At 54.8% G+C, this 57671-nt stretch carries 55 protein-coding genes (1 of these 55 only partly in view); 30 read left to right on the forward strand and 25 right to left on the reverse strand.

Translation table 11 applies throughout. From position 1 onward, the window contains the following. Window positions 1-471, reverse strand: the 5' end (the start) of a protein-coding gene (locus JYB84_RS09880; RefSeq protein ID WP_207319933.1) for a nucleoside recognition domain-containing protein. Its footprint begins 756 nt before the window's first position; 471 of the gene's 1227 nt are visible here — the first part of the coding sequence; it begins with the start codon at window positions 469-471; the stop codon falls past the left edge of the window. Between the two features lie 72 nt (window positions 472-543). Between JYB84_RS09880 and rsmF the strand changes: the two genes are divergently transcribed. Further along, window positions 544-1947 carry a 16S rRNA (cytosine(1407)-C(5))-methyltransferase RsmF gene (gene rsmF, locus JYB84_RS09885; protein ID WP_207319934.1) on the forward strand — a complete coding sequence of 468 codons (1404 nt, stop codon included), beginning with the start codon at window positions 544-546 and terminating at the stop codon, window positions 1945-1947. Between the two features lie 306 nt (window positions 1948-2253). Here the strand turns inward: rsmF and JYB84_RS09890 are convergent, their stop codons facing one another. Genes JYB84_RS09890 through apbC form a run of 9 tightly spaced genes read right to left on the reverse strand, consistent with a single transcriptional unit; the run spans window position 2254 to window position 9170 of the window. Then, window positions 2254-3042 carry a TatD family hydrolase gene (locus tag JYB84_RS09890; protein WP_207319935.1) on the reverse strand — a complete coding sequence of 263 codons (789 nt, stop codon included), beginning with the start codon at window positions 3040-3042 and terminating at the stop codon, window positions 2254-2256. A gap of 43 nt (window positions 3043-3085) precedes the next feature. After that, window positions 3086-3412: a PilZ domain-containing protein gene (locus JYB84_RS09895; protein ID WP_207319936.1), complete on the reverse strand. Its 327-nt coding sequence runs from the start codon at window positions 3410-3412 to the stop codon at window positions 3086-3088. A gap of 1 nt (window position 3413) precedes the next feature. Beyond that, window positions 3414-4331 carry a DNA polymerase III subunit delta' gene (gene holB, locus JYB84_RS09900; protein ID WP_207319937.1) on the reverse strand — a complete coding sequence of 306 codons (918 nt, stop codon included), beginning with the start codon at window positions 4329-4331 and terminating at the stop codon, window positions 3414-3416. Window positions 4332-4348: 17 nt separating this feature from the next. Next, the gene (gene tmk / locus JYB84_RS09905) at window positions 4349-4975 is read right to left on the reverse strand and encodes a dTMP kinase (protein ID WP_207319938.1); all 627 of its coding nucleotides are present in this window, start codon (window positions 4973-4975) and stop codon (window positions 4349-4351) included. Next, entirely contained in the window at window positions 4972-5982 is a 1011-nt protein-coding gene (gene mltG / locus JYB84_RS09910; RefSeq protein WP_207319939.1) for an endolytic transglycosylase MltG, read from the reverse strand. The genes tmk and mltG overlap by 4 nt, the downstream gene beginning before the upstream one ends. Then, entirely contained in the window at window positions 5979-6794 is an 816-nt protein-coding gene (pabC, locus tag JYB84_RS09915) for an aminodeoxychorismate lyase (RefSeq protein ID WP_207319940.1), read from the reverse strand. The genes mltG and pabC overlap by 4 nt, the downstream gene beginning before the upstream one ends. 2 nt (window positions 6795-6796) lie before the next feature. Continuing rightward, window positions 6797-7381, reverse strand: coding sequence for a dCTP deaminase (gene dcd, locus JYB84_RS09920; RefSeq protein WP_207319941.1), 585 nt, complete (start codon window positions 7379-7381; stop codon window positions 6797-6799). Between the two features lie 26 nt (window positions 7382-7407). After that, entirely contained in the window at window positions 7408-8046 is a 639-nt protein-coding gene (gene udk, locus JYB84_RS09925) for a uridine kinase (protein ID WP_207319942.1), read from the reverse strand. Between the two features lie 11 nt (window positions 8047-8057). Beyond that, complete coding sequence (gene apbC / locus JYB84_RS09930) at window positions 8058-9170, reverse strand: iron-sulfur cluster carrier protein ApbC (protein ID WP_207319943.1); 1113 nt, start codon at window positions 9168-9170, stop codon at window positions 8058-8060. A 159-nt stretch (window positions 9171-9329) separates the two neighbouring features. Between apbC and metG the strand changes: the two genes are divergently transcribed. Further along, window positions 9330-11354, forward strand: a complete 2025-nt coding sequence (gene metG, locus JYB84_RS09935) for a methionine--tRNA ligase (RefSeq protein WP_207319944.1) — start codon at window positions 9330-9332, stop codon at window positions 11352-11354. A gap of 71 nt (window positions 11355-11425) precedes the next feature. On the opposite strand, the gene JYB84_RS09940 is transcribed toward metG, so the two are convergent. After that, on the reverse strand, window positions 11426-12178 hold the full coding sequence (locus tag JYB84_RS09940) for a Nif3-like dinuclear metal center hexameric protein (RefSeq protein ID WP_207319945.1): 753 nt from the start codon (window positions 12176-12178) through the stop codon (window positions 11426-11428). Between the two features lie 188 nt (window positions 12179-12366). On the opposite strand from JYB84_RS09940, the gene JYB84_RS09945 reads away from it, so the two are divergent. Further along, the gene (locus JYB84_RS09945; RefSeq protein WP_207319946.1) at window positions 12367-12729 is read left to right on the forward strand and encodes a hypothetical protein; all 363 of its coding nucleotides are present in this window, start codon (window positions 12367-12369) and stop codon (window positions 12727-12729) included. A 64-nt stretch (window positions 12730-12793) separates the two neighbouring features. Here the strand turns inward: JYB84_RS09945 and JYB84_RS09950 are convergent, their stop codons facing one another. Next, window positions 12794-13258 carry an outer membrane lipoprotein gene (locus JYB84_RS09950; RefSeq protein WP_207319947.1) on the reverse strand — a complete coding sequence of 155 codons (465 nt, stop codon included), beginning with the start codon at window positions 13256-13258 and terminating at the stop codon, window positions 12794-12796. Window positions 13259-13309: 51 nt separating this feature from the next. On the opposite strand from JYB84_RS09950, the gene aat reads away from it, so the two are divergent. The 3 genes from aat to infA all read left to right on the forward strand — a co-directional run bounded on the left by aat (window position 13310) and on the right by infA (window position 15054). Then, window positions 13310-14023 (forward strand): leucyl/phenylalanyl-tRNA--protein transferase, encoded by a 714-nt coding sequence (aat, locus tag JYB84_RS09955; protein ID WP_207319948.1) that lies wholly within the window; start codon window positions 13310-13312, stop codon window positions 14021-14023. Beyond that, entirely contained in the window at window positions 14010-14723 is a 714-nt protein-coding gene (locus JYB84_RS09960; RefSeq protein WP_207319949.1) for an arginyltransferase, read from the forward strand. The genes aat and JYB84_RS09960 overlap by 14 nt, the downstream gene beginning before the upstream one ends. Before the next feature lie 112 nt (window positions 14724-14835). Continuing rightward, window positions 14836-15054 carry a translation initiation factor IF-1 gene (infA, locus tag JYB84_RS09965; protein ID WP_006081934.1) on the forward strand — a complete coding sequence of 73 codons (219 nt, stop codon included), beginning with the start codon at window positions 14836-14838 and terminating at the stop codon, window positions 15052-15054. A 63-nt stretch (window positions 15055-15117) separates the two neighbouring features. Here the strand turns inward: infA and clpA are convergent, their stop codons facing one another. Next, complete coding sequence (gene clpA, locus JYB84_RS09970; protein ID WP_207319950.1) at window positions 15118-17376, reverse strand: ATP-dependent Clp protease ATP-binding subunit ClpA; 2259 nt, start codon at window positions 17374-17376, stop codon at window positions 15118-15120. Window positions 17377-17424: 48 nt separating this feature from the next. Further along, the gene (gene clpS / locus JYB84_RS09975; protein ID WP_207319951.1) at window positions 17425-17733 is read right to left on the reverse strand and encodes an ATP-dependent Clp protease adapter ClpS; all 309 of its coding nucleotides are present in this window, start codon (window positions 17731-17733) and stop codon (window positions 17425-17427) included. Between the two features lie 195 nt (window positions 17734-17928). On the opposite strand from clpS, the gene cspD reads away from it, so the two are divergent. Further along, on the forward strand, window positions 17929-18135 hold the full coding sequence (gene cspD, locus JYB84_RS09980) for a cold shock domain-containing protein CspD (RefSeq protein ID WP_207319952.1): 207 nt from the start codon (window positions 17929-17931) through the stop codon (window positions 18133-18135). Window positions 18136-18251: 116 nt separating this feature from the next. On the opposite strand, the gene JYB84_RS09985 is transcribed toward cspD, so the two are convergent. After that, the gene (locus tag JYB84_RS09985) at window positions 18252-20477 is read right to left on the reverse strand and encodes an NADP-dependent isocitrate dehydrogenase (protein ID WP_207319953.1); all 2226 of its coding nucleotides are present in this window, start codon (window positions 20475-20477) and stop codon (window positions 18252-18254) included. Window positions 20478-20689: 212 nt separating this feature from the next. On the opposite strand from JYB84_RS09985, the gene JYB84_RS09990 reads away from it, so the two are divergent. The 6 genes from JYB84_RS09990 (at window position 20690) to JYB84_RS10015 (ending at window position 26485) form a co-directional block, all read left to right on the forward strand. Next, window positions 20690-21493: a pseudouridine synthase gene (locus JYB84_RS09990; RefSeq protein ID WP_207319954.1), complete on the forward strand. Its 804-nt coding sequence runs from the start codon at window positions 20690-20692 to the stop codon at window positions 21491-21493. After that, window positions 21493-21969 (forward strand): NUDIX hydrolase, encoded by a 477-nt coding sequence (locus tag JYB84_RS09995; RefSeq protein ID WP_207319955.1) that lies wholly within the window; start codon window positions 21493-21495, stop codon window positions 21967-21969. Before JYB84_RS09990 ends, JYB84_RS09995 begins: the two co-directional genes overlap by 1 nt. Window positions 21970-22113: 144 nt before the next feature. Further along, on the forward strand, window positions 22114-23226 hold the full coding sequence (gene mnmA / locus JYB84_RS10000) for a tRNA 2-thiouridine(34) synthase MnmA (protein ID WP_207319956.1): 1113 nt from the start codon (window positions 22114-22116) through the stop codon (window positions 23224-23226). A 34-nt stretch (window positions 23227-23260) separates the two neighbouring features. After that, complete coding sequence (gene hflD / locus JYB84_RS10005) at window positions 23261-23851, forward strand: high frequency lysogenization protein HflD (RefSeq protein WP_207323178.1); 591 nt, start codon at window positions 23261-23263, stop codon at window positions 23849-23851. Between the two features lie 47 nt (window positions 23852-23898). Next, complete coding sequence (purB, locus tag JYB84_RS10010) at window positions 23899-25269, forward strand: adenylosuccinate lyase (protein ID WP_207319957.1); 1371 nt, start codon at window positions 23899-23901, stop codon at window positions 25267-25269. Between the two features lie 85 nt (window positions 25270-25354). Beyond that, on the forward strand, window positions 25355-26485 hold the full coding sequence (locus tag JYB84_RS10015) for a cupin domain-containing protein (protein WP_207319958.1): 1131 nt from the start codon (window positions 25355-25357) through the stop codon (window positions 26483-26485). An 84-nt stretch (window positions 26486-26569) separates the two neighbouring features. Here the strand turns inward: JYB84_RS10015 and JYB84_RS10020 are convergent, their stop codons facing one another. Beyond that, window positions 26570-27013 carry a DUF4826 family protein gene (locus JYB84_RS10020; protein WP_207319959.1) on the reverse strand — a complete coding sequence of 148 codons (444 nt, stop codon included), beginning with the start codon at window positions 27011-27013 and terminating at the stop codon, window positions 26570-26572. A gap of 259 nt (window positions 27014-27272) precedes the next feature. Between JYB84_RS10020 and JYB84_RS10025 the strand changes: the two genes are divergently transcribed. Further along, on the forward strand, window positions 27273-28307 hold the full coding sequence (locus tag JYB84_RS10025; RefSeq protein ID WP_207319960.1) for a Glu/Leu/Phe/Val dehydrogenase dimerization domain-containing protein: 1035 nt from the start codon (window positions 27273-27275) through the stop codon (window positions 28305-28307). Window positions 28308-28511: 204 nt separating this feature from the next. Beyond that, window positions 28512-28856, forward strand: coding sequence for a hypothetical protein (locus tag JYB84_RS10030; RefSeq protein WP_207319961.1), 345 nt, complete (start codon window positions 28512-28514; stop codon window positions 28854-28856). A gap of 135 nt (window positions 28857-28991) precedes the next feature. Here JYB84_RS10030 and JYB84_RS10035 read toward each other — a convergent pair whose 3' ends face one another. From JYB84_RS10035 to ppsA, 4 genes are all read right to left on the reverse strand, one after another. Continuing rightward, window positions 28992-29405, reverse strand: coding sequence for a MarR family winged helix-turn-helix transcriptional regulator (locus JYB84_RS10035; RefSeq protein ID WP_207319962.1), 414 nt, complete (start codon window positions 29403-29405; stop codon window positions 28992-28994). 128 nt (window positions 29406-29533) lie between these two features. Then, window positions 29534-29980 (reverse strand): DUF1285 domain-containing protein, encoded by a 447-nt coding sequence (locus JYB84_RS10040; RefSeq protein WP_207319963.1) that lies wholly within the window; start codon window positions 29978-29980, stop codon window positions 29534-29536. A 5-nt stretch (window positions 29981-29985) separates the two neighbouring features. Next, entirely contained in the window at window positions 29986-33003 is a 3018-nt protein-coding gene (gene ydiJ / locus JYB84_RS10045; RefSeq protein WP_207319964.1) for a D-2-hydroxyglutarate dehydrogenase YdiJ, read from the reverse strand. 90 nt (window positions 33004-33093) lie between these two features. After that, the gene (gene ppsA / locus JYB84_RS10050) at window positions 33094-35463 is read right to left on the reverse strand and encodes a phosphoenolpyruvate synthase (protein WP_207319965.1); all 2370 of its coding nucleotides are present in this window, start codon (window positions 35461-35463) and stop codon (window positions 33094-33096) included. A gap of 124 nt (window positions 35464-35587) precedes the next feature. Here ppsA and ppsR point away from each other — a divergent pair, with 124 nt between their 5' ends. The 4 genes from ppsR (at window position 35588) to JYB84_RS10070 (ending at window position 39112) form a co-directional block, all read left to right on the forward strand. Continuing rightward, entirely contained in the window at window positions 35588-36400 is an 813-nt protein-coding gene (gene ppsR / locus JYB84_RS10055; RefSeq protein ID WP_207319966.1) for a posphoenolpyruvate synthetase regulatory kinase/phosphorylase PpsR, read from the forward strand. Between the two features lie 152 nt (window positions 36401-36552). Next, window positions 36553-37620, forward strand: coding sequence for a 3-deoxy-7-phosphoheptulonate synthase (locus JYB84_RS10060; RefSeq protein WP_207319967.1), 1068 nt, complete (start codon window positions 36553-36555; stop codon window positions 37618-37620). A 265-nt stretch (window positions 37621-37885) separates the two neighbouring features. Then, a complete protein-coding gene (locus JYB84_RS10065; RefSeq protein ID WP_207319968.1) occupies window positions 37886-38320 on the forward strand; it encodes an acyl-CoA thioesterase in 435 nt (144 codons plus the stop codon). A 129-nt stretch (window positions 38321-38449) separates the two neighbouring features. Beyond that, complete coding sequence (locus JYB84_RS10070) at window positions 38450-39112, forward strand: response regulator transcription factor (RefSeq protein ID WP_207319969.1); 663 nt, start codon at window positions 38450-38452, stop codon at window positions 39110-39112. Window positions 39113-39149: 37 nt separating this feature from the next. Here the strand turns inward: JYB84_RS10070 and JYB84_RS10075 are convergent, their stop codons facing one another. Together JYB84_RS10075 and JYB84_RS10080 are read right to left on the reverse strand one after the other, a co-directional pair. Further along, window positions 39150-39605 carry a YaiI/YqxD family protein gene (locus JYB84_RS10075; protein ID WP_207323179.1) on the reverse strand — a complete coding sequence of 152 codons (456 nt, stop codon included), beginning with the start codon at window positions 39603-39605 and terminating at the stop codon, window positions 39150-39152. Window positions 39606-39769: 164 nt separating this feature from the next. Beyond that, the gene (locus JYB84_RS10080) at window positions 39770-43198 is read right to left on the reverse strand and encodes a hybrid sensor histidine kinase/response regulator (protein ID WP_207319970.1); all 3429 of its coding nucleotides are present in this window, start codon (window positions 43196-43198) and stop codon (window positions 39770-39772) included. A gap of 175 nt (window positions 43199-43373) precedes the next feature. On the opposite strand from JYB84_RS10080, the gene acs reads away from it, so the two are divergent. The 3 genes from acs (at window position 43374) to JYB84_RS10095 (ending at window position 47140) form a co-directional block, all read left to right on the forward strand. Next, window positions 43374-45326, forward strand: coding sequence for an acetate--CoA ligase (gene acs / locus JYB84_RS10085; protein WP_207319971.1), 1953 nt, complete (start codon window positions 43374-43376; stop codon window positions 45324-45326). Window positions 45327-46266: 940 nt separating this feature from the next. Next, window positions 46267-46626: a hypothetical protein gene (locus tag JYB84_RS10090; RefSeq protein WP_207319972.1), complete on the forward strand. Its 360-nt coding sequence runs from the start codon at window positions 46267-46269 to the stop codon at window positions 46624-46626. A gap of 109 nt (window positions 46627-46735) precedes the next feature. After that, window positions 46736-47140, forward strand: coding sequence for a hypothetical protein (locus JYB84_RS10095; RefSeq protein WP_207319973.1), 405 nt, complete (start codon window positions 46736-46738; stop codon window positions 47138-47140). A 345-nt stretch (window positions 47141-47485) separates the two neighbouring features. Here the strand turns inward: JYB84_RS10095 and JYB84_RS10100 are convergent, their stop codons facing one another. Then, a complete protein-coding gene (locus JYB84_RS10100) occupies window positions 47486-48613 on the reverse strand; it encodes an IS110 family RNA-guided transposase (protein WP_207319884.1) in 1128 nt (375 codons plus the stop codon). Window positions 48614-48963: 350 nt separating this feature from the next. Between JYB84_RS10100 and JYB84_RS10105 the strand changes: the two genes are divergently transcribed. From JYB84_RS10105 to JYB84_RS10140, 8 genes are all read left to right on the forward strand, one after another. Further along, the gene (locus JYB84_RS10105; protein WP_207319974.1) at window positions 48964-49248 is read left to right on the forward strand and encodes a hypothetical protein; all 285 of its coding nucleotides are present in this window, start codon (window positions 48964-48966) and stop codon (window positions 49246-49248) included. A gap of 78 nt (window positions 49249-49326) precedes the next feature. Next, window positions 49327-49776 carry an MBOAT family O-acyltransferase gene (locus JYB84_RS10110; protein WP_207319975.1) on the forward strand — a complete coding sequence of 150 codons (450 nt, stop codon included), beginning with the start codon at window positions 49327-49329 and terminating at the stop codon, window positions 49774-49776. Between the two features lie 111 nt (window positions 49777-49887). After that, on the forward strand, window positions 49888-50289 hold the full coding sequence (locus JYB84_RS10115; RefSeq protein ID WP_207319976.1) for a nuclear transport factor 2 family protein: 402 nt from the start codon (window positions 49888-49890) through the stop codon (window positions 50287-50289). A 148-nt stretch (window positions 50290-50437) separates the two neighbouring features. Beyond that, complete coding sequence (locus JYB84_RS10120; RefSeq protein ID WP_207319977.1) at window positions 50438-50860, forward strand: hypothetical protein; 423 nt, start codon at window positions 50438-50440, stop codon at window positions 50858-50860. Window positions 50861-51017: 157 nt separating this feature from the next. After that, window positions 51018-51536 (forward strand): hypothetical protein, encoded by a 519-nt coding sequence (locus tag JYB84_RS10125; protein WP_207319978.1) that lies wholly within the window; start codon window positions 51018-51020, stop codon window positions 51534-51536. A gap of 495 nt (window positions 51537-52031) precedes the next feature. Beyond that, window positions 52032-52943 (forward strand): alpha/beta fold hydrolase, encoded by a 912-nt coding sequence (locus tag JYB84_RS10130; RefSeq protein WP_207319979.1) that lies wholly within the window; start codon window positions 52032-52034, stop codon window positions 52941-52943. Window positions 52944-52958: 15 nt separating this feature from the next. Next, window positions 52959-53651: a response regulator transcription factor gene (locus JYB84_RS10135; RefSeq protein WP_228290754.1), complete on the forward strand. Its 693-nt coding sequence runs from the start codon at window positions 52959-52961 to the stop codon at window positions 53649-53651. Further along, window positions 53644-54735 carry a sensor histidine kinase gene (locus JYB84_RS10140; protein ID WP_207319981.1) on the forward strand — a complete coding sequence of 364 codons (1092 nt, stop codon included), beginning with the start codon at window positions 53644-53646 and terminating at the stop codon, window positions 54733-54735. Before JYB84_RS10135 ends, JYB84_RS10140 begins: the two co-directional genes overlap by 8 nt. 217 nt (window positions 54736-54952) lie before the next feature. Here the strand turns inward: JYB84_RS10140 and JYB84_RS10145 are convergent, their stop codons facing one another. Continuing rightward, a complete protein-coding gene (locus JYB84_RS10145; RefSeq protein ID WP_207319982.1) occupies window positions 54953-55399 on the reverse strand; it encodes an Hsp20 family protein in 447 nt (148 codons plus the stop codon). 219 nt (window positions 55400-55618) lie between these two features. Then, window positions 55619-57331, reverse strand: coding sequence for a bifunctional UDP-sugar hydrolase/5'-nucleotidase UshA (gene ushA, locus JYB84_RS10150; protein ID WP_207319983.1), 1713 nt, complete (start codon window positions 57329-57331; stop codon window positions 55619-55621). Between the last annotated feature and the right edge of the window lie 340 nt (window positions 57332-57671).

The raw sequence follows: 57671 nt of genomic DNA on the forward strand, positions 1-57671 counted from the left end.
GAACACTGTCACGGGCACCAGGGTCACGGAGGAGGTATTGAGCACCAGAAACAGGATCTGGGCATTGCTGGCCACGGCAGCGCTGGGATTGACGCTTTGTAAATCGTGCATGGCCTTAAGGCCCAGAGGGGTAGCGGCATTGTCCAGTCCAAGCAGATTGGCGGTCAGGTTCATGGTCACGCTGCCGTATGCAGGATGTCCCCGGGGGATCTCGGGCATTAATTTACTGAGCAGCGGTTCAGTTATCCGGGCCAACCAGGCCACCATGCCGGCCCGCTCACCTATGCGCATCAGCCCCATCCACAGGGCCAGCACGCCCACCAGGCCTATGGCGATTTCCGCGGCCAGCTTGGCGCTGGCGAACAGCGCCTCCACCGTCTGGGACAATACCGCCAATTCTCCTTGCAGCAGACGAATGACCACCGCCGCCATGGAGATCAAGAAAAAGCCCAGCCAAACCCGATTCAGCACATCGCACTCCCATGCCACAGAGGCGCCTTTGTTTGCTATAATCGCGCCAGTTTTTTACCGCTATGGCCTACTATGGTTCAGTTAAATCAAAAATTTATCAATAGCATCGCCAAAGATTTGCCTGCCCATCTGTCGCTGGACGACTTTATTCATTACTGCGGCCTGCCTTTGCGCCCCGCGATTCGGGTCAACACCCTGAAAACAGATGCGACAAAGTTGAAGGCTCTGCTGGAGCCCAAGGGCTGGCAGTTCGAGCCCATTCCCTGGTGCCGGGATGGTTTTTGGGTGCAATACCCACAGGAGTGCCAACCCGGAAATCTCAGCGCTCATCTGCAGGGCCTGTTTTACATTCAGGAAGCCAGCTCCATGCTGCCGCCAACGGCACTGTTCAAGGACAATGAACCGAATACAGTGCTGGACGTCGCCTCGGCCCCCGGCTCCAAAACCACCCAGATGGCGGCCCTGATGGCCAACCGGGGGCTGCTGGTTGCCAATGAATATTCCTCCAGTCGGGTTAAGGTATTACATGCCAACCTGCTGCGCATGGGGGTATACAACTGCGCCCTGACCCATTTTGACGGTCGGGTATTCGGCGAATACCTGTATGAAACCTTTGATGCCGTGCTGCTCGACGCTCCCTGCGGCGGTGAAGGTACGGTGCGCAAGGATGCCGATGCCCTGAAGCACTGGGATGAAAGCGAAATCGGTGCCATAGCCGATACCCAGAAGGCGCTGATAAACTCCGCCTTTCTGGCCCTGAAGCCGGGCGGTGTGCTGGTCTACTCCACCTGCACCCTGAACCGGCGGGAAAACCAGGAAGTCTGCCTCCACCTCAAGCAAAAATACGGCGATGCGGTCGAATTCGAGTCCCTGGAAAACTTGTTCGACGGCGCCCACAAGGCGTTGACCAGCGAAGGATTCCTGCATATTTGGCCCCAAATATACGACAGTGAGGGCTTCTTCGTTGCCAGACTGCGCAAAACCGCCTCGGTCCCCAGGGAGCATCCAGAACCCAGGCTGCAAAAGCAGTTCCCATTTCAGAAAGCGAGCAACAAGGATGCGCTCAGGCTACAACAGGCCTTTGCAGACTTGGGACTGAACTGGCCCGCCGAAGGGCAACTTATGGCCAGAGATGACGAGTTCTGGTGGTTCCCGGACGGCTTCGAAGCACTGCAGGGCAAAATGCGTTTTCAGCGTATCGGCATCAAACTGGCCGATGACGCCAAACACGGTTTGAAAATACGCCACGAAGCGGTGATCGCGTTCGGTACCCAAAACAAGGCATTGGTGTTGGATGAGGAGCAGGCGTGCCAATACCTGATGGGACGGGACATCGCCTTGGATGTCCCCGCCAAGGCCTCAGGGGAGAAACTGGTCTGGTGCCAGGGGGCTCCGCTTGGTGTGGTGAAGCACCTGGGGAACAGGCTGAAAAACGGCCTTCCGAGGGATTTGGTCAGGGATAAGGTGCAGAGTTAGTGGGCAGATTGGCCCTTGCTACCACCATGAGTTGCGAACCAAGTCACATTTTCTTACAGCTGAAGCAAAAATAATTGCACATTAATTAAGCAACGCCTGATAGCTGTGTCTACACTTAGTGGCAGTGACCCTGAACGTCAGGGGCAGATTTTTGCAAAAGCTGCCAAGGCGGCTTTTAACCAGTAGCGCACGGCTCATTTATTGAGCCATTCCCCTGGGCCCAAAACAATTGGAATAGTTTTGGGCCTTTTTTTATGGGCGATTTTTCAAGGAAAGAAACTTGGGGCTCCGCCAATAAGCATCCAATCAGCGGCCAATCAGCCGTGCAGCGTCCTTGAACAAGGTGAAGAAGTTCTCGCTGGTATACGCGGCCAAGTCTTCATACTTTTCACCACGTAACTGGGCAACAAACTCGGCCACGTCTCGGACATAGGCGGGTTGATTTTCCTGCCCCCGGTGCGGCACCGGCGCCAGATAGGGTGAGTCAGTTTCCACCAGCAGCCTGTCTTTGGGCACCTTGCGGATCACATTACGCAACTCGGCGGCATTTTTGAAGGTCACTATCCCGGAGACCGAGATATAAAAACCCAGATCCATGGCAGCCTTGGCCATTTCCCAGGTCTCGGTAAAACAGTGCAGCACACCGCCTACCTGATCTGCCCCACCCTGAGTTAACAGGGCTATGGTGTCTTCGCGGGCATCGCGGGTATGCACAATCAAAGGTTTGTTGACTTCACGGGCCAGGGCTATCTGATCTGCAAAACACTGCTGCTGCAGTTCGCGGGAATCATCGGCGTAAAAATAGTCCAGCCCGGTTTCGCCAATGGCAACCACCCGGGGATGGGCGGCAAAAGTGCGCAGCTCATCCACATCCAGACCTTCTTTGACATCCAGGGGATGGACGCCGCTGGAAAGGAATACCTGCTCAAAGCCAGCCACCTTGTCCAGCATCGACTGGAATCCCTTCTGCCGCACATTGACGCACAGCATGTAGTCCACCCCTCTGGCCTTGGCATCACTGAGCAGTTGTGTCAGTTCTACCTGGGTGGGGGCAGCTTTAAGCCTGTCAAGATGGCAATGGGAATCGATAAGCACAGTAAAATATCCGGCTGACTAAGGGGACGGCAAGGATACAGAGCTACATGGTGCAGGTCAAATCACCGGAGGCCAGCTCCCGTGACAACAGGGTCTCTATGTGATGTTTGTGAGTGTCGGCATCGGTGAGGATCTTGATCCCTATGCCGGCGGGACGACCACCGGAGGCGCCAATCGGATTAATCCACACCACCACACCACTGAACTCGTGGGCCGTGGTTGCGCCGGGTAAGCGGTAGCCTATGGTCAGCTCCTGCCCCAGGTAATGGGCTTCACTGGTGGCAATAAACAACCCGGCCGGTTTAATAAAAGGCATATAGGCACGATACAACTGGTGTAAAGTGTCAAAGTTAACCACAAGATCTACCATATTAGCTGCTTACAATTCGCTGATAATCCAAAACGACTTTTTGACACAATGCCTGACAATTCACATTCGGCATTGCAGTTAATCCCTGACAAACATGCATAATTTCGGCGGCAAGCCGGGCGATATTATTACGCTGAAACGCATCCTGAGGCCAGCCCCGTTCTAGATCGGATTTCAGTTCGATATATAAAACTTTAAGTGCATCAGTAATTTGTTCTTCAGTTATAGATATCAAACTAGCATAGAGATGTCCGCTCGACAAACTTTGGCGCCAATCTTTTCTCAGTTGTGACAGTTGTTTGTAGCCATCATCTTGCAATAACTCAGCCAGTTTTACCGGGCCGCCACATACCGGCAGACACCAGCTGACATCTTCCCCTTCCGGGCTCAAGCCCCGCAACCAGGCAGAAACAACATCGGGCGAAGGTTCCTGACATGGCAAGCGCTGACAGCGGCTGACCAAAGTCGGCAGTAAGCGCGCTGGCTGGTTACTTTGGAGCAGCAACAAGGTGTCTCGTCCCGGTTCTTCCAGGGTTTTCAGCAGCGCGTTGGCAGCGGCGATGTTCATGCGCTCTGCCTCGTAGATAATGGCGACCCGTCTGCCCCCCTGCTGAGAGGTACTGGTCAGATCCTGACACAGGTTCCGGATTTGGTCGATCTTGATTTGGTGACCATCGGCCTGCACCTGGTACAGATCCGGATGGTTGCCCGCCGCAATCAATTGACAGCCCTTACAATAACCACAGGCCCCTTTTGCGGTCGGCGCCAGGCACAACGCCGCCCTGGCAATATCGCCTAGCAAGTGTTCAGCGCCCAATCCCCTGTCCATCCCCACCAGAATGGCGTGGGGCAAACGGCCGGTCATCAGCAATTGCATGAAGCTGCCAAGGGGAGCACTGAGCCAGGGCATCTGTATCATGGTTGGTTTCCCGGCAATCAAAGACGCTGTTGCAGCATGGCTAAAATATCTTTATGTACTTCGGCCATATCCTGACCGGCATCTATGACCACTATGCTGTCATCTTCCTGCGCCTTGGCAAGATAGGTGGCGCGGGCACGCTCAAAGAATGCCAGCTCCTGCTGCTCAATGCGATCCAACTCCCCCCGACGGGCAGCCCGCCGCAGGCCCAGGGCCGGCTCTATATCAAGGTACAGGGTTAAATCCGGCTTGAAGTCCCCAAGGGTGGCGCGACTGACAGTCTCCACCAGGGACATTAGGCCCCGACCACCGCCCTGATAGGCCAAAGAAGATAAATTGTGCCGGTCACCCAGCACCCATTGGCCCCTGGCCAGCGCGGGTTTAATCACGTTCGCCACCAACTGGGCACGGGCTGCGTATATCAACAGGCACTCGGCCTCATCACACAGGGGATCGCCGGGCTCGGTTGTCTTCACCAGGGTACGGATTTTCTCTGCCAGAGGTGTGCCACCGGGTTCACGGGTGCACAGGGGCGCATGGCCTGTGTATTTTTCAATAAAATCACGTACCAGGCTCACCGCACTGGACTTGCCTGCACCTTCCAGGCCTTCAATAACAATAAAACGGGCTGAATTCTGGCTCATTGTGCTTTTCTCTGAAACTGGTTAACTGCCCTGTTGTGCTCGGCCAGGCTAACTGAAAATACGTGACTGCCGTCATTGCGGGACACAAAATACAAATAATCAGCCGCGGCAGGTTGGGCGGCGGCCATCAAGGCGGCCCGGCCCGGCGCCGCTATGGGTGTCGGCGGCAGACCATCAATACGATAGGTGTTGAAGGGCGTCGCTTCGAGCAGATCTTTTCGACTGATGTTACCCTTGAAACGTTCGCCCATGCCGTAAATCACAGTAGGATCTGTCTGCAGACGCATCTTGCGCTGTAGCCGATTGATAAATACTGCGGCTATCAAAGGCCTTTCATCGGCGCGGCCGGTTTCCTTTTCAATGATGGAGGCCAGGATCAGCAGCTCATAGGGATCTTTCAGTGGCAGTCCGGCAGCGCGCTGGGCCCAGGCACTGTTTAGCTCCTGCAGCATTTTCCTGTGACTCTGTCCGAGCAGGTCGAGCACACTGTCATCGGCATGATAGCTGTAGGTGTCAGGAAAAAACTTACCCTCAGGCAAGCCACTGGTATCGCCATTATCCTGCAAGGTTTTCAAAAATGGTTGTTCCACCCAGCTAAGGTGGGCGGCCGTCTGCAACTGGCTTTGCCATTCCTTTACCGTTAACCCTTCCACCAGGGTCACACTGAACACCTTGGTCTTTCCTGAGACCAAGAGCGCCAGCAATTGCCTGAGCTTGGTGCCGGGTTCCACCTGGTACAAACCACTGCGAATAGCACCAAGTTCGGGCTGCAGTCGCAACAGCCAGGGGTACTGCCAATTATCCGCTAACAGCTTTTGGGCCACCAGTTGCCTGCCCAGGGCCTTGGCGGAGGTGCCACGTTCTACCTTGAATTCAATTGGGGAATCGAGCGACAGTGGTGCATCGGCAAACCCTTGTACCTGCTGCCACCCCCAGTAAGCGGCCAGCGCAGCCAGCAATGACAGGCTCAACAGCGCAGTAACTATGGTTTTTAACAGCCGCGTCATAGGCTCATATCCATCATGTGCCTCATGCTATCCGTATGTTCAAAAGGCGGATAAGAGTATTGGTCTATGCGCAGCACATTCACAGGACCCAGCAAACTATTACAAAGGAATACATGCCGGCTTTGGGCCAGCACGCTGTCATCAAGATCGCAGCAACGCACCCGATAGCCAAGCGCCAACAGGGCCTTGATCACTTGCTCCCGGGTGACACCGGCCACACCGGCACGGGTGATAGCAGGCGTTAACACTTCTTCTTCCGTGACAAAAAACAAATTGGCCATGGAGGTTTCAATGATCAATTCATCACTGTCGCGCACCAGCCAATCCTGGGCCCACTCGGGCAAGGCTTGGCTGCGGATCAGTACCTGCTCAAGACGATTAAGGTGCTTAATGCCGGCAAGCAAAGGTTGACGGCCGAGCCGCACTTCGCTGCTTGCCAGGGCGACACCTTGCTGTTGCCACCTTGGATAATGGGCCGGGACAGGACTGAAACTGATGATTTCGGAGGCCTTGGCCTCTTGCGGCGGCTGATAACCGCGACCACCACAGCCCCGGGTCAGCACCAATTTAAGGCATTGACCGGGATGCAATGCGGCAAGATGTTGCAGCTGTGCTTGCAGCATGTCCGAGGGGGACCACTTTATGCCGATACGCGCCGCGCCCTGGCTCAAGCGCAGCAGGTGCTGTTCCAGCATCAGTATGGTTCCGGAGCCGGAAACCCTCATGGTGGCGAACAGACCATCACCATAGGCCAGACCGCGGTCCAGGGCCGAGATCTGGTCCGTTTGCACACCATTGACCCACACCGCCATGGTCAGCTGTCCTGGCTGATGCGGCTCGCTACCGCTTCCTGTTGATCTTTGTACTTGGCGTTTTTACGGGTGTTGTAGGGCCGGGCAACCGGGCCGCTGAGGCGTTCAAAATTGAGTGCACCAATGGTCATACCCGGGCGCAATGCCAAGGGCAGTTTGCCGCTGTTATAGAACTCCAGCACTATCTTGCCCTGCCAGCCCGGATCGATACGGTGGGCCGTCACATGCACCATCAGGCCCAGACGGGCCAGGGAGGAACGACCATCAAGCCAGCCCACTATGTCGGCGGGCAGGGTCACGCTCTCGTGGGTCACCGCCAGCGCCAACTCCCCGGGATGCAGGAAGAAAGCATTGCCGTCAGCAATCTCTATCTTGTCACTCATCACCCGGTCGAGGGCTTCCTGTACCTCACGGGACGGACCACTCAGGTCGATAAAAGGCGCGGTATGATCCTGAAACACGCGGAATTGGTTGCCCAGGCGCACATCCACACTGACACCACTGATGGCATCGCTGCCGGGCCGTGGTTCAATCAATATGGTGCCTTCATCAAGGGCCTGTTCAATTTCAATGTCGGTCAAGCGCATCTTGCCTGTTACTCCCTGAGTCGTAATTATTTTGCCAACAGGTGTTGGATTCTGGCCTTCAATATGTCGGTGGCAATGCGATTTTTGCCGCCACGTGGAACTATGATGTCTGCATATTGCTTTGAAGGCTCGATAAATTGCAAGAACATGGGTCTGACCGTCTTCTTGTACTGGCTGATGACGGACTCCATGGTCCGGCCACGTTCGGCCACATCGCGGGTCAGGCGGCGCAGGAAGCAAATATCCAGCGGTGTATCCATAAAGACGCTGGCATCCATTTGCTCCCTGAGTTCGGGATCGGTGAGCAGCAGTATCCCTTCCAGGATGATGACCTTTTTCGGGGTCATGGTGCGGGTCTCTTTCATCCTGGTGTGCTCTGTGTAGCTGTATACGGGGATCTCCACCGGCTGACCTTCCTTGAGCGCCTTCAGGTGCTGCCCCAGCAACTGATGGTCCATGGCCTTGGGATGGTCATAATTGGTCTGCACCCGCTCTTCCATCGACAGATGACTCTGATCTCTGTAATAGGCGTCTTCGGCGATTACGCCTATTTGATCTGTGCCCAGATCGTGGCACAACTCTTCATATATGGTTTTGGCAATGAGGCTCTTGCCCGAGGCGGAGGCTCCGGCAATTCCGATAATGACACATTGCTGCGAATTCATACTTTTGGACCTTACTCGTCATCTGAAAGACTGATAGAAACACCGGATTGACTGTGTGACAGCGCCAATTGCGCTCCCACCTTGCGGGCAATCTCCCGGTAGATTGCGGCAAGTTCACCCGAAGGTTCGGCCACCACTGAAGGTTGCCCTACATCCATGCCTTCCCTGATGCGGATATTCAGTGGCAAGGCACCCAGCATGGGCACGCCATAACGCTGGGCAATTTTGTCACCGCCATGGGCACCGAAGGGATGTTCCTTGTGTCCACAGGCGGGACACAGGTGATAACTCATATTTTCCACTATCCCGAGCACGGGAATATTCACTTTCTGGAACAGATTGACGCCCTTTTTGGCATCCAGCAGCGCAATATCCTGGGGGGTGGTCACCACTACTGCGCCACTGACCGCCACCTTTTGTGACAGGGTCAGCTGGATATCGCCGGTTCCCGGTGGCATGTCCACCACCAGATAATCCAGCTCGGGCCAGGCGGTTTCGTTGATAAGCTGCGCCAGGGCACCGGCCGCCATGGGGCCACGCCAAACCGCGGCCTGCTCTTCGTTAATGATAAAGCCTATGCTCTGGGCGCAGATACCGTGGGCCCTGGCCGGGTTCATGTGCACCCCATCGTCTGACTGGGGTTGGAAATCGGCAATGCCCAGCATCAAAGGAATTGAGGGGCCGTAGATATCGGCATCGAGGATCCCGACCCTGGCGCCTTCTACTGCCAGGGCCAACGCCAGATTCACCGCCGTGGTGGATTTTCCCACGCCGCCCTTGCCGGAAGCCACGGCGATAATATGGGCAACCCTGGCCAGAGTGCCTTGCCTGTCGGCAGAGGTCTTTGGTACCACGAAACTGAACTCACAATCCACCGACTTAATAGCGGGCAAGCGGGTTAAGGCGGTCGCCAACTGCCCGGCTGTTTCCGCCTGGATGCCGCTACAGGGATAGGGATAACTCAGCCCCAGTTGCAGCCTGTCGCCTTGCATTGCCAGACTGGTCACGCAGCCGGCGCTGACCAATCCGCGCCCCAAATAAGGGTCAATGTGGGCATCGAGCAGGGCGAGCACAGGGCCGAGCAAGGCACCATCCAGACGATAGTCAGCGGCAATTTGAGACAAGGCAATTTCCCCCGGACAAAAATTTGGCCAAGTGTATCAGATATTGACGAAAAGATGCGTGCATAAATAGCACAGTCGCACAGGCTTTTGATGAAAAACCGTGAGCTATCGGTTAGTATCTAGGCCAATTATTCCGGGACTAACATGATTTTGAGAAAAATGGCAAATTCACAACGCAAGATCCTTGTCACCAGCGCCCTGCCCTATGCCAATGGCCCAATCCACCTGGGGCACATGCTGGAATACATTCAGACCGACATCTGGTCGCGCTATCAGAAGCTGCGTGGCCACGAGTGTCACTATATCTGTGCCGACGATGCCCACGGTACCCCCATCATGCTCAAGGCCCAGCAGCTCGGCATGGCCCCCGAGGACATGATTGCCCAAGTCAACGTCGAGCATCAGCAGGATTTTGCCGATTTCAACGTTGCCTTTGATAACTATCACAGCACCCACAGCGACGAAAACCGTCAGCTGGCGAGCGATATCTATCTGAAGCTCAGGGACAATGGTTTCATCAAGAGCAAGACCATCTCCCAGCTGTTTGACCCCGAAAAGTCCATGTTCCTGCCGGATCGCTTCGTCAAGGGCACCTGCCCCAAGTGCAAGTCCGAAGATCAGTACGGTGACAACTGTGACGCCTGCGGTGCCACCTACAGCCCCACAGAGCTTATCAATCCACGCTCGGCGGTCAGCGGCGCCACCCCGGTGATGAAGGAGACCGAACACTTCTTCTTTGATCTGCCCGCCTTCGAGGGCATGCTCAAAGAGTGGACCCGCTCCGGTGCGCTGCAATCTGAAATGGCCAACAAGCTCGATGAGTGGTTCGAGCAAGGACTGCAACAGTGGGACATCACCCGCGATGCGCCTTATTTCGGCTTTGAAATTCCGGATGCGCCCGGCAAGTATTTCTACGTCTGGCTCGACGCGCCCATAGGTTACATGGGCTCGTTCAAGAACTTCTGTGACAAGCGCGGCGACATTAATTTCGACGAGTTCTGGAACAAGGACTCCAAGGCCGAGGTGTACCACTTCATCGGCAAGGACATTGTCTACTTCCACAGCCTGTTCTGGCCCGCCATGCTGCACGGCGCCGGGTTTCGCCAGCCCAGCAGCGTTTATGCCCACGGCTACGTGACGGTTAACGGTGCCAAGATGTCCAAGTCCAAGGGTACCTTTATCAAGGCCCGCACCTATCTGGATCATCTGGATCCTGAGTACCTGCGTTACTACTATGCCGCCAAGCTCAGCGCCCGCATCGACGATCTGGACCTGAACCTGGAAGACTTCGCCCAGCGGGTTAACTCGGATCTGGTGGGTAAACTGGTGAACCTGGCCTCCCGTACCGCCGGCTTTATCAGCAAGCGCTTCGATGGCCGATTGGCAAAAATCAAGGACACCAGCCTGGCTGACACCTTCCTCCTCAAGCAGGATCTTATCGCCGAGTATTACGAGAGCCGCGAATACGGCAAGGCGATGCGGGAAATCATGGCGCTGGCGGACCTGGCCAACGGTTATGTGGCTGATGCCGCCCCCTGGCAGCTGGTTAAGCAGGACGACAAACAGGAAGAGGCCCATCAGGTATGCTCCAATGCCCTGAACCTGTTCCGTATTCTGGTGACCTACCTCAAGCCCGTGCTGCCACGCCTGGCCAAGGATGTGGAAGACTTCCTGCAGCTGGAATTGTGCTGGGACAAGCTGGAATTGGATCTCGCCGGCCACGAAATTGCCGTATTCAAGCCCATGATGCAGCGTGTGGAACTGGACAAGGTCGCCGCCATGGTGGAGGCCTCCAAGGAAAACCTGCAGGCTACCGAAGCCAAGCCCACAGGGCCCCTGGTGGACGATCCCATCAGCGAGACCATCAACTACGAAGACTTTGCCAAGGTTGACCTGCGCATCGCCCTCATCAAGAAGGCCGAAGCCGTGCCCGAAGCCGACAAACTGCTGAAACTGCAGCTGGATATCGGCGGTGAAGTGCGCCAGGTGTTTGCCGGTATTAAATCTGCCTACAATCCGGAAGATCTGGAAGGCAAGCTGACCGTGATGGTGGCCAACCTGGCACCACGCAAGATGCGCTTTGGCATGTCAGAAGGCATGGTGCTGGCAGCCGGTCCCGGCGGCAAGGATCTTTGGGTACTTGAGCCGCACGAAGGTGCCAAGCCCGGTATGCGGGTTAAATAATTGGGTCAAATAAGACCCAAGTAAAAAAGGCCGCGATTGCGGCCTTTTTTATTGCTGTCATCCGGCAAAGATCAGACGGGATTGCTGATATCCACAAAATGGTGCTCAAGGCCAAACTTGCGCGCCAAATGCTGCCCCAGAGCCTCAATGCCGAAGCGCTCGGTGGCGTGATGCCCGGCAGCGAAATAGTGGATCCCCTGCTCCTGGGCACTGTGGAAGGTACGCTCAGACACTTCGCCGCTGATAAAGGCATCCACACCCATCTGCACCGCCATATCGATATAATCCTGGGCACCGCCGGTACACCAGGCCACACTGTGGATGGTCCCCTTGGGATCGCCAATGTGCAGCGGTGTGCGGCCAAGGGCTCGCTCCAGGGTGGCACCGAACTCTGCGGCAGTCTGTGACAGCTCGGTATGACCCCACCACAGCAATCCATCGCCCAAACTCTCGTGGGCTTCGGCCTCAATCAGTCCCAGCTTGTCGGCCAGGGTCGCATTGTTACCGACCACGGGATGGGCATCGAGCGGCAGATGATAACCGAAGAGGCTGATATCGTGTTGCAGCAGCGCCTTGATGCGCCGCTGCTTCATGCCGGTAATGACCTCAGGCTCGTTTTTCCAGAAAAAGCCGTGGTGCACCAGCAGTGCATCGGCATTCAGCGCTATGGCCTTGTCTATCAGGGCCTGACAGGCGGTCACACCGGTCACCAGGGTGCGGATCTCCTCCTTGCCTTCAACCTGCAAGCCATTGGGGGCATAGTCTTTGAATCTGTTGATTTGCAGAAAATCTGCCAGGTATGCGTCTAACTCAGTGCGCTTCATTGCGCCCTCCTCCATAGTGACCATTTGGTTCCCAGTGTACCCTTAGCTCGCTGATACTCAAGGCGATTAGCAGCCAGATCCATCGCCGTTGGCGAAAATTTGCCCTCGAAATTGGACATAGGCGTCCCAGACTTTTAAAATTGCCGCCATACCTGAAATGTAAACAATAACAGCGATAGGTTGATTCTATGTCAAAACTGACCAAAGAAGAGGTGATTGCAGCCCTGGAAGCGGCGTTGGAACAACAACAAGGCCGTAAGGTGGTAATTGAGCAAAAAGGCAGCTGGTACAAGATTGATGATGGCAAGTCTCTGCGCTTCGGCGAGCTGGAAGCCATGCTGGCAGAGCTGAGTGGCGCCGCCAAGCCCGTGGCGGCCAAAAAAGCAGCTCCAGCCAAGCCCACAACGGCCAAGCCAACAGCCGCCAAAGCAGCGCCGACAAAGAAGCCGGCCGTTAAGACAGATGGCAATACAGGCGGCCTGACGCCCAAAGAATTATGGCGCCAAAAACTGCAGGCCCAGCGAAAGAACCAATTGCCTCGGGGCTTTTAAACCCCCATAGCAACAGGGCTGCCCATGGCGGCCTTGCTGTTTGCCAACCATCTTTGGCGATGCATTACATGGCCAAATCGACCCGCACCGAGCCCACCAGATAGACCACCCGCACCTGATCACCAGCCTTGAGCGGCATACCGGGATCCACATCCTGGATCACCATAATCTGACTGTCGTCCTCCAGGCGGATCATCAGCTCCAGCAAGCGATATTGCCGGTAATAGGCGCCACCGCTTTGATTGGCCACACCACCGCCTATCAGGGCGCCGAGTACGGTTGCCACATCCCGGCCAGTGCCACTGCCGAATTGATGGCCAATGACGCCACCGAGCAAGGCCCCGCCGAAGGTGCGCCAACCCCGGTTTCTGTCTTCCACCAATTGGCTCTCGCTGATCTGGCGAACCGACAGCACTTCGCCGTATAGCACTTTTTCCACCGGTACGGCCTGGTTGCGTTCGTACTCCGCCAGGGCGGAGGTAACAGGCATCAGCACCAGCAATAGCCCAAAGAGTACAGGTTTCCACATAAGATATTTTCCGCTAACTTATAAAGAGGCTCTCTTAAATAATATGCAATTGTGAACTCTCTGTCTTTTATCGATGATGAGCTGGTGCAATTTCCTTCGCCGGAACTGGCATTGGCCGATCCCAATGGTTTGCTTGCCATAGGGGGTTCGCTGCACCCCAACCGCCTGTTGGCCGCCTACTACGAGGGCATATTCCCCTGGTTCAACGCCGATGACCCCATACTCTGGTGGTCGCCGGATCCCAGGGCGGTCTTTATCCCGGGCGAGCTTTACATCAGCAAGAGCCTGAAAAAATCACTGCGACGCCACCCCTGGCGCATCACCATCAATCAGGCCTTTTCCGATGTGATGGCCGGTTGCGCCCAGCCAAGGGCCAAGCAGGATGGCACCTGGATCACCACCACAATACAAATGGCCTACCGGGAATTGCATGTGCAGCAAAGGGCCCATTCGGTGGAGGTCTGGCTCGGCGAGCGCCTGGTGGGTGGCCTCTATGGCCTGGCTGTCGGCCAGGTGTTCTGTGGTGAATCCATGTTTCATCGCCACACAGATGCCTCCAAAATAGCCATGCTGGCCCTGCATCAGCACCTATCCACCCAGGGGTTCAAGTTACTCGATGCCCAGGTTATGAATCCACATCTGGAAAGTTTGGGAGCCCGGAGCATCAGCAGAACGGAATTTCTGGCGCGATTGAAGCAACTGCGGGACTTGGAGGTCAGTCCTGATTGCTGGCGCCCGAGGGAGGTACAACTTGGAGCCTGTTAATACCCGTATCAGCGTCGGTATCAGCCGCCTGTTCCCCTGTAGCTATATTGAGGGACAGCAGGAGCAGTTGCTGATCATTCAGGAAAGCAGCCTTGACAGCAGCCTGTTCGAGCGGCTGCTGGCGCTGGGTTTCAGGCGTAGCGGCGATGCCATTTACAAGCCCCGCTGTCCCCACTGTGATGCCTGCAAACCCCTGCGTTTACCCGTTAATGAGTTCAGGGCATCAAAGCGTCAAAAGCGCACCCTGGCGGGTAACAGGGATTTGAGTTGGTATATGGTGAGCCAAAGCAGTGACGAGCATTATGCCCTGTACGATGCTTATATTCGTCAAAGGCACCATGATGGCCCCATGTTTCCTCCGACTCGCGAACAATTTGACCATTTTATCCGCTGCCATTGGCTGCCACCGCAATTCCTCGAACTCCGGCTTGAGGGCAATTTAGTGGCTGTGGCGGTCACAGATGTGCTGCCCAACAGCCTTTCTGCCATTTACAGCTTTTTCCATCCCGATTATGACAAACGCTCCCTTGGCAGCCAGCTGATCCTGACCCAGATACAGATAGCCAGAGATTGGGGAAAGGACTTTCTCTACCTTGGATATCAAATAGATGAAAATCGCAAGATGAACTACAAGCGCCTCTATCACCCCTATCAAATTCTTGGTCCCATGGGGTGGGAATACGGCGAAGCCAGAAGTTGAATTTCCCCTCGCCGGGCCGGTAATCATTTAGCCGCTCCCCTTTACAGTCCGGGTAAATTGCGGCATGATACGCCCGTTTTTCATATTTGAAGGCTAATGGGACAATTAATTAATGGCGAAAGAAGACAACATTGAGATGCAAGGCACCATTCTGGAGACCTTGCCAAACACAATGTTTCGCGTAGAGCTTGAAAACGGTCATGTGGTGATTGCCCACATCTCCGGCAAGATGCGCAAAAACTACATCCGGATCCTGACCGGCGACAAGGTAACCGTTCAGCTGACCCCGTACGACTTGACCAAGGGTCGCATCGTCTTCCGCGCCCGCTAATCCCGCTTCAATTATGCAAAAACCCGGCCTGAGCCGGGTTTTTAATTACCTGAAACAGCGGGGTCAGGTCACCTTCTCGGCACACTCAGTGCTGATCACTATCTCACCGTCTTTGGCATCCACATGGGCAATACCGCCCTGCTCCAGGGTACCAAACAGTATCTCATCGGCCAGGGGCCGCTTGATAAGCTCGGTCACCACCCGGGCCATGGGTCTGGCACCCATTGCCTTGTCGTAACCCTTCTCGGCGAGCAGGGTGCGGGCTTCGTCGCTGACATGCAGAGTCACGCGCTTGGTGTCCAATTGTGCCTGCAATTCCACCAGGAACTTGTCCACCACCTTGGCTATGATGGTCATATCCAAATGGTTGAACCAGATGATGGAATCGAGCCGGTTACGGAACTCGGGTGAAAAGACCCGGTTGATTTCCGACATGGCATCGTGGCTGTGATCCTGCTGTTTGAAGCCAATGGATTTACGCACTGTTTCCTGTACCCCGGCATTGGTGGTCATCACCAGGGTCACATTGCGAAAGTCCGCCTTGCGGCCATTGTTGTCGGTCAGGGTACCGTGATCCATCACCTGCAGCAGCAGGTTATAGACATCCGGGTGCGCCTTTTCTATCTCATCGAGCAATACCACACTGTGTGGATGCTTGATGACGGCATCGGTCAGCAGACCGCCCTGGTCATAACCCACGTATCCCGGAGGCGCACCGATCAGGCGCGACACTGTATGGGATTCCATGTACTCGGACATATCGAAGCGGGTCAGCTTAAGCCCCAGGCACTTGGCCAACTGATTGGTGACTTCGGTTTTACCCACCCCTGTGGGGCCGGCAAACAGGAAGCTGCCGACGGGTTTGGTTTCGGTGCCCAAACCACTGCGGGACAGGCGAATGGCGGCACTCAGGCTTTCTATGGCCTTGTCCTGGCCGAAAACCACCATCTTGAGGTTACGTTCCAGGTTCTTGAGCATTTCCCTGTCACTGCTGGAAACCGATTTTTCCGGGATCCTGGCTATCTTGGCGATGATCGACTCGATTTCCGCCTGACCTATGGTTTTCTTGCGCTTACTCAGGGGCTGCATTGCCATTCTGGCGCCGGCTTCATCGATGACGTCTATGGCCTTGTCCGGCAGGTGTCTGTCATTGATGTGCTTGGCACTGAGCTCCGCGGCAGCACTCAGGGCCGCCAGGGTGTACCGCACCCCATGGTGCTCTTCGTACTTGCTCTTGAGGCCCTGCAAAATCTTGGTGGTTTCAGCCACGCTGGGCTCGTTGATATCGATTTTCTGGAAGCGGCGCGCCAGCGCTCTGTCCTTCTCGAATATGCTCTGATATTCCTGGAAGGTGGTTGAGCCCATGCAGCGCAGATTGCCACTGGATAACAAGGGCTTAAGCAGATTGGATGCATCCATTACACCACCTGAGGCCGCACCGGCACCTATGATGGTATGAATTTCATCGATGAACAGTATCGCGTGCTTGTCGCTGCTCAGCTCTTTCAGCAAATTCTTGAAGCGTTTTTCAAAATCCCCCCGATACTTGGTACCGGCCAACAGGGCGCCAAGATCCAGAGAATATACAGTGGCTTCCTGCATCACCTCGGGCACATCGTTGTTGACTATCCGGTAGGCCAGGCCTTCGGCAATGGCGGTTTTACCTACGCCCGCCTCCCCCACCAACAGGGGATTGTTTTTGCGACGACGGCAAAGGATCTGAATGGAGCGCTCTATCTCATCATGTCGTCCTATCAGGGGATCAATATTGCCCTGACTTGCCAACAGATTGAGATTGCTGGCAAATTGCGACAGCATACTGCTCTGCTCTTCGCCTTCGCTGTGATCTTCAATGCGCTCCTGCTCCTGAGGTGCCGGCGCATCCTCGTTCTTGGAGAAGCCATGGGAGATATAATTCACCACGTCCAGGCGAGTGATGTCACTGCGCCTGAGCAAGTACACGGCCTGGGATTCCTGTTCACTGAAAATCGCCACCAGGACGTTGGCCCCCGTCACCTCATTGCGACCGGATGACTGCACATGGAATACGGCCCGCTGCAATACCCGTTGAAAACCCAGGGTTGGCTGGGTTTCCCTGTCATCGTCGGGATCTGTGATTAGTGGGGTGGTCTGTTGGATGAAGCTCGCCACTTCATCCCTGAGTTTATCTATATCGGCACCACAGGCCAGCAATGCTGCCTGGGCGGCAGGGTTGTCTATCAACGCCAACAGCAGGTGTTCAACCGTCATGTACTCATGACGGGCGTCCCTGGCTTGCTGAAACGCCAGATTTAAGGTCACTTCGAGATCTTTGTTCAGCATAGGCACCCCCTCAAAATACGACACATGCGCAATAACTAGCTACTCGGGTTAGGCTTTTTCCAGTGAACACAGCAATGGATGTTGATTTTGTCTGGCAAACTGGTTCACCTGCACTACCTTGGTTTCAGCTATGCCAAAGGGAAACACACCACACACCGCTTTCCCCTGATGATGGATTTGCAACATGACTTCCGTGGCTTGATGCTCATTCATTCTGAAGAACAGTTGAAGTACTTCTACCACAAAATCCATGGGGGTGTAATCGTCATTATTGAGGATTACCTTATACATGGGGGGTGGCATCAGTTCGGTGTCAGCGCGTTCGACCACGCGCTCGATATTTCCTGCTTTCGCCATAATAGCAATTTTAGCCTCTCGGATTTGGCAGTACCAAATGATACCGCGAATTTACGCAGATGTTGCTTCTTTGTTAATTTTCGCTTGACATCCACAAGTGCTGCTTTCATTCTGTTCATCGAGCGGAGATACGGACCCTGCTCAATCAGGTTTTACTATCTTACTGGGAAGTAGACAACAGAAGGAAGTGGAAGTATGGCAAGCGGAACTGTTAAATGGTTCAACAACGCCAAAGGATTCGGGTTTATCTGCCCTGATGAAGGTGGTGAGGACGTTTTTGCGCACTATTCAACTATCGAAATGGAAGGCTATCGAACTCTAAAAGCAGGCCAACCAGTCCAGTTCGAAGTGGAACAGGGCCCTAAAGGGATGCACGCTTCAGCGATTTCGCCGGCAAAATGATATTTTGCTGACAGGAAACCAAAAAGGCAGCTAAAAGCTGCCTTTTTATTTGCCCAGCCTTTACCTGAACCCATAAAAAACGGGAGCCTGAGCTCCCGTTTTTTATTCAGTCAACATCAAGCATTGATGAATTGATTGAGGGTGGCGCTTGGGCGCATCACCTGGCTGGCCTTGTCGGCATCCAGACGATAGTAACCGCCCAGATCCACTGCCACACCCTGGGCACCGTTCAGCTCGGACACTATCTTGGCTTCGTTGGCGCTGAGGCCATCGGCCAGGGTCTTGAAGTAAGCCGCCAGTTCGGCGTCCTGGGTCTGGGCAGCCAGAGCCTGGGCCCAGTACATGGCCAGATAGAAGTGCGAACCACGGTTGTCAATCTGACCCACACGGCGGGCCGGTGACTTGTTCTCGTCGAGGAACTTGCCAATGGCAGCATCCAGGGTATCGGCCAGTACCTGCGCCTTGGGCACGCCGGCGGTTTGCGCCAAATGCTCAAAGGAAGCCGCCAGGGCCAGGAATTCACCCAGTGAATCCCAACGCAGGTAGTTTTCCTGCTCTACTTGCTCCACGTGCTTGGGCGCACTGCCACCGGCACCTGTCTCAAACAGACCGCCACCGTTCATCAGCGGCACAATTGACAGCATCTTGGCACTGGTGCCCAGTTCCAGAATAGGGAACAGATCGGTCAGGTAATCACGCAGTACGTTACCTGTTACCGAGATGGTGTCTTTACCGTCTTTCATGCGCGCCAGAGAGAAACGGGTCGCTTCTTCGGGAGACATAATATGGATTTCCAGACCACTGGTGTCATGCTGCGGCAGGTAGGCTTCCACCTTCTTGATCAGCTGGGCATCGTGGGCACGGTTCTTGTCGAGCCAGAATACCGCTGGAGTATTGGACAGACGGGCACGCTTGACGGCCAGCTTGACCCAATCCTGGATAGGGGCATCTTTCACCTGACACATACGGAAGATGTCACCGGCTTCCACCTGATGGCGCATCAGCACTGTACCTGCGCTGTTGACCACAGTGATTTCGCCTTCTTCGGCCACTTCAAAGGTCTTGTCATGGCTGCCGTATTCTTCGGCTTTCTGGGCCATCAGACCCACGTTTGGCACGCTGCCCATGGTGGTAGGATCGAACGCACCATGCTCTTTACAGAAATTGATGGTTTCGTTGTAAACACCGGCATAGCAACGATCGGGGATCATAAACTTGGTGTCGTGCAGTTGACCGTCAGGGCCCCACATCTGGCCTGAAGAACGGATGGCGGCAGGCATGGAGGCGTCGATGATCACATCGCTTGGCACGTGCAGGTTGGTGATGCCCTTGTCGGAGTTCACCATGGCCATGGCAGGACGCTCGGCATAGATGGCCTTGATGTCGGCTTCAATGGCGGCGCGCTCGGCTTCAGGCAGGGATTGCAGCTTGGCAACCACGTCACCGAAACCGTTGTTCACGTCCACGCCCAGGCGGGCAAACAGCTCGCCGTGCTTGTCAAACAGAGGTTTGAAGAAGGCCTTAACCGCGTGACCGAACATGATGGGGTCAGATACCTTCATCATGGTGGCCTTGAGGTGCAATGACAGCAGTACGTTTTGATCTTTGGCCGCGTTGATTTCGCGCTCATAGAAGGCCACCAGAGCCTTCTTGCTCATCACAGCAGAGTCGATAATTTCACCGGCCTGCAGTTTCAGACCTTGCTTGAGCACCTTGGCTTCGCCGGCCTTGTTGGTCAGCACTATATTAACCGCATCGGCCGCGTCCAGGGTGACAGATTGCTCTGAGCCGTAGAAATCACCTTCGCTCATGTGAGACACATGGGATTGGGAATCCTTGCTCCACTTACCCATGGAGTGTGGATTCTTGCGGGCATAGTTTTTAACGGACAGAGGCGCACGGCGGTCAGAGTTGCCTTCACGCAACACGGGGTTTACCGCACTGCCTTTGATCTTGTCATAACGGGCCTGAATGGCTTTTTCTTCGTCATTCTTCGGCTCATCAGGATAATTGGGAATATCGTAACCCTTGGCCTGCAATTCCTTGATACAGGCCTTGAGCTGTGGAATGGAAGCCGAAATATTGGGCAGCTTGATGATGTTGGCTTCGGGTTGGGTCGCCAGCTCACCCAGCTCAGCCAGGTGATCACCAATGCGCTGGGCATCGGTCAGCTTTTCGGGAAATGCAGCGATAACGCGGCCGGACAGAGAGATATCACGGGTCTCGATTTTCACTCCCGCAGGCTTGGCAAACGCCTGAATGATGGGCAGCAGTGACAGGGTTGCCAGTGCCGGTGCTTCATCGGTTTCGGTGTAAATAATCGTTGGAGAATTATCTTTCATTTTATTTCCTACATTATTGTAAAATAAGAATTATTATTTTTATTCTGTCCGGAACGGCGCCGCATTTTCCTGGTGGGCTGCCAGTCCCATCGCCGCCAAACCTTGCGGTATTCGAGGCCCGATAATCGTCCCCGCTTCCCCTTGGGCCACGGCATTTTAATGGCGGACATCATAGTGCATCCACGCCAATATTCAAATTCCACTAACGGCGAATGCCAAGTAGACTGTACAGATCTGCAAACAAACCGGAAATTTCAGTGCCAAAGCCGACTTCCACCCCAAGGGCCAGAAGTGACCGCAGCACCCGCGGCAATAAAAGTACCGCCACCGCTCCCCGCCCCCTTTCCGGGCGGTCAAAGCCCAAAGCTGTGCCCAAGGCCAACCCCCGGGCCACACCTACGCAAAAGCCTAAGTCCAAACCAAAGGGGCCGACCCAGGTGGTACTGTTCAATAAGCCTTTCGATGTGCTGTGCCAGTTTACCGATGAAGATGGTCGTCAAACCCTGAAGGACTTTATCCCCATCAGCGATGTCTATGCCGCCGGTCGGCTCGACAGGGACAGCGAAGGCTTGTTGCTGCTGACCAACAATGGCGCCCTGCAATCCAGGCTGACCGAGCCCAAGCGCAAAACCTGGAAAACCTACTGGGTGCAGGTGGAAGGCATTCCCGATGCCGCCGCCATTAACGCCCTGCAACAGGGGGTGGAGCTTAAAGATGGCATGACGGCGCCCGCCAGGGTGCGCCCCATGGCGGCCCCCGATGTCTGGCCCCGTAATCCGCCCATACGGGAGCGGCAATCTGTGCCCGACAGCTGGCTGGAAATTCAGATCTGTGAAGGTCGCAACCGTCAGGTCAGACGCATGACAGCCCATGTGGGTTACCCAACCCTGAGGTTAATCCGCTGGCAAATAGGCGAATTTTGTCTGGGGGATTTGGCCAGCGGCGAATACCGACTGCTGAGCCCGGAAGAATTGGCCCGCTTGGAAAAGGCTGCCACAGGCGGGAGGAACAGCTAATGGACAGATACAGACCCAATGTCACAGTGGCCTGCGTTATCGAGGCTGCGGGACAGTTTTTGTTCGTGGAAGAAACTATCGACGGTCACGCCACCCTCAACCAACCGGCGGGGCATCTGGAAGCCGGTGAAAGCCTGTTGCAGGCCTGCAGCCGCGAGGTACTGGAAGAAACCGGTCTGCAATTAATGCCGCAGGGATTGGTGGGTATTTATCAGTTCAGCGCCTCACCTGAGCTGGCGTTTCTGCGATTCACCTTTTATTGCCAATTGCCGGCGCCCCTTACGGGCCGCCCCCAGGATAAGGTCATCAAGGACCTGCACTGGCTGAGTCCGGCGCAGCTGGATAACAGCCCCCTCGCCCTTCGCAGCCCCTTGGTTCGCAAATGTATTGAGGATTACCTGGCCGGCAAACGCTTCAGCCTTGATCTGCTGGACAGCAGCATGCTGGCGATAGCCGCTGAGGCCAAGGCGTGCTAGAATACGGCCCCGCACAAACGGCCACTAAGTTGAGATAAGGTTAAGAGCTAAAGTTAAGAGCTAAGCTCAGAGCCGGCAGATTAATGCCGATAGCGCCTCTGGGGCCGTGCACCATCCAACAGTTTTTATGGTTTTCAGGAAAGTATGACGTCAACTAGCCCTTCTTCTGCCAAAAAAGTCATCGTCGGCATGTCCGGCGGCGTGGACTCCTCCGTATCCGCTTACCTGCTGCTGCAGCAGGGTTACCAGGTGGAAGGCTTGTTCATGAAAAACTGGGAAGAAGACGATACCAACGAATACTGTGCCGCCGCCGAGGATCTCAAAGATGCCCAGGCGGTGTGCGACAAACTGGGGATCAAACTGCACACGGTCAACTTTGCCGCCGAGTACTGGGACAATGTGTTCGAGTATTTCCTCGCCGAATACAAGGCCGGCCGGACCCCGAATCCGGACATCATGTGCAACAAGGAAATCAAGTTCAAAGCCTTCCTGGAATTCGCGGACGAGATCCTCGACGCCGATTACATCGCCATGGGCCACTACGTGCGCCGCCGCGACACAGGTGACAAGACCGAAATGCTGCGCGGTATCGATGGCAACAAAGATCAGAGTTACTTCCTTTATACCCTGAGTCACGAGCAGGTGGCCCGCAGCCTGTTTCCGGTCGGCGAACTGGAAAAACCCGAGGTGCGCCGCATCGCGGAGGAACAGGGACTGATCACCCATGACAAGAAAGACAGCACAGGCATCTGTTTTATCGGCGAACGCAAGTTCAAGGATTTTCTCGCCACCTACCTGCCAGCGCAGCCCGGTGACATTGAAACTCCCGAGGGTGAAGTGGTCGGCCGTCACGAAGGTCTGATGTATCACACCCTGGGTCAACGCAAGGGTCTGGGCATAGGCGGCATGAAAAACGCCAATGACGATCCCTGGTATGTGGTCGACAAGGACATAGAGCGCAATGTACTGGTGGTCGCCCAGGGCGGTCACCACCCAAGGCTGATGTCGGTCGGCATGATGGTCAATCAGTTGCACTGGGTAGACAGAGTCGGTCCCGCCGATGGCGCGGCCATCACGGTCAAGACCCGTTATCGCCAGCAGGACATAGGTTGCCGTGTCGAACATGTTGCCGACGGCCTTATCCGCGTCATCTTTGATGAAGCCGTAGCTGCGGTTACCCCGGGGCAATCCGCGGTCTTTTACGACGGCGAAGTGTGCCTCGGTGGCGGCATTATCGACAGTCTTATCAAGGAGTAACGCCGTGTCTGCAGCAGCTTTGGAAGCAAGAACCATGGCCTTTGCCGGCATATTGCAGGCACTGGCCCAGGTACAATACCTGGCCCGCCATGGTGACGGCGACAAAGACGCCATGGCCGCCAGTCTGAACACCATCCTGGTGACCAATCCGGATCAGCCGGACGATGTGTATCAGGATAAGCAGCAGCTGCACAGCGGCTATAAGTGGATTATCAATCAGCTCGGTGACGGCAGCGACAAAGACGTGGAAATTACCCGCTACCTGGTGGGCTTGCTGGCCCTGGAGCGCAAGCTGAGCCGCAATCGTCAGGCCCTGGGCATGCTTGCGGAGCGCATCAATCAAATTCATCGCCAGCTCAATCACTTTGCCATTACCGATGAGCAGGTCATCGCCAATCTGGCCAGTATTTACAGCGACATCATCAGCAATCTTGGGCCCAAACTGCAGATCACAGGCAACCCCTTGGTATTGCAACGGCCCCAGGTGCAGCAGAAAATCCGCGCCCTGTTATTGGCTGCCATGCGCAGCGCCGTGTTGTGGCGCCAGCTCGGCGGCAAACGCCGTCATCTGGTGTTTGCCCGTAAGGCAATAGTGGATGTCGCCAGAAAAAATCTAAATTTTTAAACAGCTTACCCTATAAACAATAAAGCAAGTTCATCAAGGAGCTTACAATGGATCTTTCCGCACTGACTGCTATCTCTCCGGTAGACGGCCGTTATGGCAGCAAAACTGTCGAACTCCGTGGGATTTTCAGCGAGTACGGTCTTACCAAGTATCGTGTTCAGGTCGAAATCAACTGGCTCAAGCTGCTTTCCAGCTGTCCAGAAATTGAAGAAGTCCCGCCCTTCAGCGAGGACGCCCTGGCGCTGCTCGATGGCATCAAGGACAAGTTCAACGAAGCCGATGCCCTGCGGGTGAAAACCATTGAAAGCACCACCAACCACGATGTGAAGGCGGTCGAGTACTTCATCAAGGAAAAGATTGCCGGCAATGCCGAGCTGGTCGCCATTGATGAATTCGTACACTTTGCCTGTACCTCCGAAGACATCAACAACCTGTCCCACGGTCTGATGCTCAAGGAAGCCCGTGAGCAGGTTATAGTGCCTTATTGCCAAAAGCTGATTGATGCCATCAAGGCGCTGGCCAAGGCCAACAAGAGCGTGCCCATGATGTCACGTACCCATGGTCAGCCAGCCTCCCCTACCACGCTCGGTAAAGAGATGGCCAACGTGGTGGTGCGCCTTGAGCGCCAGCTCAAGCAGATCCAGGCCGTGGAAATCATGGGCAAGATCAACGGTGCCGTGGGTAACTACAACGCTCACCTGTCGGCCTATCCCGAAGTGGATTGGCACGCGCTGTCACAGCGCTTTGTCACCAGCCTGGGCCTGAATTGGAACCCCTACACCACCCAGATCGAACCCCACGATTACATTGCCGAGCTGTTTGATGCCCTGGCCCGCTTCAACACCATCATCATCGACTTCGATCGTGATATCTGGGGCTACATAGCACTGGGTCACTTCAAGCAAAAGACAGTGGCCGGTGAAATAGGTTCGTCCACCATGCCGCACAAGGTTAACCCCATCGACTTCGAAAACTCCGAAGGCAACCTGGGGATTGCCAACGCTCTGATGCAGCATCTGGCGTCCAAACTGCCGGTTTCCCGCTGGCAGCGCGACCTGACCGACTCCACAGTACTGCGCACCCTGGGTGTGGGTATTGCCCACAGCATCATCGCCTTCCAGGCAACCCTTAAGGGGATCAGCAAGCTGGAAGTCAACGAAGCCAGCCTGGCCAAGGAACTGGATAACAACTGGGAAGTGCTGGCCGAGCCGGTACAGACGGTGATGCGTCGCTATGGTATCGAAAAGCCCTACGAGAAGCTCAAGGAGTTGACCCGTGGTAAGCGCATCGATGCAGCCCAATTGGCCCAGTTCATCGATAACCTGGAACTGCCACAAGCGGTCAAGGCAGAGTTGAAACTGCTGACCCCGGCCAACTATATCGGCCGCGCCGAAGCCTTCGTAGACGACCTCAAGTAACACGAGTTCCGGTCACAAGAGGCGGCACTGGTTTCCAGTACCGCCTTTTTTCACCCTGTCATTACCCGCTTATGGACCTTCCACCATGTATCAGTTGAATATAGATAAAGCCGAATTCCTGCGGGATGTCTGGCAACAGCAACCCAAGGTTTTCCCCCGCGCCTTTGTGGACTTCGTCGACCCCATCGCCGCCGATGAACTGGCGGGTCTGGCCTGCGAAGAGGAAGTTTCTTCACGCATAGTGGTCACCAAGGGCAATGACTGGGAAGTGATATCCGGCCCCTTTGAAGACTACGACGCCTACGGTGAGAGCCACTGGCAACTGCTGGTACAGGCGGTAAATCACTGGTACCCCGACGCCCAGCCGCTGGTGGAAGCCTTTCGCTTTCTGCCCGACTGGCGTTTTGATGATCTGATGGTGTCCTTTGCCACGCCCCAGGGCGGCGTAGGTCCCCATATAGACAACTACGATGTGTTCATTATCCAGGGTGAAGGCCGCCGTCGCTGGACCGTGGGTCCCAAAGGCCAGTACGCGCGCCGTGGCAATAATCCCGAATCACCGCTGATTGAAGACTTTGAACCCATCATTGACGTGGTGCTGGAGGCCGGGGATGTGCTCTATATTCCTCCGGGATTCCCTCATCAGGGCGAAACCCTGAGTCTGGCCCTGTCCTATTCCATGGGATTTCGGGCACCGAGTCAGCAGGAGCTGGTAAGTGAATTGGCAGATTTCCTTATCGATACCAATCAGGGGCAGCAGCGTTTTATCAGCAGCAGTGAAGCCGGCAGCCAAGGCCTGGTATCCTGCAGCGAACAGACTGGGATCATGGCCCTGTTGGCCGAGCTGGCAAATACGCCGTCCCAGTACATACCTGTGCTTGGCAAGTTGCTCAGTCAAAACCGCTTTGAACTCGATATCTGCGAAAACGAATCGGCGATGGATCTGACCGAGCTGACCGACGCGCTCGACGATGGCGCCAATCTGGTGCGCATTGGCGGCTTGAAAGTGTTGCGAATGGAAGCGGATCCCGAGGCCCGTCTGTTTATTGCCGGTGAAAGCTTGCCAATAACCGAGGCCAGCCCTGACGAGTTATCTCTGGTTGCCAATGCCACTTGCCTGGATGCCGGCGCTGTGGCCCCCCTGCTGGCCAAGCCCTGCTGGCAAAACTTCTGGTTGACCATGCTGGAAAAAGGCTACTGGTACCTGGGTGAATAAGCCCAGGCCACACCCATTAAAAAAGGCACCCTGAGGTGCCTTTTCTATTTGAGCAAGCCTTAATCGACTGGGCTCAAGCCACACTTAGCCCCAGAGTTTCTCGTCGGCCTGCATCTGATACAGGCTTTGGGCTCGGGAGATCAACAGATTGGCAAACTTGGCCTGGGTGGGGTCTTTAACCGCACCTGACTTAATGAGATTTTCAGCCTTCAGCTGCCACATCATGGAGAAATGACGCATGGCCTCGCGCGCGGTGCCCGCGACTTTGACATCCACATAATCGGTGGGCAGATCGCCCGACATGACCCAGAAGGTCTGTTTGGCAGGCTTTTGGGCTTCCATCTTCCACACTGCAACGTAGGGAGGCAGGTAACGGCATTCATCCACCAGCACCTTGCCGGGCAATATGCCCTTCTCGGCCAGGAAACGGTTGGCCTTTTGAAAATGAGCCCGGACCCACTCCTGACGCATGGCTTCAGCATCCATCTGAGTGTTATTGACTTGTGGCTCTACAGCTTGTTCAGTCATACTTCTTTCCTATCTTATTGTTATGCTGCGGATTATATCTACTATCTGTTCATTGTCTTGCTGACAGTTTCATCCTCACTCCAGCCAAAGCTTACGTTGACGTAAAGTGGAAAGCAAAATTGCCATGTCGATCACAATTAATCCGCATTCAGGCTTGGTCGAGAGTAGCGCTAAATGCTATCGTTCTGCAATAAATATAACAAGTCGACCGCGGGCCCCTGGCCTGCGGTATTTTTAAGCGCATAGCGGAGATCTCCACGTGGCTGTATTCAATCATGTATCTTATGACGAACATGAACAGGTTGTTTTCTGTCATGACAAAGAAAGTGGCTTAAAGGCCATTATCGCCATCCACAACACCAACCTCGGTCCAGCCGTCGGTGGCTGCCGTATGTGGAATTACCACTCGGATGATGAAGCACTGACCGACGTTCTGCGCCTGTCCCGTGGCATGACCTACAAAAACGCCCTGGCCGGTCTGGAAATGGGTGGTGGAAAGTCAGTGATCATTGCCGATCCCAAGACCCAGGACAGGGAAAAACTGTTCCGCGCCTTCGGCCGTTTCATCAATACCCTGGGTGGCAAATACTACTCAGCCGAAGATGTGGGCACCACCACAGCCGACATCATGATTGCCCATCAGGAAACGCCTTACATGGCCGGTCTTGAAGGCAAGAGTGGCGATCCTTCTCCATTCACCGCTCTGGGCACTTATCTGGGTATCAAGGCTGCCGTTAAGCATCAGCGTGGTCTGGACAGCCTCAAGGGCCTGAAAATTGCCGTACAGGGTGTTGGCCATGTGGGCTACTACCTGTGCAAGCACCTGCATGAAGAAGGTGCCGAACTGGTGGTGACCGATATCCATCAGGCTTCTTTGGATCGCGTTGCCAGCGAATTTGGCGCCACGGTCGTTGCCCCTCAGGATATCTATGTTCAGGACGTTGACGTTTATGCACCTTGCGCCTTGGGTGCCACTCTGAACGATGCCACCCTGCCGTTGCTGAAAGCTTCCATAGTCGCCGGTTGTGCCAACAACCAGCTGGCAGAGCCACGTCATGGCAAACAACTGAAAGAGATGGGCATACTCTATGCGCCTGACTATGTGATTAACGCCGGCGGCATCATCAACGTCTCTTTCGAAAAAGATTACGATGCGGCCAAGTCCACCGCCAAGGTTGAGCAGATCTACAACACCCTGCTGACCATTTTTGCCAAGGCTGACGAGCAAAATCGCACCACGGGTGAAGTGGCCGATGAGATGGCCAAAGCCATCATTGACGGCGCCAAAGCCTGAGTTTAGTCCGCTGTCATAGTCGGATTGCAGCAAAAAGGGAAGTGTCCAAACACTTCCCTTTTTCCATTTTTTAGACGAAAAAATTTATTCCCAACGTCAACAGTCAGATAGCTTACCGACACACAAATTTCATCAATTTGACGTGGAAAAGCCCCCCTCACTCTGCTTGAATTAGTCACTCGTTCCCCTTTCAAGGACAGAGCCATGGTCAGTTTCAAATATGATCTGAATCAGCACAGGGTCGAGTTGCAGGCCAGCAACTGGTGTGGACTGGAACGGGTTTTTGTTGACGGTCAAATGGTGTCCAGCAAACTCAACTTTGGCCAACAAAGCGAACATGCCGTGCCTTTGGGTGACGGTAATCCCTGCAAATTTCAACTACTTATTGACCCACAAACCGAAGAGCTCATGTGCCGCATCTACAAGCGCAATGAATTGGTTGCCAGCCTGAAACAAGGCAAACAAAACCTGATCCAGAGCCAGCGCATGGTCCAGCAAGGCATGATCATGTGCTGCAGCCTGGTGTTGGTGGCCCTGCTGTTATTCTGACCTGCTATTGTTCTGACCGCAGTTCTGACCTGCTGTTGTTCTGACCTGCTGTTGTTCTGAACTGAGGTTTTTCTGAACTGAGGCTATCACGGTTCAGATGTGAACCATGAGCCAACCCGCGGAGGCCTATAAGACTTAAAAGCGGTTTATCTTGCACAGCAGTGCCATCAGCTGCTGCTGCTCATCGGTATCGAGAATAGAGAGAAAGGCTTCATTGACCCGCTCGGCTTCCCGGATAAGGTCCTGCTCCAGCGCCTTGGCGTTATCGGTCAAAAAGATTTGGAATGCGCGGCGATTATCCGCTTCCTGATGTCGGGTGATAAGTCCGGCCACCTGCAACTGATCCAGCAAGCGGGTCATGGTGTAATTGGCCACGTCACAACGCCGGGAAAGCTCGGTCTGGGTGATGCCCTCTTCCTGCCAAAGTGCAAACAACACAGGCCACAACTTTATATCCAAGTCGTAGCGCTTAAGGCGTGCATCCAGATCATTGGCTATGGCTACATTCAGATGCGAGATAAGATAGCCCAGGCTTTCCTGACGATTCAAACGTCACCCCCACTGACAACTGCAACTTCCGCCATCCTGGCTTCGGGCAACTTCCTGTCCTTTTAATACTACCACCTAAAGCACAATAAACTAGCAGGCCTGTCCATAAAAAAGCCGCCCGAGGCGGCTTAATCGACCAGTATCATATCCGCATAACGGTAGAAGCAAGCCCGGGTCATACCGGCAACCACACCGTTTTCCAGATGAATTTCAACCCCTTTATCCTTCATCTGTATGGCTGTCTCCGGCACTTTATAATCCTCACCCACCACCGAATTAAGCAAATAATGACCATCAGCCAACAGGCAAAAATCAAACACCAGCACAGGATACAGAGCAACACTGACCGGGAGCCTTTCCGCCGGTGTTCGCAACTCATAGCCGTCGGGGGTTTTCACCAGCACAGTGGCGAACAACCGGGCGAACTTCTCCGGCAAGGGTGCATCGCGATAATGCCACATACCCTCGGAATCGATATGAAACAAGGGCTCGTCCTGACAAAGCGCCTTTGCTTCATCCATGTCCGAACCCAGATGCAGTTCTCCCAGCAGGCGTTCCAATTCATTGTCACTCATGGCCCTCACTCCTGTGTTTGCAACAGCTCCAGCACCGCCTCCAGAGGATGGCGCGGCTTGAAACCCGAGAAGCGTTGCACCTGGGTGCGGCAGGAATAGCCGGACACCAGGATCTGCATCTGTGGCCGCTGAGCCACCTGCGCTTCCCAGGACATACCATAAAGCATACGAGAGCCCTGCTGATTGTCCAGTTCGTGGCCATAGGTGCCCGCCATACCACAGCAACCCAGGTTGACAGCCTCCAGCTTGGCGCCGAGCTGGGCAAATATCTGCTGCCACTCCTTGGCGGTGCCGGGTCTGGCGGTCGCCTCGGTGCAATGGCTGAACCAGGTGTAACTGTGCTTGCACCCGGTTCGTGAAGGAAGTGACGGCAACACTTTAACCAACCACTCATTCACCAGCAGGACATTAAAGTCACCGCGCCTGTCACCCAGGGCCTCACGGTATTCATCCCGGTATACCAGTACCAGGGCGGGATCTATCCCCACCATGGGCATAGCCAATTGATGCAACTCGTTTAAGAAGGCTGCACTGTCCGCCGCCTGGGCGGCAAATTTATCGAGGAAGCCCTTGATGTGTGCCGGTTTACCATTAGGCTTGAAGGGCAGCAACACGGGTTTCAGTCCCAACTGCTCCACCAGCTGCACCATGCGGTAAACGACCTTGGCATCATAGAAGCTGTTGAAAGGATCCTGTACCAGAAGCACATAGCGACTGCGCTCCTCTTGGGGTATGGCCTTGAGCGCTTGTAAATCATAACCCCGGCTGGCATGGCCATCGAGGCGCTCTTTCAGCGTCGGCACCGACAGCTTGGGGGAGTCCACATAACCCAGGGCCTTTTTAATCACCCACTTGCTCAGGCCGTTGTGGGTCACGGCATTGGCAAGCCTTGGTGCCCTGGCCAGCAACTGCACCGAATCCTCGATACCGGCCACCAGATAGTCTTTTGGCGGCCTCAGGTAACGTTGGTAGTAAATATTGAAGAACTGGGCGCGGAATTTCGGCACATCCACCTTCACCGGACACTGACTGGAGCAGGCCTTGCACGCAAGACAGCCCTGGAGCGATTCCATCACCTCGTGGGAATAGTCGTACTCGTCCTTGGCCTTGAGGCTGTTCTGGGCCCGTTGCAGCAAGCCCAGTGGCTTGGCTTTGGCCAGTTCAAGCACATCGACCCCTTCGGCCTCCAGCAACCTCAGCCACTCGCGCATCAAGGATGAGCGGCCCTTGGGCGACATGATGCGATCGCCGGTCACCTTGAACGACGGACACATGGGCGATGCCGTGCTGTAGTTAAAGCACAAGCCATTGCCGTTACAGTTCATCACATCGGGGAAGGACTCCCGTACCTTGACGGGGATTTGCCGGTCAAAACTGCCGCGCTTGGTGCTGTCAACGTCATAACAGAGTGGGCCCTTGTCCCTTGGGGCCACCAGCTTGCCTGGATTGAGGCGATTGTCGGGATCAAACCAGCTCTTGATGTCCTGCAGCACGCCGTAAAGTTCTTCACCAAACACCGCCGGACCATATTCACCGCGCACGCCCTTGCCATGCTCGCCCCACATCAGGCCGCCGTACTTCAGGGTCAGGGCGGCCACTTGATCCGACACGGTGCGGAGCAACTTTTCATCGGCGGGATCGCACATGTCCAGCGCCGGGCGCACATGCAGCACACCGGCATCCACATGGCCAAACATGCCGTACTGCAACTTGTGGCTGTCGAGCAGGGCGCGAAACTCCATGATGAAGTCGGCCAGCTGCTCGGGCGGTACCGCAGTGTCTTCGGCAAAGGCGATGGGCTTGCGACTGCCCTTGGTGGCGCCCAGCAGGCCCACGGCCTTTTTACGCATGGCGTAAATTTTCTCTATGCTGTCCTTGTCATGGGTGGTCTGAAAACCCATCAGCCCACACTCGTTAGATGCTATCTGAGCGCTGAGCACAGCTTCCAACGCCGCCACCTTGGCGCTGACCTCATGGTCTCCACCGGCGAACTCCACCATGTTGAGGCCTTCGATAATCTTGCCCGGCACATCCTGGATAAGATCTTTCACCGAGTGCCAGACTATGTCTTCGCGGGCCAGGTTCAATACCTTGGAATCCACTGTCTCCACCACGGTTGCCTTGGCCTGCACCAAAGCCGGGGCGTGCCGCAGCGCCGACTCGAAGGAGTCGTACTTGATATTGACCATGGCACGGCGCTTTGGCAGCGGAGTCAGGTTGAGTTTGGCCTCGGTGATCACCGCCAGGGTGCCTTCTGAGCCGGTAAGAATGCGGCTCAGGTCAAACTTGCTTAAGTTATCGTCCCAGACATGCTCAAGATCGTAACCGGTCAGAAACCGGTTAAGGCGCGGAAAACGCTTCAGGATAAGCTCACGTTTGTCACGGCATACCGCCGCCACCTTGGAGTGCAGGCCTGCTGAATCAATCGCCTCGGCAGACAGGGGCATGGTATCGAGCACAGTGCCGTCCACCAGCACGCTTTTAAGACCCAGCACATGATCGGAAGTCTTGCCATACACCAGGGAGCCGGCACCGGAGGCGTCGGTATTGATCATGCCGCCCACTGTGGCGCGGTTAGAGGTGGAAAGATCCGGGCTGAAAAAGAAGCCGTGGGGTCTTAAGGCGTCGTTGAAGGCATCTTTCACCAAACCGGCCTCAACCCGGGCCCAACCTTCCTCGGCATTGATTTCCAGCACCCGGTTCATGTAACGGGACAAATCCAGGATAAGCCCATGGGTCAAGGACTGGCCATTGGTACCAGTACCGCCGCCCCGGGGGCTGAATACCACTTCTCGGAATTGCTCCTGTGCCGCCAGCTGCATCACCTTTTGCACATCGGCCGTGCTCCTGGGATACAACACTGCCTGGGGCAAAAATTGGTATACCGAATTGTCAGTGGCCTGCACCAGACGGGCACTGTAGCGTTTGTCTATGTCGCCCTGAAAACCGCAATGGGACAAGGCATCGAGAAACGCAAGATAGACGGGTTCCAGGGTTTGTTGATGTGAAAGCTGGGGTAACATGAAGGGCTTCTGGTCGATTATTCTAGTTTCGGCATTATAAACAAAAAAAAGCCGCTAAAAAGCGGCTTTTGTGACACAAAGGTAAATTGCTTAGCCGTGGGCTTCAGCCAGGTACAGCCAGGTGTCGATTACAGTGTCTGGGTTCAAAGACACAGTGTCTATGCCCTGCTCCACCAGCCAGGCGGCGAAGTCGGCATGATCCGATGGGCCCTGACCACAGATACCCACGTAGGCACCCTTGGCCTTGGCGGCCTTGATGGCCATGGCCAGCAGCGCTTTAACCGCTTCGTTACGCTCATCGAACAGGTGGCTGATGATGCCGGAGTCGCGGTCCAGACCCAGGGTCAGCTGAGTCAGGTCGTTGGAGCCGATGGAGAAACCATCGAAGTGCTCCAGGAACTTGTCTGCCAACAGGGCGTTGGATGGCAGTTCGCACATCATAATGACGCGCAGACCGTCTTTACCACGCTCCAGACCTTCTTCCTTCAGCAGTTCAATCACCTGCTCGGCCTCACCCAGGGTGCGGACGAAGGGGATCATGATCTCAACGTTTTTCAGACCCATTTCGTTGCGAACGCGCTTGATGGCTTCACATTCCAGGGCGAAACAGTCACGGAAAGACTCGGAGATATAACGGCTGGCACCGCGGAAGCCCAACATGGGGTTCTCTTCCTCGGGCTCGTAGCGATCACCACCCACCAGGTTGGCGTACTCGTTTGACTTGAAGTCAGACATACGCACAATCACCTTTTTCGGATGGAAGGCGGCGGCTATGGTGGCAATACCTTCCACCAGACGGGCGATATAGTATTCAACGGGTGATTCGTAACCGGCGATCATCTCGTTGATTTCTTCCTGCAGCGCCGCATCCTGCTGATTGAATTCCAGCAACGCCTTGGGATGAATACCTATCATGCGGTTGATGATGAATTCCAGACGGGCCAGACCCACGCCCTCGTTTGGCAGACGGGCGAAGTCAAAGGCGCGGTCGGGGTTACCCACGTTCATCATTATCTTCATCGGCAGTGCGGGCATGGCATCCACACGGCTGGAAACCACTTCAAACTCCTGCTTACCATCGTAGATGTAGCCTGTGTCGCCTTCGGCGCAGGATACGGTCACCATCTGGCCGTTTTGAATACGGTCGGTCACATCACCACACCCCACAACGGCTGGCACGCCCAGTTCACGGGCGATGATGGCCGCGTGGCAGGTACGACCGCCACGGTTGGTGACGATGGCGCTGGCGCGCTTCATGATGGGTTCCCAATCAGGGTCGGTCATGTCGGTCACCAGCACGTCGCCGGGTTGGATCTTGTCCATCTCGTCGATGGACTTCAGTACCTTGGCAACACCGCTGCCGACCTTGTGACCAATGGCGCGACCTTCACAGATCACGGCGCCACGGCTCTTGAGGTGATAGCGCTCAATCAATTGTACGTCTTCACGTGAACGCACAGTCTCGGGACGGGCCTGTACTATATACAGCTTGCCGTCGTTGCCATCTTTGGCCCACTCGATGTCCATGGGACGACCGTAGTGCTTCTCGATGATCATGGCCTGCTTGGCCAGTTCCATCACTTCGGCATCGCTGATGGAGAACTGGCGGCGGTTGGCCAGCTCAACGTCTTCAATCTTGACCTGCTTACCGTGTGAAAGATCGTCTGAGTAGACCATCTGGATAAGCTTGGAACCAATGTTGCGACGCACCACGGCCTGATGGCCTGAGGTCAGGGTTGGCTTGTGAACGTAGAATTCGTCAGGGTTAACGGCGCCTTGCACCACCATTTCACCCAGACCGTAGGAAGAAGTCACAAACACCACATCGTCGTTACCGGATTCGGTGTCTATGGTGAACATTACGCCTGAAGCGGCCTTGTCGGAGCGTACCATGCGCTGCACGCCGGCAGACAGGGCAACACCGCGGTGATCGTAGCCCTGGTGCACGCGGTAGGAGATGGCGCGATCGTTAAACAGTGAAGCAAACACGTGCTTGATGGCCACCAGCACGGCATCGTAACCCTTAACGTTCAGGAAGGTTTCCTGCTGACCGGCGAAAGAGGCATCGGGCATGTCTTCGGCGGTTGCGGAAGAACGTACCGCAAAGGACGCGTCTGTGGTCTCGGCTGACAGCTTGTTGTAGGCCTCATGGATGGCCTGCTCGAGTTCGGGTTGGAATGGGGTTTCAATCACCCATTGTCTGATCTGTGCACCCACTTTTGCCAGTGCATTGACATCGTCGACGTCCAGAGTGTCAAGAATGTCATAAATCTTCTGGTTAACTCCACTTTGCTCAAGAAACTCATTGAACGCATGAGCCGTGGTCGCAAAGCCGCCAGGTACTTGAACGCCGGCATTGGCCAGATTGCTTATCATCTCGCCAAGAGAGGCATTTTTACCGCCAACCTTGTTGACGTCGCCCATGCCTAATTCCTGATACCAGAGTACATATTGCTGCACTGTTCTATCTCCGCAAGTTTATTTAAGTGGCCCCTTCACACGAGGGCAGCGGCATTTTACACTTCGGCAGGGTTAGCGTAAATCTATAATTTTCTTTGTAATTTTATTACTACATGGGGTAAGTATGGCTCGTAAAGTTTTCTACATTTCCGACGGAACCGCGATCACGGCCGAGGTGTTCGGTCACGCGGTACTTTCACAATTTCCGATGGAATTTGAAGCGCTTACCATCCCATTTGTCGAAACTATCAACAGGGCCGAGGCGGTAAAAAAGCAGATCAATGATAGTTTTATTACGACAGGGGAACGCCCTCTGGTATTTCATTCCATAGTTAACGCCGATATCCGCGACATCATCTATTCCAGTGAAGGCCTGGATTACGACTTTCTCAACACCTTCGTGGCACCGCTGGAGCAACAACTGGGGGTCAGCGCCAAGCCGGTCACACACAGAACCCACGGTAAGGCCAATCACAGCTACGAAGCCAGGATAGATGCCATCAACTTCGCCATGGAAAATGATGATGGCCAGACCCTCAAACACATGGACAAGGCCGACCTTATCCTGCTCGGCGTATCCCGCTGCGGTAAAACCCCGTCGAGCCTGTATCTGTCAATGCAATTCGGTATCAAGGCGGCCAACTACCCCTTTACCGAAGATGATATGGATAACCTCAAGTTGCCCGAGGCGCTTAAGCGCAACAAGCACAAGCTGTTTGGCCTGACCATAGATCCGGTGCGCTTGCATGAAATCCGCCAGAGCCGGATGGAAAACAGCCGCTATTCTTCCCTGCGCCAGTGTCGACTTGAGGTTAAGGAAGTGGAAATGCTGTTCAAACGTGAACGCATCCCCTATATCGACACCACCAACCACTCGGTGGAAGAGATCTCCACCAAGATCATCGATGTCACCGGACTCGAACGGCATATGTTCTGATAGTGCAAGGGATTTCCATTTCAGATCTAACTTAAATCAATTTCATTGCACGGTTGTCGATAAATGCAGCAATTGCCGCTGTGCAGCGAAACACTATTGGTTATAATCCGGTTCAATCCAGCGATAAGCCCGCACGAATACCGGTATGATGAATGACCATTAAAACAGACGAACTGCGAACATCCCTTCTTTGTAAAGTTATTTCACCCGCCCAATTGGCGTCTGAATATCCTCTGACCCAGGAAGCGGCCGATTATCTGGTGGCCCAGCGCCGCGAGGTGGAAGCCATACTGACAGGTGAAGATCAGCGCCTGTTGGTGGTTATCGGCCCCTGCTCCATCCATGACACCAAGGCGGCACTGGAATACGCCGGTCGTCTGGCGAAGCTGCACCATGAGCTTAAAGAGGATCTGTGCATCCTGATGCGGGTGTATTTTGAAAAGCCGCGGACCATAGTGGGCTGGAAGGGATTGATTTCAGATCCGGATCTCGACGGCAGTTTCAGTCCCAACAAGGGCCTGCGTCTGGCGCGGCAGTTGCTGCAGCAGATAACCGAACTCAAGCTGCCCATCGCCACCGAGTTCCTCGACATGGTCAACGGTCAGTATATTGCCGATCTCATCACCTGGGGCGCCATCGGTGCCCGCACCACCGAAAGTCAGGTACACAGGGAAATGGCTTCGGCCCTCTCCTGCCCCGTGGGCTTCAAGAACGGTACCGACGGCAACATCAGTATCGCCGTGGACGCAGTGCGTGCTGCCAAGGTGCCGCACATCTTCTACTCGCCGGACAAGGATGGCGCCATGGCGGTGTACCGCACCCATGGTAACCCATACGGCCACATCATTCTGCGCGGTGGCAAGGCCCCCAACTACAGTGCCGAGCATGTGAATGACGCCAAGCAAAAGCTGGAGTCCGTTGGCATCAACACAGGTCTGGTGGTGGATTTCAGCCACGGCAACAGTCAGAAACAGCACAAGCGCCAGCTGGACGTGGCCAAGGACATAATGGCACAGCTGCGCAGTGGCTCCACGGCCATCGCCGGCATCATGGCCGAAAGTTTCCTGGAAGAAGGTAATCAGGCGGTCAAAGCCGGTGAGCCCCTGTGCTATGGCAAGAGCATCACCGATGCCTGTCTGCACTGGGAAGATTCCGAACAGTTGTTGCGGGAGTTGGCAGCTGCGGTGCGCGATCGCCGCGCCCTGTTGGCCAAACGCTGAGTACCGTGTTTTCCGAACCCGGCTTTCAGCGCCGGGTTTCCTTGAAAAGGCTCCGACATTCGGGGCTTTTTTGTTTTCCGCTTTGTTCCCCTTATCGGAGGTAAAGTTAACAGCCTGTAACCCGACAATGACCCGGGTGTAACAGAATAACCATGGCGATGTAAAACCTGCGCCAAGCGGGCAAATTTCGGCCAGAATCGCTATTTATTGGCCACCCGGATGGCTATAATCCGGCTCCTTTTTCAGCTCAAGCCGCAGGTTGCCCATGTCCCCCACAGAAACCGTCTCCACCCTGTCCGACGCCATGCTCGCACGCATCGAACAATCCGAAGCCCGGGTGATCAAGGCGGTATTTCCGTCCATCACCAATCATCACAACACCCTGTTCGGTGGTGAAGCCCTCGCCTGGATGGATGAAACTGCCTTTATTGCCGCCACCCGCTTTTGCCGCAAAACCCTGGTCACTGTGAGTTCCGACCGCATCGACTTCAACAAGGCCATTCCGGCCGGCAGCCTGGCGGAACTGGTAGCCCGGGTGATCCACGTGGGCAATACCTCACTCAAGGTGGAAGTGAATATCTATATTGAGGACATGTATCAGGACAGACGCGAGCATGCCATCCGCGGCGTCTTTACCTTTGTGGCCATTGATGACCAGCGGCAACCTACCCGGGTGTGGCTGGAGCCCCAAGCCAGTTAGACTTTAGTCTAATCCCCCGCTAATCAAGGGTATTTGTCGATTGGCGGGGTAATAAAGCGGTAGGAACCGGCATTACTTTTCTGCTACATTGGCTTATCTTCACGTGCAACCAAGATAACCATAAACGCCATGAAGCTCGAAAATCTGAATGTCATCATAGCCGACGACCACCCGCTGTTCCGCAACGCCCTGCGCCAGGCACTCTCAAGTGCCTTTGCCGACACCCGTTGGTTTGAAGCCGACAGCGCCGAGGCGCTGCAAACCTTGCTGGACCAGGACGCCGAGTCCTACGATTTGGTGCTGCTGGACCTGCAAATGCCGGGGGCCCACGGCTATTCCACCCTGATCCATCTGCGGGCCCACTATCCCGAATTGCCTGTGGTGGTGATTTCTGCCCATGAGGATGTTCAGACCATCAGCCGTGCCATCCACTATGGCAGCGCCGGTTTTATTCCCAAATCAGCCTCCATGGATACCCTCACCGAGGCCATGACCTCAGTGCTGTACGGTGATATCTGGCTGCCGGAGGGCATAGAACTGATAGCCCTGGATGAGAGTGGCACGGATCAAACCGCAGGTAAGCTGGCTGAGCTGACGCCCCAGCAGTACAAGGTGCTGCAGATGTTTGCCGAAGGCTTGCTGAACAAACAGATAGCCTATGATTTGGGCGTGTCCGAAGCCACCATCAAGGCCCACGCCACCGCCATTTTCAGAAAGCTCGGGGTTCGCAACCGCACCCAGGCGGTCATCGCCCTGCAGCAGCTGGAAATGGATAAGGTCGAATTAAATTGAAACCCGCGCCTGCAAATGCAGGCGTGTTCTTATCTGCTCAGCGACTGCGCTGAAACTTAAGCACAAACTTGTCCAACTCATTGGCGAAGGCCTGCCTGTCGGCCTGGCTCAACTTGGGGCTGCCGCCGGTATCGACGCCGCTGGCCCGCATGGTATCGAGAAAATCCCGCATATTCAGCCGGGCGCGGACGTTGTCCCGGGTCAAGAGCTCACCGCGGCTGTTTAGGGCAAAAGCGCCCTTGTCTATTACCTCCGCCGCCAGCGGAATATCGTTGCTTATCACCAGATCACCGGCATTTACGCGCCTGACTATCTCATTGTCGGCCACATCAAAGCCCTTGGGCACCTGCAGGCAACGAATGGAGGCGGCACCTGTGATCCGCAGCGCCTGATTGGCGACAAAGGTCACCACTATGCCGCTGCGAAAGGCCGCGCGCACCAGCATCTCGCGGATAACCACGGGGCAGGCATCGGCATCGACCCAAATTTGCACCGGCTCATGGGCTTCTTGGGTATGAGCTTCCTGAGTACGGTGTTCTTGGCCATCGGCTTTGGGGGTAGGGTTGTCCACCACTGTCATCTTAATCCTTATTCCAGTTCAGGCGCCGGACACATCCGGCGCGCCTTTATACCTTGCCGTTACGCAGGGAGCAAGCCTCAGGCCGCCTTCACCAGGCTGGAGATCAGTGCCCGCAGGGAGGCCGGTTTGATCATCTTGGCCATGTAGTGATAGCCACGGCGTTGCACATCCTCCACCAATTCCTTGCGGGTGTTGGCGGTGATAAGGATCCCCGGCAGTTGCTGACCGTAGAGGGCTCGGATCCCGTCCATGGCGTCCACGCCGTTCTGGCCATCATCCAAATGGTAGTCGGCCAGCACTATGTCCGGCGCCACGCCCTTGAGACCGAGCTTGATGCGCGCATCCCCCAGATCCCGGGCACAGATCACCTCGCAGTGCCAGCGGCTGAGCAGACTCTCCAGCCCCGCCAAAATGGCCTCCTCGTTATCTATGCACAGCACCTTGACGCCGGCAAGTGGCTTAAGCACAGCTGGAGTGGCCCTGGGCTGTACCTGGCTGACGGTTTCTCCGAGCGGCACCAGGATGGAAAACAAGGACCCTTTACCCAGCACCGAAGTGACCCGGATTTCATGGTTCAGCACCTTGCTTATCCTGTCGGCAATGGCTAGTCCCAGTCCCAATCCGCTGACCCCCTGACTGTTTGGATTGTTCAGCCGTTTGAATTCCTTGAATATTTCATAAAGCTCTTTTTCATCTATGCCGCAGCCGGTATCCAGCACCTGAATTTCCAGGGCCTTGTCCCTGTGGCGGCAACCGAGGAGCACCCTGCCCCCCTTGGCATAGCGGTAGGCGTTGGTGAGGAAGTTTTGCAGCACCCGCCTGAGCAGCGCAGGATCGGAATTGATGGTTGCCGTACTCGGCACCATGGCAAAACGGATACCATGGTCGGTCGCCATGGCGTCAAACTCCACCGCCAGGCCATTGAGCAGATCGGCCACGGCAAAATCACGGCGATTGACTTCCACCATCCCCGAATCCAGTTTGGAAATATCCAACAGATCCGTCAGCAACTCACCGGCATTTCGCAGCGAACTGTTCACATGGGACAAGGTGGTGCGCGCTTCCTGATCGAGCTTGGGGTACTGGGACAGGCTGGCGGTAAACAGCCGCGCGGCATTGAGGGGCTGCATCAAATCGTGACCCACGGCGGCAAGGAAGCGGCTCTTGGAGGCATTGGCCATTTCCTCCTGGGCCTTGGCCTCCAGCAGTTGGCTGTTGAGCAGCGCCAGTTCATAGGTACGCTCCCGCACCCGACTTTCCAGGGTTTCGTTGATTTCCAGCAGCGCCTTTTCCTGTTGCCGGTACTGGGTAATATCGGTAAAGGTCATCACGAAACCGCCGTCCGGCATGGGGTTACCCTGAATTTTGATCACCTTGCCGTCGCTGCGTTGCCGCTCCGAGGTGTGGGGCGTGCCATCGCGCATATGTTGCACCCGGCGCGCCACCTGCTCCTCAATATCGCCCTCACCGCAATAGCCGCGGGCGGCGTTAAAGCGGATCACTTCACTGATGGGCATACCCGCCTGCAAAAAATTGCTCGGATACTGATACAGCTCGGCATAGCGGAAATTCCAGGCCACCAGGTTCAGATCCTTGTCGACCACACTGATCCCTTCATAGGCGTGTTCAATGGCGCCGCGGAGGATCTCCTGGCTCAGCATGACCTTGCTTGAGGCCTCATCCACCAGGCTGAACACCTCATCGAGGGCCAGATCCCGGCCCTGCAGTACCGAATCCATCACCAGTGCCGCACTGGAGGCCCCCAGCACACCGGCCAGCATGTGCTCTGTGTGGGCAATCAACTCAGGGGGCGCCGCCTTGTTCCAGTTGTCGCGATTGACGGTTTCGGGAGAGAAACGGGAAAAGCTTTCATAGGCCCGGGTGGGGCTGACAAAACGGCTGGCAAGAATGAGCAAATCCTGCTGACTGATGGGTACTGTCTTGCGATTGCCACTGCCCTTAAGCTCACCTGGCAACACAAAGGCGCTGGCCTGAATACGTTCCACCACCCCGGCGCGAAACCAAAGTGAACCGAGTACATAGGCCACACTGTTCACCAGCAGTGCCAGCAGGGTATCACTGACATTGGGGCTGATATAGGCCAGCAGCCGCAGGCCTTCCCCGGCGCCTCCAGCCTCCCCCATGGCGCCCTTGATAAGCACATAGCCCCAGAGGCCAAAGCCCGCCACCAGGCCCAGGAACACGCCGCTGCGGTTGCCGTATTTCCAATACAGGCCACCCACCAGCGCCGGCGCCAATTGGGCAAAGGCCCCGAAGGACAGCATGCCCAGGTGCGAAAGTGAGTCGCTGTTGGACAAATTCAGGTAGGACAAATAGCCCATGGCCAGAATAAGCACTATGGTCAGGCGGCGGGCATTGAGCAAAAAGGTGGAAAACTGGCTGAAATTCTTCTCACGGATGCGGCCGGTTTTGAGCATCAGCGGCACCAGCCACTCGTTACTGACCATCACAGATATGGTCACCACCGCCACTATCACCATGCCGGTGGCGGCGGACAGGGTACCGAGCAGCGCCACTACAGCCAGGGCCGGTTGCTCCAGCGCCAGCGGCAGGTTAATCACATAACTGTCGGCGGGCACGCTGTCACCGAGCAGCACCTTGCCCGCCAGCGCCAAGGGCGCCACAAACAGGCCAAACAAGGCGATATAAACGGGAAACAGCCAGCGGCCACGGCTCAAGGTCTGCTCACCGGCGCACTCCACCACCATCACGTGAAATTGTCTGGGCATACAGAGAAACGCAGCTATTCCCACCAGCAGATCCGGCAATATGGCCTCCAGCCTGACGGTGGGATTGGCCACCAGATCCCGGGCCACGGCTTGCTGCCAGATATCGCCGAAACCATCAAAAACCCCAAAACTTATCACGGCACCCACCAGCAAAAAGGCCGCCAGTTTCACGAGGGATTCAAAGGCAATGGCCAGCATCATGCCCGGATTGTGTTCGGTGGCATCGAGCTTGCGGGTACCGAACAGAATAGCAAACACCGCCAGCACAGCGGAGATCATCAGTCCCACATTGCCGGCGTCCAGGGGATCATCCGGGTGCTGGAACAAATCCAGACTGGCGATCATTGCCTTAAGCTGCAAGGCTATATAGGGCATGATGCCGAACAGGGCTATCAGGGTCACCAGGGCCGCCAGCAACTGTGACTTGCCGTAACGGGCGGCGATAAAGTCGGCCACTGAGGTGATATTCTGGGCCTTGGACACCAGCACCATCTTGCGCAGCAGGCCAAAGCCGAGGGTGAACACCAGAATGGGGCCGATAAAAATCGGCAGGAAGGACCACATGTCCGATGCCGCCTGACCCACGGTGCCGAGGAAGCTCCAGGAGGAACAATAGACCGCCAGGCTCAGGCCATAGATCCACACCTGCAGCTTTTTGGTGACGCCGCTGAACCAGCGCTCCGCCCCCCAGGCCAGCAGGAACAGCAGAAAGACGTAAAAAACCGCAATAACGGCAACAAACAGGGTCAGATTCATAGTAAGCTCATTTTTTTGGTCTATTGTGCACCGGAAAGCGGTCAAAATCCAGCCAAGAAACATGATGCACTAGACTGAAAAATAAAGGAATTTATAAACTAGACCAAGGTCTAATGGAGTAGAGAAGTCCCCATGACCATACTCATTCCACGCTATAGATAAAAAGGGAAGTCCCATGAGCACGCAGTCTCTCTACAAGGTCGATGCCGACTTTGCCGCCAAGGCACTTGTAAACAACGAGCAATATCAGGTGATGTATCAGGAATCCATTACCGATCCCGATGGCTTCTGGCGCAAGCACGGCCAGCGCATTGATTGGATAAAGCCATATACCCAAATCAAGAAAACCTCCTTCGACGACAGGGACCTATCCATCAACTGGTTCTATGACGGTACCCTCAACGCCTCCGCCAACTGCCTCGATCGCCATCTGGAAACCAAGGGCGACACCAAGGCCATTATTTGGGAAGGGGATGACGCCAGCGAGCAGCGCACCCTGACCTATCGCGAACTGCATGCCGAAGTGTGCCGCTTTGCCAATGCCCTCAAGGCCCAGGGCGTAGCCCGTGGCGATGTGGTCACCATTTACATGCCCATGGTGCCCGAAGCCGCCGTGGCCATGCTGGCCTGCGCCCGTATTGGCGCCGTGCATTCAGTGGTGTTCGGTGGTTTCTCACCGGACTCCATCGCTTCACGCATCATTGACGGCAAGTCCAAACTGGTGATCACCGCCGATGAAGGCGTGCGTGGCGGCCGTAAAATTCCGCTCAAGGCCAATATAGACCAGGCCCTGATCAATCCCGATGTCACCACTGTGGAGCGTGTGCTGGTGCTGAAACGCACCGGTGGCAACGTCAACTGGCAAGCGGGTCGCGATCTCTGGTGGCACGAGGCCTGCGAAGGTATGGCCGATCAGTGCCCGGCGGAGGAAATGGGCGCCGAAGATCCGCTGTTCCTGCTGTACACCTCAGGCTCCACAGGCAATCCCAAGGGCGTACTGCACACCACAGGTGGCTACCTGGTGTATGCCGCCATGACCCATGAATACGTGTTTGACTACAAGCCAGGTGAAATCTACTGGTGTACCGCCGACGTGGGTTGGATCACCGGCCACAGCTACATGGTCTATGGTCCGCTCGCCAACGGTGCCACCATTTTGATCCACGAAGGTGTGCCCAATTATCCCAGCCCCAAACGTCTGGGCGAAATGATAGACAGACATCAGGTCAATACCCTGTACACAGCCCCTACCCTTATCCGCGCCCTGATGGCCGAAGGCAAGGAGCATTTCGACAGCTTCAGCGGCAAGTCGCTGCGGATCATGGGCTCTGTGGGTGAACCCATCAACCCCGAAGCCTGGCGCTGGTACCACGAGGTGATAGGCCACGGCCATTGCCCGATAGTGGATACCTGGTGGCAAACCGAAACCGGCGGCATACTGATCACCCCGCTGCCGGGTGCCACAGACACCAAGCCCGGCTCGGCCACCCGTCCCTTCTTCGGCGTGAAACCGGCCCTGGTGGACAACGAGGGCAATATCCTCGAAGGTGCCACCGAAGGTAATCTGGTGATGCTGGACTCCTGGCCGGGACAGATGCGCACCGTTTATGGTGACCATGAACGCTTCGCCCTCACCTACTTCAAAACCTTCCGCGGTATGTATTTCACCGGCGACGGTGCCCGTCGTGACGAAGACGGCTATTACTGGATAACAGGTCGGGTGGACGACGTGATCAACGTTTCCGGTCACCGCCTCGGCACCGCCGAAGTGGAAAGTGCCCTGGTGTCCCATGAGCTGGTTGCCGAAGCCGCCGTGGTGGGTTATCCCCACGACATCAAGGGCCAGGGTATCTATGCCTATGTGACCCTGACCAAGGGAACCGAAGCCACCGAAGAGTTGCGTCAGGAACTGCGCCAATGGGTGCGCAAGGAAATCGGCGCCCTGGCCACACCGGATCTCATCCAGTGGGCAACCGGTCTGCCCAAGACCCGTTCCGGCAAGATCATGCGCCGCTTCCTGCGCAAGATTGCCGCCAACGAAGTCACCAACCTGGGCGATGCCTCCACCCTGGCCGATCCGGCAGTGATTGATACCCTCATCGAGAGCCGTCTCAATCGCAACAACTGAGTACCTTAATGACCATCACCCGGTCTTTCTCCTCTCTTGCCCCTCATTGAGGGGCTTTTTTTTTGCTGAAAAGCCGGGCAGCAGGTAAGAGGGCCATGCCTTACCCAGTTGTGAGCCTGGCAGACACACTACATTCTGCTGCTGCCACAGCGGCTACCACTCGCTTCTACAGCATCTTCCGGCATCAGATGCCATTAATCACTTGCAGTGGGCTTTCGCACTGCCACACCCGTGACACGGCGTGCATATGTCCCTATAGCCTCCCCTCGCCATCCATGGCTCGGACGGTCACTGGTGCGTCAGTGCTTGTTCAATGGTGTTCCTCTCCGGCTAATGGTTGTCTCAGTCAAAAGACCCCAAAGCATGAAATTATCGCTTGCCGAATGGCTGCAACCTCTGACAAGATGCTGATCTAAGGAGATAAAACTAAGCTAAGGGACGAAGCAGAGCACTTCAGCCCGTGCGGTAGCCATGCCGTTTCAACGCACATAGCAGGGCCTATGGCCTGTATCTAGGTCATGCAATAGAAAGTGCAACCGTCGGATTTTCAAAACTCTGAATGGCTGAGTGTGTACAGTACTTTTGTACAGTCGTATTTAATTTTTGGGAAAAAGGCACCGAAAAGGCGCATAAACCTTGCGCGTTAATTTTGAAGCGCCTTATATAAACCAATTTAAATTAATGACTTACGCTTTCAGAGATAGTGTTAATAGGTTTAGAAACCGCGCATGCGCGTTTTGCTGCCAGGTATATTTGAATAAATTTCTATTTCATTATTAAATACAAAAACTTAGCGTTGCGCGTTTACACTCCTCCGAGGACTAAAACGCGCATGCGCACTATACAGCTGTTATGCACTAGGTAAGTAATGAGCTTCGAGCCATACATTGAGAAAAGGAAAGAAAGTTATCGGCCTTGTAATTGCGGCCGAGATCATGACATGAAGATAATTCGTGGCGTATTCAATTATGCTGACGGTTCAAACACTATATTTTGTGTTGGCTTAATTGAACACCAAGACGATAGGCATGTATGGGTTTCTTTTATCACTGGCGAATGGCCAGGAACAAATGAAGAAGATTGTTTTGTAACATCACATGTATGGTTAACTCCAGATAATCGAATTATGAGAATAGAAGATAGCTCTTCCTCTCCCTTCGACGCTGAAGAGGTCTTTGATTGCTTCCCAGTAACTAGAGAGCAAGTTTTGGCTCAGGACGGTGCAAAAGATTGGTTTATAAATACTTACTTAGCACTCTTCGAATGTGATAAAGAAATCGGCGGATATATAGATGCATAACAAGGCCAGTCAATCTGACCTCCGTAAACTGTCTTCTTTTTTGCAAAAAGACGCAAAAAAGCAGCCAATTCACTCCGGCAGTTGCTGGCGGCGTTATGGCTAAGCAAGTATGAAGTTTCTTACTTTGATTTTAAGCATTTTAGTTTCTAGTTCCTCCTATGCTGGAAGCGCTTCTGATTGGCTTAAGGTGAATAATCCCGGCGGCTACTTTCCGCAAGAAGGGGAATATGTGAGCTTCCCAAACTTGTGTAACGAAAACACATGTTTCAATTTGGTTGCCGTATCATATGTGACCGAAACCAATAAAGGCATGCGGAGATTGGCTGTCTTTTCGGGTTCTGGGGAGTATCTTGGTGTCTATTCAGGCTTTCAAGAAATGCCGGTAAAAGTAGTCGGTACATCTCTGGTATTCCCAGTGTCAGAATATGGCTACGTTATTAACTTTAGTGGTAGTCAGCCGCCAGCAACTGCTTATATCGATGGTGAAAACATTGAGCTTGAATCAAAGCCATAACAAGGTGGTGTTGTCGCCTGCGGCTGGGACCTCCGTTCCGCTGGCGCTCCACTTCGGCCCCAAACCACGGCGTTGATATGATTTCCTTTGTCAAATAGATAATAGTGTCCTTACCGGAGGGCCAAAAACGCTCCGGTAAGGACACTCTGGCAGACGGGCTTGGGCGAGTAAGTGTCGGCGGTTGACCTTGCTGATATCCGCGAGTTTGGTTATTCGCATTACTTGTGTTCGCCGTTGGAGCCTTGCCTCAGTCTAGGAGCGCGGATGTGACCGCTTAACGCCCTCGAGGGTTGCTCGCACCGCTGCCGCAGCCCGGTACTGCCAGAGTGATTGCTTAAATCAGCTTCAGAACGCTTGTATTGGTTTCTCGGCGTCAAAGCCCTGCGCCAGGTCCCAGATGTAACCGGTCAGCTCCCGTGCCACCGCAGTGACCACCTTGTTGTACTCTTTGCCCCGCGCCTTCAGGGCATGGAACCGTCGGCACAGGCGTTGCTGCACTTCCCAGGAGCGGGTTTGCAACTTGATGGAATGCGCCTGCTGACGACTTTCCAGCTCCCGCGAGACCCGGGCTGGAAATCGATAGGCCCACGCCGATTCGATTAAGATGCGCCTGGCATGACCATTGCCACATTTGGTGATACCACCCCTTCGTTCCCGCTGGCCACTGGAGCGTTCACTGGGTGTCAGGCCGACAAAGTTCATTAAGGAACGCGGCGAGGCAAAGCGCCGCAGGTCACCCAGCTCGGCCAACAAGGTCATGGCGGACAGAAAACGCACGCCCCGCAGCACCGTCAGGCGCTGCACCAGCGGATACCAGCGCCAGCTTTCAGCCAGGCTTTGCAGTTCTAACTCCAGCCGCTGCAAGCGCTCATAGCGCTCGGTCACGGTGTGGATGTAATGCTGGAAGGTAATTTTGCTGGCACTTTCCGGGAAGCTGATATCCGCCAGATGACGCCGATAGGCTTCGGTCCAGTGTTGGCGACCGCTGCAGGGGTGGCCATGACGCAGCAGGAAGGATTTCAGCCGTTGCCGCGCCTGACGCAAGTCGAGCATGGCATCCTCCCGGCAGCGGATAAGGTCGCGGATGGCCTCGTCCCGTTCGTCCGGAACATAGATAGACTTCAAGTCACCACTGCGGGCCAGTCTGGCCAAGGTCATGGCATCGCGTTTATCGGTTTTGACCCGGTCTCCCGGGGCCTTGGGGATGAGCGCCGGCGCTACCACCCAGCATTCAATGCCACGGCGCAACAGATGACGATAGAGCCAGAAACCGCAGGGACCGGCTTCATAAATGACGCACAGCTTGCTGGCTTTGGCTGTTTGGTTTTTAAAGAGTTTATCAAGTGAACGCAGGTTGGTTGGAACAGTGCCATGGTAGTGCACTGTGTCAGCCGGCTTATCAGAAACCCAGGCCACGTCAGTGGTCTCCTTGTGCACGTCCAAACCGATAAAAAGTGTGTTAGCTTTAGACATGTCGGCCTCCTGTGATTGTTTGCCTATTGGATCAACAAACAGTGTGGCTCTGGTTTAACTAACCCACGAGAAAACACGGAGGCCGACACCTGCACAGGGAATCATTATGTCTAGGTGCCATGAAAAGTTCTATCGCACTCATAGTTGCTTTTCTTGCAAGTCCAGCGCTTGCCGATACTCCGCTGCCTCCGCCCGAAAAGCTGACAGCTTGCTCCCCCTCTCGGAAGCTTTGTGCGACTTCAGACCCTGCCACAAACGTGACGCTTGTGTCTCCGCAGGCCTCTGGGCAAAAACCATGGCCAATACCCGGATGGCATCGCTGGCTGTTTCTATCAGATGACGGAGAGTCGGTGGTAGTTGGCTACGACGGCATGAACCTCGTTCCACTGGATGTGACGCTAAACGAGCCTGTTCTGTTCTTCTATAACCGCGGCCGGCTCGTTCGCACCATCCAGCTTGACCAACTCTATGAGAGCAAGTCGCAGCTTCTGCGCACTGTCTCCCACCTTGCTTGGGTGCATAACATCGGCTTCAATAGCTCAAACAAGTTCATTGTTGAACTCGTGAGCGGCAAGAAAGTAGCATTCGCCCCAAAATCCGGTGCCCGCGAGCCGGTTCGGCCGACTGGCACCTAACAATTCATTCAAGCCGAACACCAATTGCTACGCGCTTGGTGTCGGCTTAATTCAGGCGTTAGGCATTCGAAAATTATCATGCAAAATACGGTTTCATTATCGCAGTATGTTAGGAAGCGAAACGGCGTTGCCCTGGGGGCAAGCCATTCCATGAGGAATATGCTATCCCGCTCTTTTGGGGCAGGTTCATTCCCGGTATTTTGGCATTATTGGAACCCAATATGGGGCTACTATTTGTCGCGCTACATCATGAAACCGCTCGGTTTGTTGCTGCCGAGTTGGCAAGCGGTCATTTTTACCTTTCTTGTTAGTGGTGCGCTCCATGATTTAGCCGTTTCTCTCGTTAAATGGAAAGTAGTTATATTTTTTACACCATGGTTTTTCCTTATGGGTATTGCAGTTGTACTGTCAAAGTATTTTTCTATTTCTTACCGCTCATATCCGTGGTTTGTTCGCGCAGCAATAAATATACTTTTTATTGGTAGCACACTGTTGGCAACCTGCTTTGTCGAGGGTAAGTACGCCTAGCAACCCAGCCAAATATGCTACAGCCCTTCGGGCTTCCGCGGGACTTCTCATCTTATGCACGCATAAGGTAAGCCGCCCCGGCTTTGGGCGTTAAACACCGGAGTAACTTTCATGGCTGGCAATCAGGAAAAATCTCTGCACGACATCATCCTCGCTCGCGAGAACGAGTGGATGGGAGCCTGGCTAAAACGGGATCGCGCTCTAGCAGATTCCATTCTTGCTGACGAGTTCACCTTGGTTAGTTCGCTCAACGGCGAAATATTCTCAAAGGCCCAATGGCTTGATGGCGCGATGGGGCCAATAGTTTGCCAGTCATTTCATTTTGATCGGCTGCAGGTTAAGGGCTATGGGGATACTGTTGTTTCGATTGCTTGGTATCACCAAAGGGCTACTGCTCGTGGCAGCGACTGGAGCGGTGAGTTCAGAATGACAGACGTCTGGCACTACCGTGACGGCCGGTGGCAGGTCGTAGCAAGGCACTCCACTTGGCTTGGTGCCGCTGCCCAACAATAGACGTCGGCATTCTCTCAATCGTTTTTGCTAAAGCGGCACTCATTTAAAATAGCTGACATTTCACAATTATTTTGGCGTTAGACAGCGTCGAAAATACCTTCTCTGCCCCCATGTCTTTTTCGTCAATCCCAACACAAAGGAAATGTTCATGATCAGTCGCAGCGCGTTAAAAGCCATCTTGGCCAGCCTCATCCTCAGTGGTTCCGCATTTGCCAATGCAGACACGCCGAGCACAGTTCCCCAGACGATTCAGGACACGCTCATTGAGTGGGCAGCCTCGGACTTCTCAGAGCATGGTCCGTCTGTTGCCGGTGTTCAAAATGTCCACGTGCGCGTACTAACCCTAGCCAACGGAGAGACCGGTTACCTGCTTTGCGGTGAATTTCGCACAAGTACTGCCGGTCCAGGCGCGGAGTGGACGCATTTCGCGACAATTAAAACCGATCCGTATGAGCAGTGGATTGGTGGCTTGGGCGAGTCACAATGTGAGCACGCCACACCCAGCACAACACCGCCACAGGACCTGTCCACTGAGCTCCAGGCTCGTCTGAGCGCCGCCAAAATAAAGTAGTCGTTAAGCCAGTTGATAAAGCGCGGACTAGAAGTCCGCGAATCGATTGACACAGGCCTTGGATGGCCCCCTTCACACACCAAAGAGACTATTTATGAAACCCGCATCTATGCTGTTAAAGTCAATAGTGACTGCCGTTTTTGCATTGCACGCCCAAATGAGTTTCGCTCAAAGCGTACAGGTAAAAGACATACCCGCCAGGCCTGGCGATGTGAGCACGCTGGATGGGCTGATGGGCGCCTTCTACGACGTAGTGAATATAGCCCCACAGGAAGCGCGGCAATGGGACAGGGACAGAACCCTGTACGTGCCATGGATCCGGTTCGTGGGTACCTCAATCGACGCGCACGGAAAGGTGAAGGCAAGCAGTTGGACACATCAGGAGTATGTCGAGGCGACCGAACCCCTGGTAACGGGTGGATTTAAAGAATGGGAAATATCAAGAAGAACCCAGGAATACGGCAACATAGCCCATATAGATTCAACGTACGCAGGTGAGGCGATAGATGATGGTAAGCTTGAACGCTTCAGAGGCGTCAACAGCATCGAAGCCTACTTTGACGGCACCCGCTGGTGGATAAGCAGCGTGATGTGGATGTCGGAATCCCCCAATCATCCCATTCCCACAATGTTTTTGAATAAGAGCCAGAATTCATCCGGTTCTTCCGGCAAATGACGGAAGAGTTCAGCCTCCGGTTGCCAGACAGCAACGGCAAGTGTTTGTAGGACCCAAAGGTAAATGGCTCACCCTCCGAGTGTCATTGTTCAGCAATGATACCCGGGGGAGCTGGAGTTTGTGCATATGGTGCCAAAAGCCACTTTTGGCAACATTCGCCAGTCTTCAGTGCCTTTGAAAGCCGAATACACCAGATGGCAGACTTTGTGACCATAAACAAATTCGCTCTAAAGGTTCAACAAGAGTGACTCGGTCTTGTACTCTTTTGCCATAATCAAGCCCTGATTCAGATAAATGTTCCCCCTGCCCCGTATTCAGACCAAGACTTCAGAGGTGCGCATATTTGTCATCTGTCTCAAATCAGAAGCCGGGCTTTGGTTTGCCCACGCACGCGGAGATCAGCCTTACCAGCGACAACGATCCCCACGCCATATTGAACTCCCGGTATTCGCAAAATAGCTGGCCAGCTGCGCCAAGGTGCCTCCTGTCATCTGAATGCAAACTTTCTTCATTTTTCCCCTTTCTTTACCCTGTCTTTACCACGCGCCAGTTAGCCTGAGTGGACTGATACAAAATCTATCGCCACAAAGGAGCTTTACCATGCGTAACTTACTGAATATTGTTAAATATACCCTGATAACTCTGAGCTGCATTTATAGTATTGAGTCAACGGCGCTGCCTGTGAACGGGCTGGATCTGCAGGTGGTGGTATCCGGTCATGGCGATACCGTAATGCTGTTTGAGTCTGGGTTTGGCCAAGGGCCGGAAGTCTGGGACAAACTGGTAGCGCAACTGCCGGACAATGTCATGGCGGTGCGTTACGCCCGCGCCGGTATCGGCCGATCCGGCGAGCGCGCTCAAACCTCGGGGATCCAACAGCATCTGCAGGATTTAACTGCCCTGGCCCAGCGATATGGCCAGGGAAAGCGGCTAATTTTAGTGGGGCACTCATATGGGGGCTTGCTGGTGAGCGAGTATGCCCGTCATCATCATGCCAATCTGAGCGGCCTGATGTTAATCGACCCGGCGGTCATGCAGCAAAGAGTCTGGTTTAAAGCGGTTGATACCAAAGCTGTCGCTACGGAAGATGCGATGCTGGATCAGATGCTGCCACCGCGCCTGCAGGCCCAACTCCAACAACTCAATAGTGAACTGGACCAAGCCGGTCAGCAGGTCACGCCTTTACCTTCTGATTTGAATACCGTTTTGTTAACATCAACCCGGGTCGAATCTGATCCTCTGGCATTTGTCGAAACGGCCGAGGGTAAAGTCCAGTGGTTGCGGCTGCATCAAGCTTTATTTGCCGATGTCCGCAATGGCAGCCATCTGCGCCTGGATAAGCTCGGCCATAACATGATGCAGGAAGATGCGCCCCTGGTACTGGATGCATTAAAAACCTTGTTGTGAGCCATGGAGTGCACTTTGCGAAAGACTCTGAAAATTCTGTTGATCGAAGACAATTTGGCGCTGGCCGGCCAGTTGGTCAGTTTTCTGGAAGGGCTTGGTTGGCAGGTGGATTATGCCGCTGAAGGCAAGCTGGGTTTGCAACTGGCCAATCAGTATGCTTTTGATGTGGTGCTGCTGGATTTAAACCTGCCGGATACCGATGGCCTGCAGATCTGCCAGGCCATTTTGGCCAGTGCCAACATCAAACCGCCGATCCTTATGCTGACCGCCCGGGACGCTTATCAGGATAAAGCCAGCGGCTTTGCCGCTGGCGCGGATGATTATCTGACCAAACCATTTGATCTGCGTGAACTGGCGTTGCGCTGTGAGGCACTGGCCCGGCGCCGGGAGCTGTTTCAGCAACAGAGTCTGGAAATTGGCCAGTTGAAAATATGCCGCAGGCAACGCCAGGTCTGGTGGCAAGGTCAGCCCATAGCGCTGACGGCCACGGGTTTCGCCATATTGCAAAAGCTGATGGAAAATCACCCCTATCCCAGCTCACGTCGCGAGTTGATTGAGCATGTCTGGCCAGAGGAAGAGCCGGAAAGTAATGCGCTGAAGGCGCACATTTACACCTTGCGCAAAAGTCTTGAGCCCGCGGTAGGACACCCATTGATCCATACCATCAGCACTATTGGCTACCAGCTCCAGGGGCTGACCGATGCTTAAACATGGTACCCACGCCCTGCTGGGCGGCCTTATTATTGTGGGGGCTGGGCTGAGTATGTGGTTGGTAGTTGCTTTCGGTGACACGTTGCAGCAACTTATCGCCAGCCAGCTTCTGGAGCAGGAGCAAGTCTATTTACAGGCTCATCCGACATCCGACATCCTGATGCCATCTCGGCACTATTTCCGACTGCGAGAAGGCCAATTACCGCCGAGCGCAGAAGCACTGCAACACGATCAGGCCGTGTTTGTAGTGCAGGAAACCGGGGAGCCCCGCTATGCAGTTGCCTTCACACCGCCAACCAGAGCATTCGCACAGTCAGCCACGGCAAAGCCTGCTCTGTGGCTGGAGCTGGATCTGGCCGCAGCCCTGCCGCTGGCCGACTTTATGCTGTTGTTTCGAGGTCTAACCGCCGGTTTGCTATTACTCTTTGCCGGCACGGGACTGTGGTTGCTGTACCGGCTGAGCCGGGCACGGCGTAGGCTGCAGGCAGCGTTGCAACGCGAACAGGATTTTGTGAACGATATCAGTCACGAATTGCGCACGCCGCTCACGCTGATCCAGAACGCCCTGACCCTCGCCGGTAAAACGCCATTGGCGGGTGAACAGCTGAACCTGGTGAAAGATGCCAGCGCGGCCTTGAGTCAACAACTCAGTGTGTTACTGGCGCTGGCCAGAAAGCAACAAACTCCCGCGGAACAGTTGCCACTGCTGCCACAACTCGAGCAATCGATGTTTACCCTTTATCAAACCGAGCCTGAATTTGTCAGCCAGATAAGCCTTGATTTGCCGGAGCAACTGTCGGTGACAGGCAATCCGCAGTTGATCCAACTGTTGTTGCTCAACATCATAGGCAACGCCTGTTACCACGGTGGTGGCGCAGCGCTGCACATAGATTGTCGGGGCAGGACTTTGCAATTTTCCAATCAAATCGCCCGCTTGCCCAACGGCACCACCACAGTCAACAGCCGTTATCAGGGCTTTGGCCATGGCACCAGTCTTATTCGGCGCATTGCGGCCGAACTGGATTGGCCCATCACAGTGCGAAGCGATCAGCAGCAGTACCAAGTCAGCCTGACGCTTTAGATGAGCTGCTCTACAATAGCCATCTCATCGTTTTGGAAAATCAAGTACCTCAATGAACCAATCTTGTGCCTGCTTGAAGGTCAATCGTCGGCGTCGAACCCGCCTGGTTTGGCAGCATGAATTGCGCGGTATGAGGCTGTGTTAAACGGCAAAAATTACGCCGGCCAAGTGGCCGGCGTTTACTTTTTAAAGTCAGGGCTGTTTAAGCCTGAATGACTTAATGAGCGTCTGACTCAATCAAAGGCCTGTTGCCGATTTCAATCCGGCGGGGTTTGAGGGCTTCGGGAATTTCCCGCACCAAATCGATGTTGAGCAGGCCGTGTTCCAGGTAGGCACCTGTCACTGTCACATAATCGGCCAGCTGGAAGGTGCGTTCAAAGCCGCGCTCGGCTATGCCCTGATACAGATATTTGCGTTCACTTGCCTTGTCCTGCTTGTTACCCTTCACCAGCAGCTTGTCACCTTCACTGCTGATCTCCAGCTCTTCCATGGCAAAGCCGGCGACCGCCATGGTGATGCGGTAGCGGTTCTCGCCCAGGAGTTCGATGTTGTAGGGAGGATAACCGTTGTTGCCGTTGTTGGCGGCGGCATGCTCTGCCAGTTGTGCCAGACGGTCAAAACCAATGGCACTGCGGTAAAGTGGGGTCAAATCATAGTTACGCATAGTCTATATCCTTAATGTTTAAGCAATATAATCAGTTGGCCGACAATGTCGCGCCGGTATCGGGCCCATTGGGCCCACAAGCGGCATCCCCGAAGGCGATGCCCGAGTCCTCTTCGAGCGACTCTGGTACTGATATGGGGCTGGGGTAAATGTTTTCAAGCGTCAAAAGTAAAAAAGCCACCCAAGGGTGGCTTTTTCGGTTTGAGCTTTTTACTGCTATTACTGAGCGGTCACTTCGCAACCCAGAGGACTATTGGAGTTGGTGTAAACTATGTCGCCCATCGGCTCATAGTCGGCAGCCACAATGGCTTCTTTGGCCTTGAAGAAGTTGTACAGCACGTCGGCATCCACATAACCTGTTTGGATAGGCGCCAGAGCCGGGTAACCGTCACCGCCGGCGGCGTTGAAGCTGGGCACAGTGAAGGTGTAGCTATCGGTTGCGCTGAAGTCCTTACCGTTGATTTCGCTGATGGCCACAGACTTGGCGGTACAATCCACTGTCATCTTAACGCCGGTGATCTGGGCATAGGCACCTGAATTGCGTTGCATGCTGGCAACCACACCCAGGTAATCGGCCACTTCGGCACCTGTCATAGTGCTCAGGGTCACAGTGTTGCCAAATGGCTGTACTGTCAACACGTCGCGGTAAGAAATGTCACCGGCGGCGATAGAGGCACGCACACCACCTGAGTTCATTACACCGAAGTCGGCGTTGACTTGAGTGGCCTGAGCCATGGCGATCAGACGGCCCAGGTTGGTTTGCTGGCCACGAACCACGGCGCGGTCACCTTCCAGTTTGGCATCGGTTGTGCCAATCACTTCGTCCAGTTTGCCCTGACCGCGGTCTTGATAGTACTGCAGCAGCTCTTTCAGCTCGGTATCGGGCTCAATCTTGTCGGCAACCAGCACCTTGCTCTTGTTGCCGGACTCATCGACCACTGTCTTGACCAGGTTCACCGGGATCAACTTGTAAGAAGCCAGGTGCAGTTCACCGTTGTAGTATTCGAAATCGGCGCGACCCACATACTTGCCCCATTCGTGGGCCTGCATGATCCAGGTGCCGTTTTGTTGATCCGGGGTACAGTCGTCACCGGCTTGGAACTCGGCGTAAGCCGTGTTGCCGGCTTCCATACACACAGGGTTTTGAGAGTGACCGCCAACGATCAGCTGCAGGTCGCCCTGGTTCAGGGCACGGGCCATGGCCACATCACCTGGGGCATTGCTGCCGTTCTGGCCATCGGCATAGTGACCCATGTGGGTAGTGGCTATGATGATATCGGCCAGCTTGCCGTCTTTGATTTCCTTGATGACCTTGGCCACTTCTTCTTTGGGATCGCGGAATTCCAGCTCGCTGATAAATTCAGGGTTGCCAATCTTGGCAGTGTCTTCGGTGGTCAGACCGATCACGGCCACTTTCACACCATTGAGCTCGAATACCTTGTAGGCATCGAAGTAACGGCTGCCGTCGGCTTTATAGATGTTGGCCGCCAGGAAGGGGAAGTCGGCCAAAGTGCGCTGCATATCGAGGATAGACAGTGGGTTGTCGAACTCGTGGTTACCCACGGCCATGGCATCGTAGCCTATTTTGTTCATGCCGATGAAATCGGGAACCGCGTCCTGCAAGTCAGACTCGGGCACACCTGTGTTGATGTCACCGCCGGACAGCAGCAGTACTTCACCGCCATTGCTCTCTACTTCGGCGCGAATAGCATCAACCAGAGCCTTGCGGGCCGCCATACCATATTCACCGTCTTTGTTTTCCCAGAAACGGCCATGGTTGTCGTTGGTGTGCAATACAGTGAATACCTTGCAGGCATCGCCGGCTTCGGCACAACTGGCAGGCACCTTAACCTCATTGTCACTGCCGTTACAACCGGCCAGGGCGGCCAATACGGCCGTGGCCAGCAGGCCTTTTACCAATTTCGCAGACATATAATCAACCCCTTGAATATTATGTTTTTACCATCATCTTATGTTTTGGCTGGAACATTATTCTTGTTCCGGGCGCAATAATAGCAACATTGACATGCGAATGTGGCAGAAATATGAACAAACGTGAGCTATGTGCATATTTTAAAAGCATTTAATTTCGCCCTTTATGCATTTAAAAGAACAAGAGGCTGCGGGTGATGAGGTTAATATCATGTTGCAAGTTGGTTATTTTCCGAGTCAGCAACAGAACACTCGGTAAAACCTGCATTTTTTAAAGGCATGCCGTTCTGGCGCATTGTTTCATAAAAAGAACGCACCCAGTGGGTGCGTTCTTTTTGAT

It is taken from the genome of Shewanella cyperi, assembly GCF_017354985.1.
Lineage (GTDB): Bacteria > Pseudomonadota > Gammaproteobacteria > Enterobacterales > Shewanellaceae > Shewanella > Shewanella cyperi.

What these genes read in the sequence shown, in the direction of transcription:
- rsmF (WP_207319934.1), top strand. Translation starts at nt 544, where the DNA reads ATGGTTCAGTTAAATCAAAAATTTATCAATAGCATCGCCAAAGATTTG.
- JYB84_RS09895 (WP_207319936.1), bottom strand. Translation starts at nt 3,412, where the DNA reads ATGGTAGATCTTGTGGTTAACTTTGACACTTTACACCAGTTGTATCGT.
- holB (WP_207319937.1), bottom strand. Translation starts at nt 4,331, where the DNA reads ATGATACAGATGCCCTGGCTCAGTGCTCCCCTTGGCAGCTTCATGCAA.
- tmk (WP_207319938.1), bottom strand. Translation starts at nt 4,975, where the DNA reads ATGAGCCAGAATTCAGCCCGTTTTATTGTTATTGAAGGCCTGGAAGGT.
- mltG (WP_207319939.1), bottom strand. Translation starts at nt 5,982, where the DNA reads ATGACGCGGCTGTTAAAAACCATAGTTACTGCGCTGTTGAGCCTGTCA.
- pabC (WP_207319940.1), bottom strand. Translation starts at nt 6,794, where the DNA reads ATGGCGGTGTGGGTCAATGGTGTGCAAACGGACCAGATCTCGGCCCTG.
- dcd (WP_207319941.1), bottom strand. Translation starts at nt 7,381, where the DNA reads ATGCGCTTGACCGACATTGAAATTGAACAGGCCCTTGATGAAGGCACC.
- udk (WP_207319942.1), bottom strand. Translation starts at nt 8,046, where the DNA reads ATGAATTCGCAGCAATGTGTCATTATCGGAATTGCCGGAGCCTCCGCC.
- metG (WP_207319944.1), top strand. Translation starts at nt 9,330, where the DNA reads ATGGCAAATTCACAACGCAAGATCCTTGTCACCAGCGCCCTGCCCTAT.
- JYB84_RS09940 (WP_207319945.1), bottom strand. Translation starts at nt 12,178, where the DNA reads ATGAAGCGCACTGAGTTAGACGCATACCTGGCAGATTTTCTGCAAATC.
- JYB84_RS09945 (WP_207319946.1), top strand. Translation starts at nt 12,367, where the DNA reads ATGTCAAAACTGACCAAAGAAGAGGTGATTGCAGCCCTGGAAGCGGCG.
- JYB84_RS09950 (WP_207319947.1), bottom strand. Translation starts at nt 13,258, where the DNA reads ATGTGGAAACCTGTACTCTTTGGGCTATTGCTGGTGCTGATGCCTGTT.
- infA (WP_006081934.1), top strand. Translation starts at nt 14,836, where the DNA reads ATGGCGAAAGAAGACAACATTGAGATGCAAGGCACCATTCTGGAGACC.
- clpA (WP_207319950.1), bottom strand. Translation starts at nt 17,376, where the DNA reads ATGCTGAACAAAGATCTCGAAGTGACCTTAAATCTGGCGTTTCAGCAA.
- clpS (WP_207319951.1), bottom strand. Translation starts at nt 17,733, where the DNA reads ATGGCGAAAGCAGGAAATATCGAGCGCGTGGTCGAACGCGCTGACACC.
- cspD (WP_207319952.1), top strand. Translation starts at nt 17,929, where the DNA reads ATGGCAAGCGGAACTGTTAAATGGTTCAACAACGCCAAAGGATTCGGG.
- JYB84_RS09985 (WP_207319953.1), bottom strand. Translation starts at nt 20,477, where the DNA reads ATGAAAGATAATTCTCCAACGATTATTTACACCGAAACCGATGAAGCA.
- JYB84_RS09990 (WP_207319954.1), top strand. Translation starts at nt 20,690, where the DNA reads ATGCCAAGTAGACTGTACAGATCTGCAAACAAACCGGAAATTTCAGTG.
- JYB84_RS09995 (WP_207319955.1), top strand. Translation starts at nt 21,493, where the DNA reads ATGGACAGATACAGACCCAATGTCACAGTGGCCTGCGTTATCGAGGCT.
- mnmA (WP_207319956.1), top strand. Translation starts at nt 22,114, where the DNA reads ATGACGTCAACTAGCCCTTCTTCTGCCAAAAAAGTCATCGTCGGCATG.
- hflD (WP_207323178.1), top strand. Translation starts at nt 23,261, where the DNA reads ATGGCCTTTGCCGGCATATTGCAGGCACTGGCCCAGGTACAATACCTG.
- purB (WP_207319957.1), top strand. Translation starts at nt 23,899, where the DNA reads ATGGATCTTTCCGCACTGACTGCTATCTCTCCGGTAGACGGCCGTTAT.
- JYB84_RS10015 (WP_207319958.1), top strand. Translation starts at nt 25,355, where the DNA reads ATGTATCAGTTGAATATAGATAAAGCCGAATTCCTGCGGGATGTCTGG.
- JYB84_RS10020 (WP_207319959.1), bottom strand. Translation starts at nt 27,013, where the DNA reads ATGACTGAACAAGCTGTAGAGCCACAAGTCAATAACACTCAGATGGAT.
- JYB84_RS10030 (WP_207319961.1), top strand. Translation starts at nt 28,512, where the DNA reads ATGGTCAGTTTCAAATATGATCTGAATCAGCACAGGGTCGAGTTGCAG.
- JYB84_RS10040 (WP_207319963.1), bottom strand. Translation starts at nt 29,980, where the DNA reads ATGAGTGACAATGAATTGGAACGCCTGCTGGGAGAACTGCATCTGGGT.
- ydiJ (WP_207319964.1), bottom strand. Translation starts at nt 33,003, where the DNA reads ATGTTACCCCAGCTTTCACATCAACAAACCCTGGAACCCGTCTATCTT.
- ppsR (WP_207319966.1), top strand. Translation starts at nt 35,588, where the DNA reads ATGGCTCGTAAAGTTTTCTACATTTCCGACGGAACCGCGATCACGGCC.
- JYB84_RS10060 (WP_207319967.1), top strand. Translation starts at nt 36,553, where the DNA reads ATGACCATTAAAACAGACGAACTGCGAACATCCCTTCTTTGTAAAGTT.
- JYB84_RS10065 (WP_207319968.1), top strand. Translation starts at nt 37,886, where the DNA reads ATGTCCCCCACAGAAACCGTCTCCACCCTGTCCGACGCCATGCTCGCA.
- JYB84_RS10070 (WP_207319969.1), top strand. Translation starts at nt 38,450, where the DNA reads ATGAAGCTCGAAAATCTGAATGTCATCATAGCCGACGACCACCCGCTG.
- JYB84_RS10080 (WP_207319970.1), bottom strand. Translation starts at nt 43,198, where the DNA reads ATGAATCTGACCCTGTTTGTTGCCGTTATTGCGGTTTTTTACGTCTTT.
- acs (WP_207319971.1), top strand. Translation starts at nt 43,374, where the DNA reads ATGAGCACGCAGTCTCTCTACAAGGTCGATGCCGACTTTGCCGCCAAG.
- JYB84_RS10090 (WP_207319972.1), top strand. Translation starts at nt 46,267, where the DNA reads ATGAAGATAATTCGTGGCGTATTCAATTATGCTGACGGTTCAAACACT.
- JYB84_RS10095 (WP_207319973.1), top strand. Translation starts at nt 46,736, where the DNA reads ATGAAGTTTCTTACTTTGATTTTAAGCATTTTAGTTTCTAGTTCCTCC.
- JYB84_RS10100 (WP_207319884.1), bottom strand. Translation starts at nt 48,613, where the DNA reads ATGTCTAAAGCTAACACACTTTTTATCGGTTTGGACGTGCACAAGGAG.
- JYB84_RS10110 (WP_207319975.1), top strand. Translation starts at nt 49,327, where the DNA reads ATGCAAAATACGGTTTCATTATCGCAGTATGTTAGGAAGCGAAACGGC.
- JYB84_RS10115 (WP_207319976.1), top strand. Translation starts at nt 49,888, where the DNA reads ATGGCTGGCAATCAGGAAAAATCTCTGCACGACATCATCCTCGCTCGC.
- JYB84_RS10120 (WP_207319977.1), top strand. Translation starts at nt 50,438, where the DNA reads ATGATCAGTCGCAGCGCGTTAAAAGCCATCTTGGCCAGCCTCATCCTC.
- JYB84_RS10125 (WP_207319978.1), top strand. Translation starts at nt 51,018, where the DNA reads ATGAGTTTCGCTCAAAGCGTACAGGTAAAAGACATACCCGCCAGGCCT.
- JYB84_RS10130 (WP_207319979.1), top strand. Translation starts at nt 52,032, where the DNA reads ATGCAAACTTTCTTCATTTTTCCCCTTTCTTTACCCTGTCTTTACCAC.
- JYB84_RS10140 (WP_207319981.1), top strand. Translation starts at nt 53,644, where the DNA reads ATGCTTAAACATGGTACCCACGCCCTGCTGGGCGGCCTTATTATTGTG.
- JYB84_RS10145 (WP_207319982.1), bottom strand. Translation starts at nt 55,399, where the DNA reads ATGCGTAACTATGATTTGACCCCACTTTACCGCAGTGCCATTGGTTTT.
- ushA (WP_207319983.1), bottom strand. Translation starts at nt 57,331, where the DNA reads ATGTCTGCGAAATTGGTAAAAGGCCTGCTGGCCACGGCCGTATTGGCC.